This is a genomic window from Dietzia sp. 179-F 9C3 NHS (assembly GCF_045369825.1).
Classification (GTDB): domain Bacteria; phylum Actinomycetota; class Actinomycetes; order Mycobacteriales; family Mycobacteriaceae; genus Dietzia.
Genome location: NZ_JBIQES010000002.1, coordinates 173,015 through 230,086, shown reverse-complemented (window position 1 = coordinate 230,086; position 57,072 = coordinate 173,015). Strand labels below are relative to the sequence as shown.

52 protein-coding genes and 4 tRNA genes (2 of these 56 only partly in view) are annotated in these 57,072 nt (G+C 71.3%); 35 read left to right on the top strand and 21 right to left on the bottom strand.

The window, feature by feature from the left end; genetic code table 11:
* The 3 genes in view from ACH0BZ_RS03425 to dxs are tightly spaced (at most 49 nt apart) and all read left to right on the top strand, a layout consistent with a single transcriptional unit that may run on beyond the window.
* Positions 1-68 carry the end of an APC family permease gene (locus tag ACH0BZ_RS03425; RefSeq protein ID WP_406896783.1) on the top strand. It extends 1,924 nt beyond the left edge of the window, so 68 of the gene's 1,992 nt are visible here — the last part of the coding sequence; its start codon lies off the left edge, out of view; the stop codon is at positions 66-68.
* Positions 65-1,408, top strand: coding sequence for a class I SAM-dependent RNA methyltransferase (locus ACH0BZ_RS03420; protein ID WP_406896555.1), 1,344 nt, complete (start codon positions 65-67; stop codon positions 1,406-1,408). The genes ACH0BZ_RS03425 and ACH0BZ_RS03420 overlap by 4 nt, the downstream gene beginning before the upstream one ends.
* Before the next feature lie 49 nt (positions 1,409-1,457).
* On the top strand, positions 1,458-3,335 hold the full coding sequence (dxs, locus tag ACH0BZ_RS03415; protein WP_406896554.1) for a 1-deoxy-D-xylulose-5-phosphate synthase: 1,878 nt from the start codon (positions 1,458-1,460) through the stop codon (positions 3,333-3,335).
* 34 nt (positions 3,336-3,369) lie between these two features.
* Here dxs and ACH0BZ_RS03410 read toward each other — a convergent pair whose 3' ends face one another.
* Together ACH0BZ_RS03410 and ACH0BZ_RS03405 are read right to left on the bottom strand one after the other, a co-directional pair.
* Positions 3,370-4,608, bottom strand: a complete 1,239-nt coding sequence (locus ACH0BZ_RS03410) for an HRDC domain-containing protein (RefSeq protein WP_406896553.1) — start codon at positions 4,606-4,608, stop codon at positions 3,370-3,372.
* Positions 4,605-5,198 carry a DUF3000 domain-containing protein gene (locus tag ACH0BZ_RS03405; RefSeq protein ID WP_406896552.1) on the bottom strand — a complete coding sequence of 198 codons (594 nt, stop codon included), beginning with the start codon at positions 5,196-5,198 and terminating at the stop codon, positions 4,605-4,607. Before ACH0BZ_RS03405 ends, ACH0BZ_RS03410 begins: the two co-directional genes overlap by 4 nt.
* A 200-nt stretch (positions 5,199-5,398) precedes the next feature.
* Here ACH0BZ_RS03405 and hemE point away from each other — a divergent pair, with 200 nt between their 5' ends.
* The 3 genes from hemE to hemQ are packed head-to-tail and all read left to right on the top strand — an operon-like array spanning position 5,399 to position 8,503.
* Entirely contained in the window at positions 5,399-6,412 is a 1,014-nt protein-coding gene (gene hemE / locus ACH0BZ_RS03400) for a uroporphyrinogen decarboxylase (RefSeq protein ID WP_406896782.1), read from the top strand.
* A 3-nt stretch (positions 6,413-6,415) separates the two neighbouring features.
* A complete protein-coding gene (gene hemG, locus ACH0BZ_RS03395; RefSeq protein ID WP_406896551.1) occupies positions 6,416-7,804 on the top strand; it encodes a protoporphyrinogen oxidase in 1,389 nt (462 codons plus the stop codon).
* 3 nt (positions 7,805-7,807) lie between these two features.
* Positions 7,808-8,503 carry a hydrogen peroxide-dependent heme synthase gene (gene hemQ / locus ACH0BZ_RS03390; RefSeq protein WP_406896550.1) on the top strand — a complete coding sequence of 232 codons (696 nt, stop codon included), beginning with the start codon at positions 7,808-7,810 and terminating at the stop codon, positions 8,501-8,503.
* A gap of 18 nt (positions 8,504-8,521) precedes the next feature.
* Here hemQ and msrB read toward each other — a convergent pair whose 3' ends face one another.
* The 4 genes from msrB to ACH0BZ_RS03370 form a co-directional block, all read right to left on the bottom strand.
* Positions 8,522-8,950, bottom strand: coding sequence for a peptide-methionine (R)-S-oxide reductase MsrB (msrB, locus tag ACH0BZ_RS03385; protein WP_406896549.1), 429 nt, complete (start codon positions 8,948-8,950; stop codon positions 8,522-8,524).
* Between the two features lie 9 nt (positions 8,951-8,959).
* Positions 8,960-10,150: a glycosyltransferase family 87 protein gene (locus ACH0BZ_RS03380; protein WP_406896548.1), complete on the bottom strand. Its 1,191-nt coding sequence runs from the start codon at positions 10,148-10,150 to the stop codon at positions 8,960-8,962.
* A gap of 89 nt (positions 10,151-10,239) precedes the next feature.
* A complete protein-coding gene (locus ACH0BZ_RS03375; protein ID WP_406896546.1) occupies positions 10,240-11,745 on the bottom strand; it encodes an alpha/beta fold hydrolase in 1,506 nt (501 codons plus the stop codon).
* Positions 11,742-12,494 (bottom strand): dihydrofolate reductase family protein, encoded by a 753-nt coding sequence (locus tag ACH0BZ_RS03370; RefSeq protein ID WP_406896545.1) that lies wholly within the window; start codon positions 12,492-12,494, stop codon positions 11,742-11,744. The genes ACH0BZ_RS03375 and ACH0BZ_RS03370 overlap by 4 nt, the downstream gene beginning before the upstream one ends.
* A gap of 50 nt (positions 12,495-12,544) precedes the next feature.
* On the opposite strand from ACH0BZ_RS03370, the gene zapE reads away from it, so the two are divergent.
* Complete coding sequence (gene zapE, locus ACH0BZ_RS03365) at positions 12,545-13,564, top strand: cell division protein ZapE (RefSeq protein WP_406896544.1); 1,020 nt, start codon at positions 12,545-12,547, stop codon at positions 13,562-13,564.
* Here zapE and ACH0BZ_RS03360 read toward each other — a convergent pair.
* Positions 13,552-14,109 carry an N-acetyltransferase family protein gene (locus ACH0BZ_RS03360; RefSeq protein WP_406896542.1) on the bottom strand — a complete coding sequence of 186 codons (558 nt, stop codon included), beginning with the start codon at positions 14,107-14,109 and terminating at the stop codon, positions 13,552-13,554. The two genes, zapE and ACH0BZ_RS03360, sit on opposite strands and share 13 nt — an antisense overlap.
* 241 nt (positions 14,110-14,350) lie before the next feature.
* Between ACH0BZ_RS03360 and ACH0BZ_RS03355 the strand changes: the two genes are divergently transcribed.
* Positions 14,351-15,577 carry a hypothetical protein gene (locus ACH0BZ_RS03355; protein WP_406896541.1) on the top strand — a complete coding sequence of 409 codons (1,227 nt, stop codon included), beginning with the start codon at positions 14,351-14,353 and terminating at the stop codon, positions 15,575-15,577.
* Between the two features lie 4 nt (positions 15,578-15,581).
* Here the strand turns inward: ACH0BZ_RS03355 and ACH0BZ_RS03350 are convergent, their stop codons facing one another.
* The gene (locus ACH0BZ_RS03350; protein ID WP_406896540.1) at positions 15,582-16,661 is read right to left on the bottom strand and encodes a glycosyltransferase family 4 protein; all 1,080 of its coding nucleotides are present in this window, start codon (positions 16,659-16,661) and stop codon (positions 15,582-15,584) included.
* Between the two features lie 8 nt (positions 16,662-16,669).
* On the bottom strand, positions 16,670-18,445 hold the full coding sequence (locus ACH0BZ_RS03345) for a condensation domain-containing protein (RefSeq protein WP_406896539.1): 1,776 nt from the start codon (positions 18,443-18,445) through the stop codon (positions 16,670-16,672).
* Between the two features lie 198 nt (positions 18,446-18,643).
* On the opposite strand from ACH0BZ_RS03345, the gene ACH0BZ_RS03340 reads away from it, so the two are divergent.
* Both ACH0BZ_RS03340 and ACH0BZ_RS03335 read left to right on the top strand, forming a co-directional pair.
* Positions 18,644-19,834, top strand: a complete 1,191-nt coding sequence (locus ACH0BZ_RS03340) for a hypothetical protein (RefSeq protein WP_406896538.1) — start codon at positions 18,644-18,646, stop codon at positions 19,832-19,834.
* Complete coding sequence (locus ACH0BZ_RS03335) at positions 19,831-20,934, top strand: glycosyltransferase (protein WP_406896537.1); 1,104 nt, start codon at positions 19,831-19,833, stop codon at positions 20,932-20,934. The genes ACH0BZ_RS03340 and ACH0BZ_RS03335 overlap by 4 nt, the downstream gene beginning before the upstream one ends.
* Here the strand turns inward: ACH0BZ_RS03335 and ACH0BZ_RS03330 are convergent.
* Genes ACH0BZ_RS03330 through ACH0BZ_RS03305 form a run of 6 tightly spaced genes read right to left on the bottom strand, consistent with a single transcriptional unit; the run spans position 20,841 to position 29,511 of the window.
* A complete protein-coding gene (locus tag ACH0BZ_RS03330) occupies positions 20,841-22,256 on the bottom strand; it encodes an O-antigen ligase family protein (protein WP_406896535.1) in 1,416 nt (471 codons plus the stop codon). The genes ACH0BZ_RS03335 and ACH0BZ_RS03330 overlap by 94 nt on opposite strands.
* Positions 22,253-23,080, bottom strand: coding sequence for a polysaccharide deacetylase family protein (locus tag ACH0BZ_RS03325; protein ID WP_406896534.1), 828 nt, complete (start codon positions 23,078-23,080; stop codon positions 22,253-22,255). The genes ACH0BZ_RS03330 and ACH0BZ_RS03325 overlap by 4 nt, the downstream gene beginning before the upstream one ends.
* Positions 23,080-24,615 carry an oligosaccharide flippase family protein gene (locus ACH0BZ_RS03320; protein ID WP_406896533.1) on the bottom strand — a complete coding sequence of 512 codons (1,536 nt, stop codon included), beginning with the start codon at positions 24,613-24,615 and terminating at the stop codon, positions 23,080-23,082. The genes ACH0BZ_RS03325 and ACH0BZ_RS03320 overlap by 1 nt, the downstream gene beginning before the upstream one ends.
* Positions 24,567-25,703 (bottom strand): GNAT family N-acetyltransferase, encoded by a 1,137-nt coding sequence (locus ACH0BZ_RS03315; protein ID WP_406896532.1) that lies wholly within the window; start codon positions 25,701-25,703, stop codon positions 24,567-24,569. Before ACH0BZ_RS03315 ends, ACH0BZ_RS03320 begins: the two co-directional genes overlap by 49 nt.
* Positions 25,700-28,516, bottom strand: a complete 2,817-nt coding sequence (locus ACH0BZ_RS03310) for a glycosyltransferase (protein ID WP_406896531.1) — start codon at positions 28,514-28,516, stop codon at positions 25,700-25,702. The genes ACH0BZ_RS03315 and ACH0BZ_RS03310 overlap by 4 nt, the downstream gene beginning before the upstream one ends.
* Positions 28,513-29,511 carry an amino acid--[acyl-carrier-protein] ligase gene (locus tag ACH0BZ_RS03305; protein ID WP_406896781.1) on the bottom strand — a complete coding sequence of 333 codons (999 nt, stop codon included), beginning with the start codon at positions 29,509-29,511 and terminating at the stop codon, positions 28,513-28,515. The genes ACH0BZ_RS03310 and ACH0BZ_RS03305 overlap by 4 nt, the downstream gene beginning before the upstream one ends.
* A 104-nt stretch (positions 29,512-29,615) precedes the next feature.
* Between ACH0BZ_RS03305 and ACH0BZ_RS03300 the strand changes: the two genes are divergently transcribed.
* From ACH0BZ_RS03300 to ACH0BZ_RS03285, 4 genes are read left to right on the top strand one after another with little or no spacing between them, the layout of a single operon-like run.
* Entirely contained in the window at positions 29,616-30,329 is a 714-nt protein-coding gene (locus ACH0BZ_RS03300) for an acyl carrier protein (RefSeq protein WP_406896530.1), read from the top strand.
* Positions 30,326-31,807, top strand: a complete 1,482-nt coding sequence (locus tag ACH0BZ_RS03295; RefSeq protein ID WP_406896529.1) for a sugar transferase — start codon at positions 30,326-30,328, stop codon at positions 31,805-31,807. The genes ACH0BZ_RS03300 and ACH0BZ_RS03295 overlap by 4 nt, the downstream gene beginning before the upstream one ends.
* Positions 31,804-32,859: a glycosyltransferase family 4 protein gene (locus ACH0BZ_RS03290; RefSeq protein ID WP_406896528.1), complete on the top strand. Its 1,056-nt coding sequence runs from the start codon at positions 31,804-31,806 to the stop codon at positions 32,857-32,859. The genes ACH0BZ_RS03295 and ACH0BZ_RS03290 overlap by 4 nt, the downstream gene beginning before the upstream one ends.
* Before the next feature lie 36 nt (positions 32,860-32,895).
* Complete coding sequence (locus ACH0BZ_RS03285) at positions 32,896-33,987, top strand: glycosyltransferase family 4 protein (protein WP_406896527.1); 1,092 nt, start codon at positions 32,896-32,898, stop codon at positions 33,985-33,987.
* Positions 33,988-34,174: 187 nt separating this feature from the next.
* Here the strand turns inward: ACH0BZ_RS03285 and ACH0BZ_RS03280 are convergent.
* The 3 genes from ACH0BZ_RS03280 to ACH0BZ_RS03270 form a co-directional block, all read right to left on the bottom strand.
* Positions 34,175-34,249 (bottom strand) — tRNA-Val (locus ACH0BZ_RS03280).
* A 27-nt stretch (positions 34,250-34,276) separates the two neighbouring features.
* Positions 34,277-34,350 (bottom strand) — tRNA-Cys (locus tag ACH0BZ_RS03275).
* Positions 34,351-34,399: 49 nt separating this feature from the next.
* Positions 34,400-34,472, bottom strand: a tRNA-Gly gene (locus tag ACH0BZ_RS03270).
* A gap of 204 nt (positions 34,473-34,676) precedes the next feature.
* Between ACH0BZ_RS03270 and ACH0BZ_RS03265 the strand changes: the two genes are divergently transcribed.
* Positions 34,677-34,751, top strand: a tRNA-Val gene (locus tag ACH0BZ_RS03265).
* A 57-nt stretch (positions 34,752-34,808) separates the two neighbouring features.
* Here ACH0BZ_RS03265 and ACH0BZ_RS03260 read toward each other — a convergent pair.
* On the bottom strand, positions 34,809-35,525 hold the full coding sequence (locus tag ACH0BZ_RS03260; RefSeq protein WP_406896526.1) for a DsbA family oxidoreductase: 717 nt from the start codon (positions 35,523-35,525) through the stop codon (positions 34,809-34,811).
* 109 nt (positions 35,526-35,634) lie between these two features.
* Here ACH0BZ_RS03260 and thrS point away from each other — a divergent pair, with 109 nt between their 5' ends.
* The 18 genes from thrS (at position 35,635) to ACH0BZ_RS03170 (ending at position 53,663) form a co-directional block, all read left to right on the top strand.
* Positions 35,635-37,734, top strand: coding sequence for a threonine--tRNA ligase (thrS, locus tag ACH0BZ_RS03255; protein ID WP_406896525.1), 2,100 nt, complete (start codon positions 35,635-35,637; stop codon positions 37,732-37,734).
* On the top strand, positions 37,731-38,330 hold the full coding sequence (locus ACH0BZ_RS03250; RefSeq protein WP_406896524.1) for an HIT family protein: 600 nt from the start codon (positions 37,731-37,733) through the stop codon (positions 38,328-38,330). Before thrS ends, ACH0BZ_RS03250 begins: the two co-directional genes overlap by 4 nt.
* A 25-nt stretch (positions 38,331-38,355) precedes the next feature.
* Positions 38,356-39,030, top strand: a complete 675-nt coding sequence (pgsA, locus tag ACH0BZ_RS03245) for a phosphatidylinositol phosphate synthase (protein WP_406896523.1) — start codon at positions 38,356-38,358, stop codon at positions 39,028-39,030.
* Positions 39,027-39,965 carry a phosphatidylinositol mannoside acyltransferase gene (locus tag ACH0BZ_RS03240; protein ID WP_406896522.1) on the top strand — a complete coding sequence of 313 codons (939 nt, stop codon included), beginning with the start codon at positions 39,027-39,029 and terminating at the stop codon, positions 39,963-39,965. The genes pgsA and ACH0BZ_RS03240 overlap by 4 nt, the downstream gene beginning before the upstream one ends.
* A 6-nt stretch (positions 39,966-39,971) precedes the next feature.
* Positions 39,972-41,087 carry a glycosyltransferase family 4 protein gene (locus ACH0BZ_RS03235; protein ID WP_406896521.1) on the top strand — a complete coding sequence of 372 codons (1,116 nt, stop codon included), beginning with the start codon at positions 39,972-39,974 and terminating at the stop codon, positions 41,085-41,087.
* Positions 41,077-41,697: an NUDIX hydrolase gene (locus ACH0BZ_RS03230; protein ID WP_406896519.1), complete on the top strand. Its 621-nt coding sequence runs from the start codon at positions 41,077-41,079 to the stop codon at positions 41,695-41,697. Before ACH0BZ_RS03235 ends, ACH0BZ_RS03230 begins: the two co-directional genes overlap by 11 nt.
* A 70-nt stretch (positions 41,698-41,767) precedes the next feature.
* Positions 41,768-42,673, top strand: a complete 906-nt coding sequence (gene pdxS / locus ACH0BZ_RS03225; protein WP_406896518.1) for a pyridoxal 5'-phosphate synthase lyase subunit PdxS — start codon at positions 41,768-41,770, stop codon at positions 42,671-42,673.
* Between the two features lie 6 nt (positions 42,674-42,679).
* A complete protein-coding gene (locus tag ACH0BZ_RS03220; protein WP_406896517.1) occupies positions 42,680-43,564 on the top strand; it encodes an acyl-CoA thioesterase in 885 nt (294 codons plus the stop codon).
* Positions 43,561-44,187 carry a pyridoxal 5'-phosphate synthase glutaminase subunit PdxT gene (gene pdxT / locus ACH0BZ_RS03215; protein ID WP_406896516.1) on the top strand — a complete coding sequence of 209 codons (627 nt, stop codon included), beginning with the start codon at positions 43,561-43,563 and terminating at the stop codon, positions 44,185-44,187. The genes ACH0BZ_RS03220 and pdxT overlap by 4 nt, the downstream gene beginning before the upstream one ends.
* Before the next feature lie 61 nt (positions 44,188-44,248).
* The gene (locus ACH0BZ_RS03210) at positions 44,249-45,001 is read left to right on the top strand and encodes a YebC/PmpR family DNA-binding transcriptional regulator (RefSeq protein ID WP_406896515.1); all 753 of its coding nucleotides are present in this window, start codon (positions 44,249-44,251) and stop codon (positions 44,999-45,001) included.
* Positions 45,002-45,062: 61 nt separating this feature from the next.
* Positions 45,063-45,731, top strand: a complete 669-nt coding sequence (locus tag ACH0BZ_RS03205) for a crossover junction endodeoxyribonuclease RuvC (RefSeq protein WP_406896514.1) — start codon at positions 45,063-45,065, stop codon at positions 45,729-45,731.
* On the top strand, positions 45,728-46,324 hold the full coding sequence (ruvA, locus tag ACH0BZ_RS03200; RefSeq protein WP_406896513.1) for a Holliday junction branch migration protein RuvA: 597 nt from the start codon (positions 45,728-45,730) through the stop codon (positions 46,322-46,324). Before ACH0BZ_RS03205 ends, ruvA begins: the two co-directional genes overlap by 4 nt.
* On the top strand, positions 46,324-47,439 hold the full coding sequence (gene ruvB, locus ACH0BZ_RS03195) for a Holliday junction branch migration DNA helicase RuvB (protein ID WP_406896512.1): 1,116 nt from the start codon (positions 46,324-46,326) through the stop codon (positions 47,437-47,439). The genes ruvA and ruvB overlap by 1 nt, the downstream gene beginning before the upstream one ends.
* A gap of 69 nt (positions 47,440-47,508) precedes the next feature.
* The gene (gene yajC / locus ACH0BZ_RS03190) at positions 47,509-47,808 is read left to right on the top strand and encodes a preprotein translocase subunit YajC (RefSeq protein WP_406896511.1); all 300 of its coding nucleotides are present in this window, start codon (positions 47,509-47,511) and stop codon (positions 47,806-47,808) included.
* Between the two features lie 57 nt (positions 47,809-47,865).
* Positions 47,866-49,632: a protein translocase subunit SecD gene (gene secD, locus ACH0BZ_RS03185; protein ID WP_406896510.1), complete on the top strand. Its 1,767-nt coding sequence runs from the start codon at positions 47,866-47,868 to the stop codon at positions 49,630-49,632.
* Entirely contained in the window at positions 49,629-50,684 is a 1,056-nt protein-coding gene (gene secF / locus ACH0BZ_RS03180) for a protein translocase subunit SecF (protein WP_406896509.1), read from the top strand. The genes secD and secF overlap by 4 nt, the downstream gene beginning before the upstream one ends.
* Positions 50,681-51,223 carry an adenine phosphoribosyltransferase gene (locus ACH0BZ_RS03175; protein WP_406896508.1) on the top strand — a complete coding sequence of 181 codons (543 nt, stop codon included), beginning with the start codon at positions 50,681-50,683 and terminating at the stop codon, positions 51,221-51,223. Before secF ends, ACH0BZ_RS03175 begins: the two co-directional genes overlap by 4 nt.
* A 64-nt stretch (positions 51,224-51,287) precedes the next feature.
* A complete protein-coding gene (locus ACH0BZ_RS03170) occupies positions 51,288-53,663 on the top strand; it encodes a RelA/SpoT family protein (RefSeq protein ID WP_406896507.1) in 2,376 nt (791 codons plus the stop codon).
* Between the two features lie 51 nt (positions 53,664-53,714).
* Here the strand turns inward: ACH0BZ_RS03170 and ACH0BZ_RS03165 are convergent, their stop codons facing one another.
* A complete protein-coding gene (locus ACH0BZ_RS03165; protein WP_406896506.1) occupies positions 53,715-54,656 on the bottom strand; it encodes a peptidylprolyl isomerase in 942 nt (313 codons plus the stop codon).
* Between the two features lie 172 nt (positions 54,657-54,828).
* On the opposite strand from ACH0BZ_RS03165, the gene ACH0BZ_RS03160 reads away from it, so the two are divergent.
* Positions 54,829-55,494, top strand: a complete 666-nt coding sequence (locus ACH0BZ_RS03160; RefSeq protein ID WP_406896505.1) for an MBL fold metallo-hydrolase — start codon at positions 54,829-54,831, stop codon at positions 55,492-55,494.
* 43 nt (positions 55,495-55,537) lie between these two features.
* On the top strand, positions 55,538-56,818 hold the full coding sequence (gene hisS, locus ACH0BZ_RS03155) for a histidine--tRNA ligase (protein WP_406896504.1): 1,281 nt from the start codon (positions 55,538-55,540) through the stop codon (positions 56,816-56,818).
* A 33-nt stretch (positions 56,819-56,851) separates the two neighbouring features.
* Here hisS and ACH0BZ_RS03150 read toward each other — a convergent pair whose 3' ends face one another.
* Positions 56,852-57,072 carry the end of a neutral zinc metallopeptidase gene (locus ACH0BZ_RS03150; protein WP_406896503.1) on the bottom strand. The gene runs 679 nt beyond the window's last position, so the window shows 221 of its 900 coding nt (coding positions 680-900); the start codon falls outside the window, past its right edge; the stop codon is at positions 56,852-56,854.

Here is a 57,072-nt window from a genome sequence, read left to right as displayed (position 1 = left end):
ACGGGCGAGCCGAGCAGACCCGCCGTGGGCCGACGGTGGGACGCTGGGGCGGCAGGGATGCGCGATGACGGCGCGGACGGACTGGACGGGCCGCGTCCTGCGCGTGCGGGTGGGCGGGCCCGCCCACGGCGGGGAGTTCGTGGCCCGGCACGAGGGGCGGGTGGTGTTCTGCCGCGGTGGGCTGACGGGGGAGCTCGTCGACGTGGAGGTCGACGACGACCCGGGCCGTGCCTTCTGCCGCGGCACCGTCCGCGAGGTCGTCGAGGCCTCACCGGACCGGGTGCCGCCGTCGTGCCCGGCCGCCGCTGCGGGGGCGGGCTGCTGCGACTGGAGCCACGTGGCCCCGCCGGCGGCGCGCGGGTTCGCCGGCCGGGTGCTGGCCGAGCAGGCGCACCGGATCGGCCGGTTCGACCCGGCCCCCGGGGGCGACGCCGTGGCCGTGGAGGTGCCGGCGGGGGACGGCGCCGCGACGGGCTGGCGGACGGTGGCGCGGTGGGTGACCGGCCCGGACGGCCGGCCCGGCGTGCGGCGCCCCCGGTCCCGGGCCCTCGTCACCGAGCCGTGTGCGCAACCCGATCCGCGCTTGACCGAGGCGGTGCTCGCCGCCGATCTCGGTCCGGGACGGGAGGTCCTCGGCGTCCTCGGTGACGACGACGAGGTGCACGTCGCGACCCGCCGGGACGTCGACCTGACGGCCAGACCCGCCTCCCGCCGGGGCCGCCGGGCCGCGGCCGCGCGGGCCCGTGCACGCCATTCCCGTGCCGAGCCGTGGCGGGTCGTCGCCGGGACGGGGGCGGTTCTCCGGACGGTGGGCGGGCGCGCGTGGGACCTGCCGGTGGACGCGTTCTGGCAGGCCCATCGATCGGCGGCCCGCCACTACTCGGCCGTGGTCCGGGACGCGGTCGCCGAGGTCGTCGGGCCGGGCGGGGACCCCGCGGTGTGGGACCTCTACGGCGGTGCCGGGTTGTTCGCGGCGGCGTCGCTGGACGCGGTTCCCGGAGCCCGCGTCACGCTCGTGGAGTCGTCTGCGGCCTCGCTCGGAGCGGCCGGTGCCGCCCTGGGCGCCGGCGCCCGCGTGCGCACGGTCGGGGCCCGGGTGGAGGCCTTCCTCGCGGACGGGCACGCGGACGCCGGGGGTCCGGACGTCGTGGTGCTCGACCCGCCCCGCGGTGGCGCGGGCGTTGAGGTGATGTCCGCGTTGGCGGCCGCCGGCGCCCGACGGATCGTCCACGTGGGCTGCGATCCGGCGAGCCTGGCCCGCGACGTGGGGGTCCTCGTGGCCGCCGGCTGGCGGCTCGTCGATCTGCGGGGGGTCGCCGCGTTCCCGGGGACTCACCACGTCGAGGGGCTCGCGGTGCTCGACGCGCCGACCACGGACGGAGGCGTCTGGCGGGAGAACGTAGACTGACGGTTCGTCTCTGCGCCGGAGCCGGCCGCGAAAGGAGAACCCGCCTGCCATGAGCGTGCTGGATCGTATCGACGGCCCCACCGACCTGCGCGGCCTGGGGCCCGCGGAGCTGGAGGAGCTCTGCGAGGAGATCCGGCGGTTCCTCGTCACCAAGGTCTCCGCCACGGGCGGTCACCTCGGGCCGAACCTCGGCGTGGTGGAGCTCACCGTGGCGTTGCACCGGGTCTTCGACTCGCCCCGCGACCCGATCGTGTTCGACACCGGCCACCAGGCCTACGTCCACAAGATGCTCACCGGCCGGCGACACAAGTTCGACGACCTGCGGTCCCGCGGCGGCCTGTCCGGCTACCCGAGTCGGGCCGAGAGCGAGCACGACATCGTGGAGTCCTCGCACGCCACCGCGTCCCTGTCGTACGCGGACGGCCTGGCCAAGGCGTACGCGCTGCGGGAGGAGCCAGATCGCACGGTCGTGGCGGTGATCGGCGACGGCGCCATGACCGGCGGGATGTGCTGGGAGGCGCTCAACAACATCGCGGCCGGGCGGGACCGGCCGCTGGTCATCGTGGTCAACGACAACGGCCGTTCGTACTCACCCACCATCGGCGGCCTCGCGGACCGGCTCAGCGACCTGCGGCTCCAGCCCGCCTACGAGAAGGCGATGGACCGCACCAAGCGCACGCTGGGGGCCCGCACCGACCGCCTCGGCAAGGCGGTCTACGCGCTGCTGCACGGCATCAAGGCCGGGGTCAAGGACGCCGTCGCCCCGCAGGAGCTCTTCGCCGACCTCGGCCTCAAGTACGACGGCCCGATCGACGGCCACAACCTCGCCGCCACCGAGGCCGCGCTGCGGCGCGCCAAGGAGTTCGGCGGGCCGGTCGTGGTGCACGTCGTCACCCGCAAGGGCCACGGCTACGTCCACGCCGAGAACGACGTGGCGGATCAGATGCACGCCACCGGCGTCATCGACCCGGACACGGGCCTCCCGCTGTCCCCGTCCTCGGGGCGGGACTGGACGTCGGTGTTCTCCGAGGAGCTCTGCGCGATCGGCGCCGAACGCGAGGACGTCGTGGCGATCACCGCCGCCATGGCCGGGCCGACGGGACTGGCCGCCTTCGGCGACCGGTTCCCGGAGCGGATGTACGACGTCGGCATCGCCGAGCAGCACGCCCTGACCTCCGCGGCCGGCCTCGCCCTGGGCGGACTGCACCCGGTGGTGGCCGTCTACTCGACCTTCCTCAACCGCGCGTTCGACCAGCTCCTCATGGACGTGGCCCTGCTCCGGCAGCCGGTGACCGTGGCGCTGGACCGCTCCGGGATCACCGGTCCCGACGGCGCGAGCCACAACGGCATGTGGGACCTCTCGCTCACCGGGATCGTCCCCGGGGTGCGAGTGGCCGCCCCGCGCGACGCGGACACGCTGCGGCAGGAGCTGCGGGAGGCCGTCGCCGTGACCGACGGACCCACGGTGATCCGGTTCCCCAAGGGCTCGGTCAGCGCGCCGATCCCGGCGCTGGACGCCTCGGCCGACGGCGTGGACCGCGTCCACGGCACCGGCTCCGGGGAGGTGCTCGTGGTGGCCGTGGGCGCGATGGTCGCCCCGAGCGTCGAGGCCGCCGAGGCGCTGTCTGCGGAGGGAGTCTCCGTCGACGTCGTGGACCCGCGGTGGGTCTATCCGGTGCCGGAGTCGCTGATCGACACCGCCCGGGGCCGTCGACTCGTGGTGACGGTCGAGGACAACGGGCTCCACGGGGGCGTCGGGTCCGCCGTGGCCATCCGACTCGACGCGGCCGGCGTCCACGGGCCGCGCGTCGCGCTCGGCGTGCCCCAGGACTTCCTCGACCACGCCTCGCGTGGGGAGATCCTCGCCGACCTCGGCCTGGACGCCGAAGGCATCGCAGCCACCGTGCGCCGCCGGCTGACCGCCTGAGTCCGCCCGACGGGCCGGACGGGACGGGCCCGCGTCAGGAGGCGGCGCGGAACGCGCCGACCGCCGCCAGGAGCGCCGGGGTGCTCAGGTCGCGCTGCCAGTCGCGGGCGCCCTCCTCTCGCAGGACCGCGTCGAGCAGTGCGCCGTCGTCGGCCACGTCGCCGGTCGCCGCGCGCCACACCCACAGCCGCAGCGTCGCGGGGCGCAGGAGAAGTGCGGGGTCGAGGCCGAGATCGTCGGCGACCGCGCCGAGGGCGTCCCGGGCCGACTCGAGGAGCGCCGCCGCCGCGGGCTCGGTCCGCTTCCACGACGTGTGCGGCGGGTGCTCGCCCTGCGGGCCGCGGCGGTCCGGCAGGTCGCCCCGCCCCAGGCCGTCCGCCCACTCGAGGGCCTCGAGCCAGGCCGGGACGAGCCGGCGCCGGTGCGGACCGTCGAAGCCGTCGATCGCCAGGAGCTCGGCTCGGGACGCGGGGCCCCGCCGGGCGGCCTCGACGATCGCGGCGTCGGAGAGCAGCCGCTTGGGGGCGATGTCGCGCTCCGCGGCCACGCGGTCGCGCGCGGCCCAGAGTTCGCGGGCCCGCGCGTACTGGCGGGCGTCCCGCAGCGTGGACAGGCGGGACAGGCGGCGCCACGGCTCGGCCGCCGGGGGAGCGGCGCCCGCCTCGACGAGGTGGCGGCACTCGGCCTCGAACCACTCGCGGCGGCCCAGGTCGTCGAGCAGCGGCAGCACTGCGCCGGCGAGCTCGTGGAGGAACAGCACGTCGTAGGCGGCGTAGTCGAGCCAGGACGACGGCAGGGGCCTCCGCGACCAGTCCGCCGCCGAGTGCGCCTTGGCCAGGCCGATGCCGAGGTGCTCGGAGATCATGGCGCCCAGGTTGACGCGCTCGGCCCCGAGCAGGCGTCCCGCCAGCTCGGTGTCGATGAGCGTGCGTGGTGCGATCCCCAGCTCACGCAGGGAGGGCAGGTCCTGGCTCGCGGCGTGGAGCAGCAGGGGGCGGTCCGAGAGGAGCTCCGCGAGCGGGCCTACGGTGCGCCCGGGGGTCTCCGGGTCCACGAGCAGCGCCGGGCCGGAGTCGGGCCGGAGCTGGACGAGGAACGCCCGCTCCGAGTACCGGATGCCGGACGCGCGCTCCACGTCGACCGCGATCGGGCCGTCGGTACCGGCGAGGGCGTCGGCGACCTCGCGGATCCCGGCGGCGTCGTCGACGAACGTGTAGTCCGCGGGCGGCGGTGGGGCCCCCTGCGGGGCAGGACCGCGGCGTCGGTCGCTCACGCCCGCCCGTGCAGGGCCGTCACCCCGACCGGCGGCAGCCCGGCGGCCAGGGCGAGGACGCGGCAGAAGGCCGCCGCGTGGCCGGACAGGTCGGGCTCGAGGGCGGTCCACGAGGCCCGCAGCTCCAGCTGGTGCGCCTGCGGCGGGCCGGCGATGTCGCCATACCGGACGGAAGCGGTGCTCGTCACGGTCCCGCCCAGGGCGGTGTACGGGCCCGCGTCCTCGCCGAGGGCCTCGGTGAGCCAACTCCAGGCGACCTGCGGCAGGAGCGGGTCGCCGGCGAGGGCGGCCTCCATGTCCGCCTGGATATACGCCACCAGCCGCAAGGTGCCCTTCCAGGCGTCGTCGCCCGAGGGGTCGTGGAGCAGGATGAGGCGGCCGAACGCGTCGCCGTCGGAGAACTCGGGCACGTCGTCGGTGGCGGGCGGCACCACCTCCACCCCCAGCGCGTGGCTGTACGGGGCCAGGCGCTGCGGCGGGCGGATGGGTCCGACCGAGATCTCGGGTCGCACCTCGAGCCGGGACAGCGACTCGACCGCGGTCCGGAAGATCTCGGGTTCGGCTGCGCCCGTGTTCACCGATGTGCTCACGGGTCGTCACGCTAGCCAGCGGTGCGGGACGCTCCGGGGAGGCGCGCCGTGGCCCGCCGCGGTGGGGTGGGCGACCCCACCCGGCCAGGCATGGGACCATGGGGGACGTGCAGAACTCCGATGTACCTCTCCAGCAGACCGCCCGGACCTCCGAGGGCGGGACCGCCCGCCGCCCCGGGACCGGGCCGTACCTCGACGAGATCACCGGCGCCGGGGGGCGCCACACCCCGGTGTGGTTCATGCGCCAAGCCGGCCGCTCGCTACCGGAATACCGCGACCTCCGCGCCGGCACCACCATGATCGAGGCCTGCTTCGACCCCGAGATGACGTGCGAGGTCACGCTCCAGCCGGTGCGTCGGCACGGCGTCGACGCGGCGATCTTCTTCTCCGACATCGTCATCCCGCTCGCCGCCGCCGGCGTGGACATCGACATCGTCCCCGGCACCGGCCCGGTGGTCGCGCAGCCGATCCGCTCGGAGGACGACGTGGCGGCGCTGCCCGAGCTCACGCCCGACCGGCTGGAGAAGGTCGCCGAGGCGGTCCGGCTCGTGGTGCGCGCGCTCGACCCGGAGGTGGCCCTCATCGGGTTCGCCGGCGCCCCCTTCACCCTGGCCTCCTACCTCGTCGAGGGCGGCCCGAGCCGCAACCACGAGCGAACCAAATCACTCATGCACTCCCGGCCCGACCTGTGGAACGCGCTGTTGGCCAAGCTCGCCGACCTCACCACGGTGTTCCTGCGCGCGCAGATCGAGGCCGGCGTGGACGCCGTCCAGCTCTTCGACTCGTGGGCCGGCGCTCTGAGCCTTCGCGACTACCGGTCCCTCGTCCTGCCGCACTCGGCCGACGTCCTCGGCGACGAGGTCGTCTCCTCGGTCCCGCGCACCCACTTCGGCGTGGGCACGGGAGAACTCCTCGGCGCCATGGGGGAGGCCGGAGTCGACGTGGTGGGGGTGGACTGGCGCATCCCGCTCGACGACGCCGCGACGCGCGCCCCCGGCAAGATCCTGCAGGGAAACCTCGACCCCGCGATGCTCTTCGCCGATCGCGAGCCGCTCGACGCCGAGGTCCGACGGATCCTCGACGAGGCCGCCCGGGCGCGCGACCTCGGGGCCCGCGGGCACGTGTTCAACCTCGGCCACGGGGTCCTGCCCGCGACCGACCCCGGTGCGCTGACCCACGTGGTGGAACTCGTCCACGAGCTCACCGGGCGGTAGACGATGGCGCCTCGGATCGCCGTGATCGGCGGCGGCCTCAGCGGCCTCAGCGCGGCCTACCAGCTGCGGCGCGAGCTGCCGGACGCCGAGATCACGGTGCACGAGGCAGCGCCCGGGACCGGCGGGAAACTCGACACCACAGACTTCCCGTCCGGACCCATGGAACTCGGCGCCGAGGCCTTCATCGTCCGCCGCCGTGAGGCCGCCGACCTCGTCGACGAGCTCGGCCTCACCGAGACGCTGCGGCACCCGAGCGGTCGGGGATCGGCGATCCTCACCGGCGGTCGGCTCGTCCCCATGCCCACGGGGACGGTGATGGGGATGCCCTCCGACGTGCGCGCCCTGGACGGCGTCCTGTCGCCCGCCGAGCTCGCCGTGGCCGCCCGGGAGCGGGACCTGCCCCTCCGGTGGGAGCCAGGCGGCGACGTCTCCCTCGGCGACCTCGCCTCTGCACGCTTCGGACCGGCTGTCGTGGCCCGCCTCGTCGACCCGATGCTCGGCGGCGTCTACGCCGCCCGGAGCACGGGACTCGGGCTGCGCGAGGTGGTACCCGGGCTCGCCGAACGACTCGACGCCGGGGCCCCCTCGCTCACCGAGGCGATCGGCGCACTCGCAGGCGCCTCGGCTCCGGGACCGGTGTTCGCCACCTTCGACGGCGGCTACCGTCGCTTCGTCGCGGCGTTGGCCGAGGCGTCGGGCGCCGCGATCCGGACCCGCAGCGAGGTGACCGGCCTGGCCAGAGCCGGCCGCGCATACGCGCTCAGGGCGCGGTCGGAGTCCGGCACCGCGACGGAAACCGCCGACCTCGTCGTCGTGGCCGTCCCCGCCCCCCGGGCGGCGTCCCTCCTGCGTGGTCTCGGGGGCGTTGACGACGCGGCCGCCGCGCTCGCCGGGGTCCGCACCGCGTCCTCGGCCGTCGTGGCCATGGAGGTAAAACGCACCCTCGACCTGCCCGAGCACTCGGGGGTCCTCGTGGCTACCGACGAGCCGGTGTCGTTCAAGGCCATGACCTTCTCCAGCCGCAAGTGGCCGCACCTCGACACCCGCCCGGGGCACCTCGTCCGGGTGTCCTTCGGTCGGCTCGACGACGCCCCCGACGGACCCCTGTCCGCCGACGACGACTCCCTGACGCGCACCGCCGTATCGGCCCTGGCCGAGGTCTGCGGCACCACCCCGACCGTCCTGCACGCGCGGGTGCGCCGCTGGCCGGACGGGCTGCCGGAGATCGGCCCCGACCACGCCCGCACCGTCGCGGGGATCCGTGAGGAGCTGGCGGCGCACGCGCCCGGGCTCGAGCTCGTGGGCGCCGCGACCGAGGGCGTGGGAGTGCCGGCGTGCATCGGCTCGGCCCGGGCCGCGGCGCGTCGACTGGCCGCGAAGTGGCAGGATTGAGCCATGGCCCGTCTCGATTACAAGAAGCTCAACTCCACCCTCCGGTACCTCATGTTCTCCGTCTTCACCGTGAAGCCCGGAGAACTCGGCGAGGACCGCGCCGACGTGGCGGCCGACCTCGAGCGGTTCCTCGCCGGGTACGAGGGCACGGACGTGGTGGTCCGCGGTCTCTACGACGTCTCCGGCCTTCGGGCCGAGGCGGACTTCATGATCTGGACCCACGCCGAGCACATCGAGGAGTTGCAGCGCTTCTACAACGAGTTCCGCCGCACCACGATCCTGGGCCGGGCCAGCACGCCCTACTGGTCCAACACCGCGCTGCACCGGCCGGCCGAGTTCAACAAGAGCCACATCCCGGCGTTCCTCGCCGAGGAGGACCCGGGCGCCTACGTGTCCGTCTACCCGTTCGTTCGCTCGTACGAGTGGTACCTGCTGCCCGACGAGGAGCGGCGCCAGATCCTCGCCGAGCACGGCCGCGCCGCCCGTGAGTACCCGGACGTCCGCGCCAACACGGTGCCCGCGTTCTCGCTTGGCGACTACGAGTGGATCCTCGCCTTCGAGGCCCCCGCGCTCGACCGGATCGTGGACCTCATGCGCGTCATGCGCTCGACCGAGGCGCGCCGGCACGTGCGGGAGGAGATCCCGTTCTTCACCGGGCCGCGGGTGAGCGCCGAGCACCTCGCCACGAGCCTGCCCTGAGCCGGGGGGCCGCGGAGGTCAGTCCTCCGCGGGCTCGAGCGTCAGGCTCACCGAGTTGATGCAGTACCGCAGGTCGGTGGGCGTGGGGTAGCCCTCGCCGGCGAACACGTGGCCCAGGTGGCCGTGGCAGCGCGCGCAGATCACCTCGGTGCGCACCATGCCGAGCGAGGTGTCGGACCGCTCGATCACCGCGTCCCCGGCGAGCGGGGTGAAGAACGAGGGCCAGCCGCAGTGTGAGGCGAACTTGGTATCGCTGCGGAAGAGTTCCGCCCCGCATCCCCGGCAGCGGTACACGCCCTCCGTCGTGGTGTCGGTGTACTCGCCGGTGAAGGGCCGCTCGGTGCCCGCCTGCCGGAGCACCTGGTACTCCTCGGGGGTCAGGCGGCGGCGCCACTCCGCGTCGTCGAGGGTGAACTCCGGCTGCCGGGCGTCGTGGGTGTCGGTCATGCCCGCAGGCTACACCGCGGCGGCCGCCGGTGCGATCCGCTCGTGCCGCCGCGGGTCGGTGCGGCGCCAGAGCAGCCCCACGAGCACCGTGGCCAGGAGCAGCAGCCACCCGAGGGTCGGGTGGGAGAACTCGAGCAGGCGACCGTAGTACGGCCAGCGTTCCGACTCCCAATAGTCCAGGGTGAGGCAACCATAGGCGGCCAGCCACGCCACCCAGTTCCGCACGAACGAGTGGTCCAGGACCACGGTGAGCAGCAGCGGGATGAGCGTCATCGAGTAGTACATCTGGCCCAGGCTGGAGACCAGGAAGACGCCGGTGAGGATGACCCCGGAGGTGGTCGCCAGCCACAGGACCTCGTGGTTGTGGCGGTAGTCCAGCAGCAGCCACACCGCCACGAGGGTCGCCACCACCACGAGGATCCTGGCCACGAGCACCAGCGGCTCCGGGACGCCGTAGTAGACGCCGAGCCCCGCGAGTGAACTGTTGTAGTAGTTCCGTACCTCGCCCATGTAGGGCAGGGTCTTGTCGACGTAGGAGCGGGCGTCCACCGTGAGCGCCCAGCCGGCCGCCATCGCGGCGCCGGGGATCGCGGCCGAGGCCACGAAGGGCTGCCACTGGCGGCGTACCAGGGGCAGGAAGAGCAGCGGCGCGAGCATCGGCTTGATGGCCAGGGACAATCCCATCGCGACGCCCGACCACCAGAGCCGCCGCCGGTGCAGCAGGTACAGGAACGCGACCTGGCACAGGAAGATCACGCCGTTGACGTTCGTGAAGACCAGGGTGTTGGTGACGGCCTCGGTGAGGAACGTCGCCAGGATGAGCGCGGGCGTGACGTAGGACCGCACGTCGAGGTCGAACAGCCGCATGAGCAGCCAGAGGGCGGCGAGAATCGCGGCCGCGTTGACGAGGATGAACAGCCACCGCGCGACCGAGTAGTCGTCGATCACCCCGAACGGCGCCAGCAGCAGGGTCCCGCTGGGGGCGTAGAGATAGTGCGGCTGGACGGTGAGGAGGTTTTCCGCATAGACGGGTTCGCCGGCGAGGAAGTGCCTGGTGGCGACGTATACGGTGCCGAAGTCGTTGGTGACGGACCCGTTGACCGCTCTGATGAGGACGCGGTGGATCACCGTCATGACCGCGAGGGGCCAGAGGACGTGGGCGAGTACTCGGGGCACAGTGGTCGCGCGTCCAGTCGTCATCGGCACGGTGAGGAGGGTACCGGTCGGGTCATCGCGCGGACCGGAGGCGCTCCGGGGAGCACCGGCGCGACGGGCGCCGCCGTCCGGCGTCACGAGGGGCAGGCGGCGTCCGACTCCCCGGACCCCGGGTCGGCGAGGAACCCGACGAGCTCGCCGCGGACGCACGAGGAGTGCAGGAGCGCCCGCGAGCCGGGGGCGCCCCACGCGACGGTCCGCACGTCCCGGGCGCCGGCGGCGGTGAGTAGCCCCGCCGTTGGTTCGAGCGTCCCGGCCCCGGCCACCGGGTCCGCCACCCCAGACACGAGCCACACCGGCGTGGGGCCGGACACCTCGAGCGGCGTGGGGGAGGGGACGGGCCACGTGGAGCACGCCGCGAGCTGGGCTGCGAGGATCTCGCCGAACGGCGGGTTCTCCGACCACTCGTCGGCGAGTTCGAGGACGCGGTTGACCGGGACGCGGCGCGGAAGGTCCGAACAGCCGGCCACGTAGGACAGGGAGTCGTGGGACAGGTCGGCCGCCCGGGTGCGCACCGACGCCGGCACCTCGCCGTCGCGCGCCGCGACGAGCTCGCCCAGGATCCTGTCGCCGGGACCGGCAGTGGGGGAGGAGGCCCCCGCGAGGTCGGCCAGCGCGGACCGGACGACGTCGGAGAGCAGCGCAGCGGGCACGGCGGCGTCCGGGGTGCGGGCCTCGTCCAGGGCGCGGGTCACGGCCTCGACCCGGGTGGTGGCGTCCTCCGGCCCGCACGCCTCTCGGCCGCAGGCAGCGGCCCAGAGGCGCAGGGCGGTGTCGGACCCGTCGAGCGCGGCACGGGCGGCGGCCTCCTGGTCGCCTTCCAGGGGGGCCGGGGAGTCCAGCGCCAGGCGGGAGAGGCGGTCCGGGTGCTCGGCGGCGAAGGCGAGCGCCACCCGGGCGCCGGTCCCCACCCCGAGAACGGCGAGCCCGGGCACGTCCCAGGCGCTGCGCAGCGTCTCCAGGTCCTCGGCGGCGTGGGCGGAACCGAAGTGCAGCTCGCGGCCGATGAGCTCGTCGGTGCAGGCCTGCGAGGCGTCCGCGAGCGCGCCGCGGGCCTCCGGCGAGCCCGGGTCGGCGCCCCGGTCGGCGAGGTGGTCGAGCGTGTACCGCGCGTCCGGGGTGAGGCACGACCCGGCGGCCTCGCCCCGGCCCCGGTGGTCGAGGAGGACGACGGGGTGCGCATCGGTCAACTCGGTGCCGCCGGTGGCGAGTCGGACGCCGAACTCGAGTGCCGGGTTCTCGGGGCCGCCCACCACGACCAGAGGCGGGGCCTGCTCGGGTGTCCGCGCGGTGGTGAGCCGGACGACCGTCGAGCCGGAGTGGTCGGCGCACTCGAGTTCCGCGTCGGCGGGGACGTCCGTGGTCCGGTGGGCCGGGCACGGTGCCCAGGGCAGGTCGGTGCTGGGCGCCACCCAGTCCGGCGCCACCGCCGGGTCGTCGCTCCCGGCGCCCGCGGCGCGCCCCCCGGAGCCGGCGCCCGTCGCCAGTTCGGGCCCGCTCGCGGGCGGGGGAGCACATGCGCCGAGGACTGCGGCCACGGCCGCCACCAGGCCGGCAGCGGCGACGCGGGCGCGCCTCACCGGCCGTCCCGGTCCACGACCCAGCGGGTGTAGAGGCCGCCGTCGGGCCCGGTGAAGGCGTCGGAGACCCGCAGGGGGACACGGGCCGAGGCCCCGCCCTCGGTCCGGACCAGGGGGTCGCCGTGGGCGCCCACGATCACCTCCGGGGCGAGGGAGAGGACGAGCTCGTCCACCGCGTCCTCGGCGAGGAGCCTCGCCAGCAGCCGGGGACCGCCCTCGAAGTCCACCTCCTCGGCCCCGAGCCGGGTGGCCAGCGCGCGCACCGCGGCCCCGTAGGGCCCGGGATCGAGCACGTGGACCCGGACCCCGCGCCGCTCGGCCTCGGTAATCCGGTCGCGGTCGACGTCGGGGGTGACGGCGACGGCGAGGGCGTCCCCGTGACCGGCGCAGTGCTCGACGAGCTGATCGGACAGCGTGCGCGCGAGCAGGACGACGGGCGGCGGTGGGGTGCCCCGGTACGCTCGCCAGGCCTCGTGCAGCTGGGCCGGGCCGTACCCCTCGGTGATCGCGGTGGCGGCGCCAACGATGACGAGGTCCGCCCGGGCCCGCATCGCGTGGAACAGAAACTGGTCGGTGGGGGTGCCCAGTCCGCCGCTGCGGCCGTCGACCGTGGTGCTGCCGTCCAGGGAGGCGATCATCACGGCGCGGATCGTCGGTGTCCGTCCGCCCGGCTCGGGGGCCAGGGCCGACCACATCGCCGCGAGGGACGCCGGGTCGCTGCCGAGCTCCGTCAGTCGGGTCGAGGGCACCGGCCGTCCTTTCGTTCTGGGGCTGGGAACCTCCACGATAGGCTCTGCGCATGGTCTCTCGCCTCGCAGACGTCACACCGGTGGTTCCGGCCGACCAGCTCGTGGCCCAGATGGTCCCGCCGTCGATGTTCGACGACGTGAGCTTCGACTCGTACATCCCCGACCCCGCGCAACCGTCCCAGGCCGCCGCGCTGGCCGCGTGCCGGGCGTTCGCGGAGGACGTCGTGGCCCGGCGCACGCCCAAGAAGGGACTGTTCGGCCGCCGGCCCAAGGTCACCCAGGGGTCGGGCATCTACCTCGACGGCGGGTTCGGCGTGGGCAAGACGCACCTGCTCACGTCGATTTACCACACCTGCCCCGAGCCGAAGGCGTTCGGGACGTTCGTCGAGCTCACCCACGTCGTGGGCGCCCTGGGCTTCAACCGCGCGGTGGAGGAGCTCTCGGGCCATTCGGTGCTGTGTATCGACGAGTTCGAGCTCGACGATCCCGGCGACACGATGCTCGTCTCCCGCCTGCTCGCCGAGCTCACCACCGCCGGGGTGTGCGTGGCGGCCACCTCCAACACGCTGCCCGAGCAGCTGGGCGAGGGACGCTTCGCCGCCAAGGATTTCATGCGCGAGATCCGCAAGATGTCGGGCATCTTCGAGTCGATCCGCGTCGACGGCCCCGATTACCGGCACCGCAACCTGCCGCCGGCCCCCGAGCCGCTCTCGGACTCCGAACTCGAGGCGGAGGCCGCGTCGACCCCGGGCGCGACCCTCGACGACTTCGACGAGCTGTGCGCGCACCTGTCCACGCTGCACCCGTCCAAGTACAACCGGCTCGTCGACGGGATCACCGAGGTCTGCCTGCGCGGGGTGGGCGCACTGCCGGACCAGTCCATCGCGCTGCGGATGGTGGTGCTCGCCGACCGGCTCTACGACGCCGGGATCCCCGTGCGGAACTCGGGGGAGAAACTCGACGCGATCTTCACCGAGGAGATGCTGGCCGGCGGCTACCGGAAGAAGTACCTGCGCGCCACGTCCCGCCTCCTCGCGCTCTCGCGCTTCGAGCCCGGTCAGGAGCACTGACCGTCGGCGGGGACGAGCGGCCGTTCGTACACGACGTCCGTGTTGGGCACGCCGCCCACCACGAAGGTCCGCCCGCCCCGCTCGACGAACCCGTGGCGGGTGTAGAACCGCCGGGCCCGCTCGTTGGCGACGTTGGTGGCCAGCCAGAGGCTGCGGGCACCGCGGGTGACGGCCCGCCGGACGACGTCGTCGAGCAGAACCGTGGCCGCCCCCGTGCCGTGGTGGGCCGGGTCCACGTAGAACTTGCTCACGCCCACCGTGGGGCGGTGCTCGATCTGGGACGCGCATCCCGGGTCCATCGCCGTGCCGTCGACGAGCAACGCGTACGCGACCGCGGTGCCGCCGGCGTCCCGGGCGCACAGCACCTCGTGTCCGTCCGCGGCGAGGTAGCCGCGAAAGGCGTCCGGCGTGAGGTGCTCGGCGACGAAGTCACGGACGACGTCCGGCGCCAGTTCGGGAGGGCAGGCGAGGGGGAAGGTCCGTGCGGCGAGATCGGCGATCTCGGGGACGTCGTCCACCTGCGCGAGTCTGATCGACAGCGTCACGGTGAGCCACCCTAGAGCAGGGTCTCCCGGGGCAGCTGGCTGCGCGGACGAACCCGCGTTGCCAAGGAAGTGAAGAGATGGGTTAGTTGGGGCAGCTTGTGTGCAAAACAACCGGTGTTTTCTTATGATCTTGGGGCAATGTCCGCAGGGGGCCGATGGACAATGACGGGTTCGCCGGGACGGGGGATTTCCGGTACGGGAAGTCGATGCTTCGCGTCATCGCCGAGAGGAAACGTGCCGAATGGGAATCAACCGGGGACGACGCGTCACTTCGATGCGCTCCTGGGGGACGGTCGTCGTGGCGATGATCTCTTCCGGGGTCTTCGTGCTGGGCGTCCTCTGGGGCTACCCGCCGTTCTCGGCGTTCCGCCCCACCTCCACGGTACTTTCGCTCGACCAGGGGCCGGGGTGCCACGCATTGGGGATCTCGGGGAACGCGGAATGGGACCGGTACTCCTCCGATGAGTACGTCCAGGCGCTCCGTGAGACCCGGGCGCTCGGCGCCGGACGCGTCCGGATCGGGGCGAATTGGGGCGAGATCGAGACCGAACCCGGCCGGCGCCGGTGGGAGGCTCTCGACGAGAGGGTGCGTATCGCCCGCCAGGCGGGCCTCGATCCGTTGCTCGTCCTCCAGACGGTGCCGTCGTGGGTGACGATCCCGTCCGGTCCGACCTCCCCGGAACACCTTCGACTCGCCGAGGGGTTCGGCGACTTCGCCCACGCCGTCGCGGCGAGGTACGGCGACGACGTGGACGCGTACGAAGTCTGGAACGAGCCGAATCTACCCAGGTTCTGGCCGGAGCCGGATGTGACTCACTACCTTGAGTTCCTCCGGGCCGCCTACGGGGCGATCCACCGCGCGGACCCGGGGGCCACGGTGATCACCGGTGGGCTCGCGCCCGCCCCCGACGCCAACGGCTCGATAGCGCCGTTGACCTTCCTCCAGCGCCTGTACGACCTCGGGGGCCGGGAGTACCTCGATGCGATCGGGATGCACCCGTACTCGTACCCGGAGATGCCGTCCGGAACTTCGGTCTGGAACACCTTCAGGTCGTTAAAGGACGTCAAGCGGCTGATGGCGAGCAGGGGGGACTGGGGCAAGAAGATCTGGATCACCGAATACGGGGCACCGACCGGCGGATCGAACGGCGTGAGCCCGGACGCCCAGGCGGCGATGATCGTGGAGGCGTACCGCCTGGCCGCGGAGGATCCGATGCTCGGCCCCGTCTTCGTGTACACGATGATTGATGGTGGTGCGCCGAAATGGGACCCGGAGTTCCACTTCGGTCTGTACTACGTCGATCAGACCCCCAAACCCGCCGTGCGCGCTCTCCAGGACGCGGTGGTCGACTGCCCGGTGCGGGACTACGACGCAGAGGTTCCTCCGCCGGCGGGCCCGCACCCCGGTGACTCGCTGCCGTCAGCACCCGGCGCGGGGTCGATGCAGTTGCCCGGCCTGGGATCCTGACCGGTCAGCTGCGTCGGCCCCCGGGCGACGTCCCGATGAGGTCGTCGTACCAACCACGATAGTCCCCGGCCATCCTGCGCACGGAGAACCGGTCGAGGTCGGCCGCCGACCGCTCGCGGAGCGCGTCGCGGTGTGCGGGGTCGTCGAGCACGGCAGCGAGTGCGTCGGCGAGTTCCGCGGCGTCGTCCACGGGGACGAGGACCCCGGCGCGCCCCTCGTCGAGTCCCTCTCGGGCGCCGTCCGTGTCGGTGGCGACAATCGCGGCGCCCTCCTCGCGGGCCTCGAGAAGGGAGAGGGCGAGTCCCTCGCGCCGTGACGCCACGGCCACAACAGTCGCGGCGGCCAGATGCCGCCCGGGGGCGGGTGAGAGACCGGTGAGGTGCACCCGGTCCGCGAGGTCCGAGTTCCGGATCCGTTCGGCGAGTTCCTCCCAGTCCACGTTCCCCACATACCAGAGGTGAACGTCCGGGCGGGTTGGTGCGAGGGCGCGAAAGGCGTCGAAAAGTACGTCGGCGCCCTTCCGGTGCGAGACCGCCCCCACGGTGACGATGGACCTGGGGCCGAGGTCGAGGTCGGCGTCGGCCGACCCGGCCTTCCGCCGGGGTGAGCCGACGACGCCGTTGACTACGGTCTCCACGCGGGGAGAATGCCAGCGGAGCGACCTCACGGTCTCGGACACCGATTCGGCGACCCCGATGGTCATGTCCGCGGAGCCCATCAGCGCGGCCGAGCGTTGGTAGACGTTGTGCATAGATGCGACGAGGTGGAACGTGGGGGCCCCGGGGATCCGGCGTACCGCCGCGGCGAGCACACACGGTGCGACAGTGTGTGCGTGAACGATCTCCGGACGGACCTCCCGGATCAGACGGGTCAGAGCACGGACGGCGCTCCACGGTCGCCGGCGAAAGTCGATCGTTTTGTGCCGGACACCGTGCTCGGCGAGCAGTCCGGTGTGACCGCCACCTGCGGAGGCTACGACCACGTGGTCGCCTCGCAGCGCGAGCTCGATGGCGAGGTCCACCGTGACGTTGACGATCCCGTTACCGGTGTCGACCACCTCGTTGACCAGGTGGAGCACCCGCATCGGCGCGTTCACCGTACCGTGACGGGCGCGGAGGTAACCCTCGCGAGCCGCTGTGCGACAGCTTCCCGTTCGGCCTCGTCCGAACCGTCGCCGAGACGCACGGTTATCCGCCGGGCGGACGCGGAGACCTCGGCGCCCGGGTGTAGACCGCCCTTAGTGACGGCGTCACGGACGGCCGCGAGCTCCACATGGATCCCGTTGACCACCACCCGGTCAGCCGCCTTTCCGCGGTACTCTATCCCGACCTCGGTGAGGGCCGCGAGCAGATCCGTCTCCCGTGGGCCGTCGGCCGTCCGCAGAACCACCCGGCCCGGGGCACCGAGGAGTGAGGGGCGGCCCAGGGCGGACCGGAGCGTGAGTCCGGTGGCGGAGTGGACACCGGCAGCGGCCGCGAGGTCCGCGACCGAACACGGCGTGCCCCACACCAGTGATGCGGCCTCCCCATCCGCAGGGGTCACCTCGAGTCGGGCGTGCATCCGCTCCTCGTCCGGAGTGAGGCAGATGAGGTCCGACAGCGCGGCGTCCGGATGGTCGGCCACCTGCTGCAGCCACCGCTCGAACCGGTCGGTGTGCGCCCGACGCTGCACCGGACCGTAGAGCGAGGGGTTGAACAGGAGCTCGGTGCGCACCCCGTCCTCGTCCGAGGGGGTGATGGTGAACGACACGTCGTCGCAGGGGCCATGACTGATCACCTCCAGACCGGTTTCCAGGTGTCCGGCCATCGACGGCATCTCGAAGGGAATCACGTTGACCATCGGGCCGTACATCCGGCCGGTGCGCCACGCCGTGGGCAGCTCCGCCCGCAGGATGTCGGGGGCCTGGCGCTGGTGGCACTTGGTCGAGCGCACGGTGTCCCGGAAGGTCTGGACCAGATCCGGCAGCGATGCCCCGTGGTCGACCCTGAGATGAAGAGGGAGCGCACCCATCGACTGGGATGGGGTCATCTTCTCCTCTGCCGTGAAACGTCCCGTGATAGGGAGGCCGACGACGACCCTCGGATCCTCGACGACCACCGAGACGTAGGCGATCGCCGCGGACGCCGCCATGTGGGCCCAGTTGACCCCCTCGAGCACCTCGGCGACCCGCCTCGCGAACCTGGGGGTGCGGAAGTCGAGCATCTCGTAGAGGGGAGCGGGCGGAGCGACCCGGTCGGAAAACGAGATGACGTCCGGGGCACCCTCGAGATGCTCCTTCCAGAAGCGGAGGTCGGCGGGGTCCTGTTCCGGGACCCGTGCCACGAGGTCCGCGAAGGAACCGAGCGGAGAGTCGGGGACGTCGTCCCCGGCCGCGAGCGCCCCGAGGATCTGCCCGACCCGCGCACGGAGCAGGCTCGCACCGTAGCCGTCGACGAACATGTGGTGGCAGACACCGAACCATCCGTAAGAGTGCTCGCCGAGGGTCAGGACAAACGAGCGGAAGGGGAACTCGGGGCCGCTGATCTGCAAGGCACGACGGACCTCGCGGAAGGCCAGGTCGCGTGCCGCCTGGACGGGGTCCTCCGCGTCGGAGAGATCGACCCGGTGAGTGGGGATGTCCTCGCCCTGCCGCGATTCCTGGAACCACATCCCGTCCGCGTCCACGTCCGCGCGCATCATGAGCGCGTCCGTGTCGTGGAGGGCGCGGACAGTGGCATCGACGATCATCTGCTCGGTGAGTTCGTCTCCAGAGAACCAGACGATTTGGGACACCGTGTAGGCGGCGTTGTCGGGATCCTGCAGGTGCCCGTCCCGCATCCCGGTCTGGGACGGGAGGAGGGGGAACCGGGTGGGATCGGATGAGGTCATGTGACGCCCTTGTCTCGGGTTGAGTGGAGCCGCTCTTCGGGGATGGTAGCCCTCTCGGGCGCGAGGTGGTGAGCCAAAGAACACACAAGGTGAGCATGTTCTTCGGTGGAATGATGGCGGTAACATCACCGGGAACGGTGGCCGGCCACCCCTGTTTTCGTGCCGACGACTAGCGTCGGTTCCATGAGAGGACCCCTGGTGACGCGTACTGCGAACGAATTCCGCCCTGACGCGACAGCAACGGGTGAGACGGGCTCCGGCCGGCCCCCGGTCCTCGATCTCGGACTGATGATCCGGGCGTTCGTCGCGTCGCTCCCTCTCGCCGCGGTGCTCGGTGTGATCGTCGGGGTCCTCGTGGCCGTCATCCTGTCGGGTATCGCACCGACCTACACCACCACGACGACCGTAACCGTCGGCACGCCCTCCCGAGCGGAGAAGGACGCCGCGACCATGGAGGCGCTGGGTGCGGGGATGTCCGAGTTCGTCACCGACGATCAGGTCCGGCACTTCGTCGAGGCACAGACCGGCGAGAAGGTGACCCTGTCCGGACTGTTCCCGACCGTCGAGGCCTCGACCACCAAGATCCCCGGTGTGATCGAGATCATCACCCGGAGCACCACGGGGCCCCTGGCGGCCTCCAAAATGGGCCGGGTCACGGTCGACGCGATGAACCTGCGGGCGAACGAGGTCCGTGACGAGTTCCTCGCCTCGGTGGACGAGGCGACGCAGGAACAGATCGACGATCTGAACGAGCAGATCAAGGCGCGTCGCCGGATCGACCCGAAGGCGGACACGTCGGATCTCCTGCAGATGATCTACGACTCGCGGGCGCAGACCCAGATGCTTCGGGTGGGCTACTCGTCGGCGAGCATCATCTCGCAGGACGACGGTGGCGGGGAGCCCACATGGCCCAAGCCCGTGGCCACGGGCGTCGTCGGTGGTCTCGTCGTCCTCCTCGTCGCGGCCACGCTCCTCGCGGCGTTCCGACTCCGGCGCTCGCGCCGTACCGACGTGGTATGGGCGCGGTCGATGGGCCACCGCCACGGCAGCGAGATCGACGTGGACGCGGCGGCGGAGGACGGGCTGCCCGTGCGGTCGGATGCGGCCGTTTCGGGTGTGCTGTCCCGGGGTGGCACCGTGGTCGTCCTGGGGGACGTTGACCTCGGTACGCCTCCGTTGGGCAAGGGCGTGGAGTCCGCACGGATGCTCGTCGCGGACTACGACGAACCGTGGTGGCGTGATCTGCCGGTGGCCGACGTGGCCCTCGGGGTCGTCGTGGTGGACGCGGGCGGCTCGTCGACACGGGAAGCCGAGCAGTGCCTCAGCACGTTCACAGAGGTGGGAGTGCCTACCCGCCTGGTCGTCCGGAGACGCGGGGCCCGTTCGTGACCCCCAGGGTCGCCCTCGTCCACGAGCGGTTCACCGACGTCGCTGGGAGCGAGCACGTCGTCGAGCAGATGGCGCTGGCCTGGCCCGAGGCCCGGATTCACGTACCGTTCGCGCGCCCGAGCGGCATTCCCCGGGGCCTCGGCTCACGCGTCGTGACCGGACCGTTGCAGCGCGCGTACCAGATGATCGGCTGCCGGTCCCATGCTCCGTTGCTGCCTCTGGTCCCGTCCATGTTGAGGCACGCACGGATCGACCCCGCCGAGGCGGACGTGGTGGTGATCAGCCACCACGCGTTCGCCCTGGCGGCCGCGGCGGTTGAGGTGCCCTCCGTCGCCTACGTCCACAGCCCGGCACGGTGGGCATGGGATGCCGGCTTCCGACGGGGCGAGGCGGGTTCGGTCCTCGGTCGCTCTGCGCTGTCGGTACTGGCGGCCCGCGCCAGGGCAAACGAGCGTCGGTGGGCCCCGGTACCGGAGGTCGTCGTGGCGAATTCCGCGGCAGTGCGCGACCGGATCCGTGCGTGGTGGGGGCGGGACGCCGAGGTGGTCCATCCGCCCGTCGACACCGGGTTCTTCACCCCCGGGAGCGGGGCCAAGGAAGACTATTTCGTCAGCGTGGGACGCCTCGTCCCCTACAAGCGGGTCGATCTCGCGGTCGCGGCGGCCGTCGAGGCGGGCGTCCGGTTGTTGGTGGTCGGCGAAGGCCGCGACATGGACCGGTGCCGCGCACGTTCGGGTCCGGGCGTGGAGTTCCTCGGCCGCCTCCCGAGGGAGGAGATGCGCGAGGTGATCCGGGGCGCCCGCGCACTGCTCATGCCGGGGGAGGAGGACTTCGGCATCGTGCCCGTCGAGGCGATCGCGGCGGGCACCCCGGTCCTCGCGTTGGGCCGTGGCGGGGCGCTCGACACGGTCGTCCCGGGGGTGAGCGGAGAGCTCGTCAACGGTCGGGACGACGACGAGGTGGTGCACGCCCTGGCGCGCGCGATGCGGTCGTGGGACGACGCGTCCTATTCGGCGTCCGGACTGGCACGCTTCGCCGCACGCTTCTCGGAGGCGTCGTTCCGCTCCGGGATCTCGGCTGTGGTGGACTCGGTCCTCTGAGCATCCGTACCGCTGCGGCGTGACGGGAACGCCGGCGCGAGGACCAGGTCCCGGACCCACGGCGAGGTACTGGCGGCGATGGCGGGCAGGAGCCAGAAGTAGGCGTCCATCGGGAAGATCTCGAGATAGGTGGAGAAGCCGGCGGCAACACAGGCTGCAGCGGTTACGGCGACGGCCGACGCGGCGAGGCCCCGCTCGAACGGGTCCTCGGTGAGGCGCATGATGCGCACGAGCGAGATCATCATGAGGGCGACCACGGCCGCGTACGCGGCCATGCCCAACGGTCCCAGCTCGAGCAGGACCTTCACGTAGTAGCTGTCCGGCTGGTACAGCGGTGCCGCCGGGTCGTAACCCTCGACACTCCTCGCCGCCGCGGAACCGGTTGTACCCAGGCCCTGCCCCAGTGGTTGGGACAGGATGAGCGGCAGGTTCACGGACCAGTGGGCGCCACGCTCTTCGAGGCTGCTGCTCGACGTGAACGTCGCGAGGACCGAGGTCCCGACGGTGGCCGCGAGGGCTGCGACGACGGGTAGGGCGACGATCGTGGCCACGGTGAGCCAGCCGAGAAAGCGACGGTGGACGAGGACACCGATGACGACGAGCCCGACCGCGGCCCCGAGGTAGCTGGCTCGGACGACCGACAGGATCATGCCCGCCGTCAGGACCGGGAAGGCGGCGAGGTAGATCGTGGACCGGAGGCGGCGGGGTTCGGCGAGCGCCGCGGCCGCACCGACGATGATGACGAGCATGAGGAAGAGCCCGAAGGGGAACGGCTGGTTGAAAGTTCCGAAGCTGCGGAGTAGCGGCCCGGCGCTGCGGATTTGTTCGTTCCATTCGTAGCCCATGTCGGCCAGGGCGTAGGGGCCGGCGAACTGCTGCCAGATCCCGTAGAGGGCGGACACGATCCCTGCCGTCAACAGGACAGTGACGAAGAGGTCCTTGTCGCGACGGGTGAACGGGAAGAGCACGGCGACGAGGCCGAGCAGGACGTAGAAGAAGGCGATCTTGATGGGGAAGAACGAGCCCGTCCCCAGGACGACGACGGCCGAGATCACCCCGAACGGAACGAGGAGCACCAGAGGGAGCAGCCAGGGCGCGGGAACCACGCGATCGGTGGTGCGTCGTCGGGCGAAGACGCCGGACAGCAGCACCGTGAGGACCGCCGCCTCCTTCCAGAACGACATGCTCAACGGGGTGACGAGAAGGAGGCCGTGGAAGGGGATAAGACCGGCCACGGCGATGACCCCCCACTGTGGTCGTCGGATGGACAGCGCGAACAGGAACGCGCAACCGACGAGGGTGACGGCGATGCCGGCGATCATGAGGTGCCCCCTCCCCGGTGGAGCTCGTCACGGAGGTCGCGGACCGGCGGCCAGCTGCGGTGGGGGCGAAGGAGGGTCAGCGCCCACCTGTGGCTGGGGATGCCCTCGCGCATCGCGAGCCGAGGTTGGGCGAAGGGGTCCGTCGCCGGATGGCTCCTGCCGTTGGTGAACGTGTAGCCACACCGGTAGCCGGCCTCGGCGGTCAGGGCCCGCACCTGTGCGTTCTGGTGGCCGAACGGATAGCAGATCTCCCGGATCTCGGTCCCTGCCCACTCCGAGACCGTGTCCCGGGATCTCCGGAGTTCGTCGAGAGCGACGGCAGGCGGGAGCTCGGGCAGGGACCGATGTGTGGCAGTGTGGCTGCACAAGGTCGCCCCGGCGTCCAGCGCCTCCCGGATTTCGGTGAGCGTCATGGTGCGCTCCGCCTCGGGCCACCATTCCGGAGCCACACCCGTGCGGTCGGTAACGGGCAGGAGGGTCCAGGGGATCCGACGCTCGTGGAGCGCGGGCAATGCGTGACGGTGGACGCCGGATAGGGCGTCGTCGAAGACGACGGCGGCGAGTCCGCAGGCGTCACCGGAGAGGAGGGCGTCAGTGAACTCGGTGAGGGTGACGAAGCGAAACCCGGCGACGCTGGCCACGTCGAGTTGTCGGAGGAACGTGGAGCGGCGAACGGCATAGGGGTAGGCGTCGGCCGAATCCGGGAGCACGTCGTGGTAGGCCAGGACGACCCCCGACCGACCGCGTAAGGCCGCCGGGACCCGACGACGGATACGACGTACGGCCAGAGCCGCCACCTTCGAGGCACGTGTGACGATGGCCATCAGGGGACCTTCCGGGTTCGGTTCAGGGCAGCGGGGATCCGGCCGAGCAGCGCCAGGTACTCCACCGAATCGGTGAACTCGACGAGCGAAAGGTACACGAGCACGGCCACGGCCACCACGGGAATCCACGGCCACCCGCTGAAGCCGACGAGGACCGCGGCGGGAGCGGTCACCGAGAGCGCGAGGAGGACCTGACGCGTGAGCGGCCCCCAGGGGATCAGTCCGGAGATCCCCAGACTGCGTTGGGCCAGGACGAGTCCGGCGACGAACATGATCCCCTCGGTGATGAGGGTCGCCACCGCGGCACCGTCGTAGGACCACCTGGGGATCGCGACGAGATTGAGGACCACGTTGAGGAGGACGCCGCCGGCAGCGAGCACGGGGAAGCCGGTCAGCTTACGGGCCGCGACGAGTGCGACGAGCGCGATGTTGGTCACGCCACTGAGGGCACTGGACACGACCAGCAACCGCGCGGTGAAGCCGGCTTCGACGAACTCCTCGCCGTACAACATCCTGATCAGGAATCCGGCTGCCGGCCAGAACGCGACTACCGCGAGGGCACCGAGGACGCCGGCGACGGCCATCGCCTGCCGGGTCCGCAGGCGGAAGGTGCCGTGGTCGTCCGGCCAGGCCCTGACCAGAACTGTGGTGAAGGGGACCGCGATGGTCACGGTCACCACGATGAGCAGGTCGGAAAACTTGTACCCGATCGCGTAGCGGCCGACGGCCTCGTAGCTGTCGAGGAGTTGGAGCAGCAGGATGTCGACCTTGGTCAGCAACATGATCAGCGCGAAGCCGATGGAGATCGGGACCGCCTCGCGGAGCATCTCGCGCCAGTAGGAGGTGCCCGCCGAGAACGTCGGACGCGGACCCGCCATACCCCGGAGGACACCGGCGCCACGGGCGGCGAGGACGAGGACCTCCTTGATCACCGAGGGCAGGACAAAGGCCGCCAGGGTGGGGTGGAAGCGGGCGATCGCCAGGATAGTTGCGAACTGGACGACCTGCGCGAGCACATCCCAACCGGCCACCGGGACGAGGCGTAGCCGGGCCTGGTAGAGCACGAGAAGTGCGTTGGACGGTGTGGCGAGCACGACACCCGTGGCGGCGAAGGCCACGACAGCGACCAGGGCGACGGACAGTCCGGCGACGGCCGCGTAGGCGACCGCGATGCCGAAGCCGAACAGTCCGAGGAGCACGCGGAGCAGGATGAACGAGCCGGCGACCCGCTGTGCCTCGGCGGGATCGTCGGAGGTCAACCGAGCGAGGACCACGCGTCCGACCCCGAGATCGGTGACCAGGGCCATGATGCCGAGCAGGCCGAACACAAACGAGTAGCGGCCCCAGTCGTCCGGCGAGAGCGTCCGGGCGATGACCACCGTTCCGGCCCACCCGAGGACCGCCGCGACGACGCGACTGACGACCATGGCCGTCGAGTTGCTCAGCAGCGCCCGCCCCTCGGTGGTGTCGGGTTCGGCGACCTCGGTCACGGTGCGCTGTCCCCGGTGCTCGAACTCCGGCGGGAGCGGAACCATGCGAGGGCGTCCCGGGCTCGATCCGGCGCGGTCCGGGCGGACGTGCCGGCACGGCGGAGCAGGTCTACGCCACGGTCGACGGCAGTCATCTGCCACCGGGCGTCGGGCCGACCGACAGGTGTCGCGACGAGGGTGCCCACCGCGTACTCGTGGGTCTGCCAGTCCGCCTTGTAGCCGCTCCGGCCGATGAGGAGGTCCACCTCGGTGATCCCCAGATCGTCGTGCTGGTCGCACACCGCCTCGATGAGGTGGTGCCCGGGCCGGATCCTCCGGTACGCGGGGTGGAAGCGAGTGAACCACAGCTCGGCCCGGGAGCCGGTGGCCAGGGTCGCGAAATGTGCCCCCCAGTCGCCGCCGAACGTTGCCCCCCACAGCAGGAGGTGGCCGTTCTCGGCCTCCTGTCGGAGGAAATCGTGGGTGAAGGCGTCGTGAGGCGGTGCGCAGAGGTTGAGTCGGTACTCGGCCTCGCCGGTGCCCGCGGCGGCGGCTGTGCGGACGATCTCGGGCCACCGGTGGTCGAACTGGTCCGGGGTGCGCACGGTCTCGGTGACGAGCTCCCTGCCCTCGCGGGCCAGTTTGCGACGGGTGGACGCGGCCCGCGAGAGGGTGGATCGACTTCGGAGATCCGCTGCGCGGGTTCCGGGGGGCAGCTCGATCACGGGGCAGTGGTCGTCCCCGGTGAGCGTCGTTCGCCACCGTGGGTGGGCACCGACGGCCGCGGCGAGGGGCGAGTTCAGGGGAAGATGGGTGAGTTCGAGGACGGCGCCCGAGCAGGCGAGGCCGTCGACCAGATCCGCCAGGGCGCCGTCGTCGTCGGCGAGCGCCTCGCCGACGGTGCCGAGGCCGTGCCCGAGCAGGCGGAGAACGGGCACCCCGAGCCGACGCCGTCGATGGAGGCCGAGGAGGGCGACCAGCCGTCCCCCGCGATGGACGGTCGCCACACGGAGCGGGCCGCGCGCGAGGTGGGCGTGCCAGGCCAGGCCGTAGGACGGCCGGGAGGCGAACCGTGTGCCCACCCGCTCGGCGAGGTCGTGCCACTCACGGCGGAGCTGCTCGTCGACGCGCTCGTGGACGGCGAAGGTGGTCATGGTCGGGTCCCTTTGCGGGCGGCATCGTGGAGTCGAGTGACGATCGTGTCGGCGGACCCCACGATGCTGTAACGGTTCACCACGTGGAGATGCCCGGCCGCACCCATTCTCCGCCGGAGGTCCGGATCGGTGACGAGGGTCCTGAGGGCCGACTCGACGGCGTCGGGGTCCGCCCCGTCGACGAGGAGGCCAGTCTCCCCGTCCACGACCATCTCCGGGATCGCGCCGCCAGGGTGTGCGATCACCGGGAGTCCGGCTGCCGCGCCCTCGAGGACGGCGTTGGGGGCCTGGTCGATGACGGAGGGGAAGCACATGATGTCGGAGTCGGCCAGGAGATCCCAGAGCCGCGCGTCGCCCGGCGCGAGATCACCGACCACCCGCAGGCCCTCCTCCTCCGGTACCGGATCGAGGGTGATGAGAAGGAGATCCGCCGTGTCCCGGAACGCGCGACGCCACACGTCGAGGAGGAGGTGGCCTCCCTTGCGTTCCATCGAGGTTCCGAGGAAGACGATCGTCGGCCGCCGATCACGGTTTCGCTCGGGTGGAGCGGTGGAGAGAAACGGCGACCAGATCCCCATCTCGAGTCGCGTCACCCGTTCCGGCGGGAGCCCGTAGTCCGAGGAGGTGAGGGATTCGACGACGGGGACCGAGTTGGCGAACACGTGATGGGCGGCGTGGAGGACCGGTCGCTCCCAGAGCAGGTTAACGAGGCTCAGCCGCGCCGTGAACCGGGTCGGGGTCCGGTAAGGAATGCTGAAGACGTTGCGTCGCCCGGTGCTGTCCGTCGTGATGACGGTCGGGGTCCGGCGCAGCAGTCCCGCACCGCCCAGCATGCAGTTCTGGGTGTAGAGGTGTATGACGTCGATGTCGCCCCGCGCCAGGCGATCCCGCACCCGCCGTTTCACCGACCACGAGTGGACGAGCTGGCCCCGTAGCGGCTGAAGGTCGAGGTCGAGGCGGTCGAGACCGGGGACCGGCGCCCGGAGCACTCGCCCGATCGGGCCGGGGCCGTGGGCGTCTAGGAAGTCCGCCTCGATATCCTTCCTGTCGGCGAGAACAGTGCGTAGCGCCGAGTGGACCGTGGCGTGCCCGCCAATGTTCTCGTTGACGAACAGGGCCGTGATCGGGGACGAGGTGGGCTCGACGGTGGGGAGACCGAGGCGGGACCTGAGGGCGTCCGCCTCCTCGCTCACCAGTCGTGCGGCGGAGGCCCGTGCGTCGGGTCGATAGAGGTTGTGATCCCCCCGGGGGGTGTCGATCCGGCGGATCTGGCCGATGAATCCCCGGCGGCGGAGCCGGCGGAGTCCCTCGTCCCCGCGCTGGGTGGTGAAGTGCTCCTCGTCCTCGGGGGTGAGGGCGACCGTGACCCGCGCGCCGGCCGACATGAGATCGGCGAGAAGAGGGCCGGGCACCTGCGTCGTGCCGCGACGCCCGAGTGCTTCCCAGATCCGATAGGGCAGAACGTTCCGGGCAAGGGGTTTGAGGCGCGCCCGGCGCGACTCGGTGGTGGGTGGAATCTGCTTCTCGAGGTTGTATCCGTGCTCGTCGAGGAAGGTCTTCGTCACGGGTTCCCGGACGCGCGACCACTGGATCATCCCGAACAGCAGGACGGCGCCGGCCCGGGAACGGATCGCGGATTCGGCGGACATCCAGCCGCCGGAACACAGGCCGACGAGGAGCAGGTTCTGGGCGGGGAGTCCGAGGGTCCCGAGGACGTCCACCGCGTCCCGCCGTGAGGCGTGGGAGTAGAGGACCGCGATCTCGCCCGGTGTCACCGTGCCCGCCTCGCCACCACCGGTCTTGTCGAAGCGGTGGCAGGCGAGTCCCGCCCCGGCGTTGTCCCGGGCGGCTTCGACCCAGGCCCGGGTCGGTCCCCACGGTGGCTCGTTGGCGGTGGACTGAAAGACGATTCCCCCCTTGGGTTCCTCGCCCTCGACGTATGTCGTGAACAGGTGGAGCGCGCGGTCCGTCACGGGACGGACGGTTTCGAGAACCCGGGACCCGTCGGAACGGCGACCGACGACGGCCGTTTCGCGCCGGCTGGGGCTGATGGAGCGGTACCCTGGCCCGGCCGCGGCCGCCAACCAGGAACCGAGAGCGTCGATGTCGGGCAGGGGCACATGGTGGATGAACGCCAGCGGAGCGGTGAACAGGTCGGACTGGCGCAGCTCGAGTCGGTCCGCTCCGTCGAGGAGGGGGGCGAGCGCCGGGTCGTCCATCTCGAGAGGACGAGCTGCGACCAGCGCGGCCGGTGTCCTGCCGGACCATCGCGCCGCGCGCAGTGACGCTGCGGTCGACGTGGAGAAGTGACCTCCGAGGACGGAGGTGCCCGGATCGGCGGGGTCGTCACCGACGGTGAGCTTGTATTTCGCGGTCTGCTCCCGGAGGAATCGTTGACCGGAGACGGGCGGATCCCAGTGGACCACGCGTGGGCGGGCGACGTCGTCGGCGGCATAGGCGGCGTCGACGACGAGGCAACCGGCGCGGACCGCGACGACTGTCACGTCCTCCACCCCGAGTGCCCGTAGGGTGTCCACGGCCGTGGGGACGCCGCGTGTCCACCTCGCCCAGGCATCTTCGTCGAGTTGGTCCCCGGTCGACGAGCCGGTTCCCGAGTGGTCGTAGCGGAGGGTCACGAAGCCGTCGCGGACGAGCCGTTCGGTGAGCGCGCGCAGACCGCGGTACGTGGTGACCTGCTCTATTCCGAGGGAGGGCACCACCACCACACCGGCACGCACCCGGCGGTCCCCGGGGAACTCGAGGACACCGAACAGGGAGGCGTCCACGGGTCCGAACCAGGTGGCCAGCTTCACCTGAACAGGACCTTCCTGACCGCGTCCGGCCAGGACGGGGTGTCGAAGCCGTGAACGGCGAACAGGGCCAGAACGATGCGCTCGAGCCCGAACCCGATGCAGGCGGAGTGCGCTGTCCTACCGTCCGCGAGTCGGAGGTCGTAATTCCGGCCGAAGTGGTCCTCCGCGAGATTGCACGAGGCGACGGCGGTGGCGGGGTGCTCGTCGCCGTAGACCTTGACCACGAGCTCCGTCTTGAGGTTGTTGGCGAGTTGCTCGCTGGCCAGTAGCTTGCCCGCGCGGCCGAAGAACGGATCGTTGGCCGCGACCGCCTCGACCGGGAGCCCCAACGCTCGCAGGAGGGCCAGTGCGCGATCCACCCAGGCGGACCGGAAACCGGCGGCGTCGGACGGGGTGCCGATCCGCACGTACTCGTGCATCCGGAAGGCCTGGAGCCGCATGGGGTCCGGCGAGGGTTCGTGCCGGAAGCAGTAGCCATTGACCTCCGCCGCGATTCCGCCCTCGGGGAGGGGGCTGGGGAGTACGCCGTACAGCGGATGGCACGCAGAGGACACGAGGACGGTGTCTCCCGGCGCCAGGTGATGGTCCCAGTCGCGACCCGCGGCACGGTCGGTGAGCAGGTCCCGGTGGTCCCGGGTGTCACCGGAGAAGGTGTGGATCACCCCGGTCAGGTCGGGAAAGGACTCGACGTAGTCGGTCTTTTCGTAGGCGCGCCGGGGAAAGACCGGCGGGAATTGGTGGAGCGTGTACCCGGAACCGCCGGGGGTGAGGTCCACCGCGCCCTCACCGGCGCGGGAGACCGCATCGTCGACGCCGCGGAGCACTTCTTCGAAGGTCCCGCCCGCCGCGTAGAGACCCTCGAGGCCGGCATCGATCAGTAGTCCGGTGGCGAGCAGTTCCTCCCGGAACGCGTCCTGCCGGGATCGGAGTGAGGTCATTCTGGCTCCTGCCGTCGCTCGGTTCGTCCCGCGCCCACTGTCGGATGTGTAGCCGATCGACCATGGGAAAATGGTGATGTGCCGCTCCGGGATACTACATCGGACCGGACAGAGCGGGCGTTTCGTGACCTGGGTCATCATCGGCCCGGAGAGGAGTGACGATGGCGTCGTCGATCTCGATCAGGGTGGGTTGTGATCTCGTCTCCGTCGACGACGTCCAGCGTGCCGTGGACCGGTACGGGAGCCGCTACCTGGCGCGGGTCTTCGGTGTGAATCCCAGCACAGGGGACGCCCCGCCCGCGCGGACTCTGGCGGGCCGGTTCGCCGCCAAAGAAGCTGTCGCCAAGGCGCTCTCCGTCGGAGACAAACCGTTCCCGTGGTCCGAGGTCGCGATCACGTCCGACCGGGACGGCCGACCCAGGCTCGAATTGAGCGGCCGGATGGCCGAGTATGCAAGGGAAGCAGGAGTCATCGACTGGGATCTCTCAGTAACACATGAGAAGAATTTGGCGATGGCGATGTTAGCGATGATCTTGGAGAGGCCGGGGTCCAGCAGTGCGGCACTTGCCGGCGCGGGGTCGGCGATCGACCCCGCGATGCAGGTGGTCGACGCAACGAATCGGGGGGAAGGGATGGACGAGCTCGTTCGGCGGGTGCGGGACACCGTGGCCGGGGTGATCGGGGACACTGTGGAGGTCGCGAGACTGGGGTCCCGGGACGACCTATTCGCTGCGGGCATGACGTCGCACCAGACGGTGCAGGTGATGCTCGGGTTGGAGGACGAGTTCGACCTGGAGTTCCCGGATGACCAGTTGACCAGGTCGACCTTCACGTCTCTGGACTCCATGGCGCGTGCGGTGGCGAGCCTGTCGTGACGTCGACCGTCGAGCCCCACCCCCACGCCGGTCTCGCCGGAGCGGTGGACGGCGGGGTAAATGAAGCGCCCGCGCCGGGACCCGACCTCGCCCCACGGCCCCGGCGCTCGCTGTACCGGCGAACGCTGCGATTCCTTCTCGTCACCCCGCAGTACCGCTTCGACGTCTGGCACCGCGTCGCGGACATCGTCATCATCTGTCTGATCGCGTGGCTCCTGGTCCCGACTCGGCCCTGGCTGACAGCGGGTGCGGTCGTGCTGGCCCTCGCCTTCACCCCGAGTCTCTACCGGCGGCGGTTGACGATCTCGGTGCTCGACGTGATGCCCCGCGTGCTCCTGACCGGCGCGGTGATCACGCTTGTCGGTGCGATCGTCACCAATCCCGGGATGAGCATCGTCTCCCTCCTGGGATTCACCGCGGTCGTGGTGGTCGCGCTCCTGGCGTCGCGTATGGTCGTAGCCCCCCTCCTCAAGTGGAGCCGCCGGCGGTACCGCGCTTTCCGTCACCGCACCCTGATCGTGGGTACGGGGGAGACCACGCTGCAGTTGGCCAGGACGCTCGCCGAGCGGACCGACTTCGGACTCTCTCCGGTGGCACTGGTCGATTCCTGGCCACTTCCTAATGCCGACGTGGTCTCACAGGATCTTGGTCTGCCCATCGAGAGCGCCGACCACGGCCTTGTCGACCTCATTCGCCGGTACAGCGCCCGCACCGTGATCATCGGATTCGGTGCGGCGGACGACCGTCAGCTGCTGGAACTGCTCTACGACTGCGATCGCGAGGACGCCGAGGTGTTCATCGTGCCGAGGCTCTTCGGCTACGTGAACCTCGAGGGCGACATGGATCGCATAAACGCCTTGCCGGTCACCTTGGTGAGGAGGGCCGCTCACCGGTCCATCTGGTGGAGGCTGAAGCGGCCGATGGACATCCTGCTCAGCGGCCTGGCCCTGATGGTGCTGTCTCCACTCTTCCTCGCGCTCGCGATCGCGGTCAAGCTCGATGACCGGTCTGCCCCGGTACTGTTCCGGCAGGTCCGGATCGGTGAGGGGGGACGGGAGTTCGAACTGCTCAAGTTCCGTTCGATGAAGCCGGCGGACGAGTCGGAGTCGCAGACCCGGTGGAATATCGCCGGAGATCCCAGGATCACGCGCTTCGGTTCCTTCCTCCGGCGGTCCTCGCTGGACGAGATTCCCCAGATCTACAACGTCTTCCGCGGGGATATGGCCCTCGTCGGCCCGCGACCCGAGCGACCGCATTTCGTCGAACGGTTCAGCGGCCAGTACGGCGGATACTCCGCGCGGCACCGTGTCCCCGTGGGCCTGACCGGGTGGGCCGCGATCAACGGTCTGCGCGGCGACACGAGCATCGCGGACCGCGTGACCTTTGACAACTACTACGTCAACAACTGGTCACCGTGGATGGACATCCGGTCGGTCCTCCTCACCCTCTGGGTTGTCGCCAAGGGAAGCGGTCGTTGACCGAGCGGGGGGAGCTCGGCGGTCGAGTCGTCCTCGGTGCTCTGGCCCTCCGGCCCGGCGGGAGCGGGGTGCAGACGTACCAACGGGAGTTGATCCGCGGCCTGGCCGGAGCCGACTCGCCCTACCGCTACGCGGCTGTCGTCCAATCGGACACCGTCGGTGAGCTACCGGCCGGTGTCGAGGTAGTGCCCCGGCCGGTGTCGAGCGGGACCCGACGGGCCCTCGTCGGCCTGCGATCTGTCGGTGGTGCGTCGTTGTTCCACGGCTTGGACGTGGATCTTCCGCTCGCGCAGCGAAGTCCCTGCGTGTCGACGGTCCACGACATGTCGGTCTTCGACACCCCCTGGGCGTTCAGCCGGGTCCGCGCCCGCGGCGAGCGGGCGCTGTTGACCCGGTCCCTGCGGCGCGCTGACGCCGTGATCGCCGTGTCCGAGTTCACGGCGGAACGCGTCCGGGCGCTCACCGGTAGGGAGGCTACGGTGGTGCCGCTCGCCCCTGCTCGCTGGGCCACCGTGCCCCCCGACGAGGCGGTGTCAGCCGTCCGGGACAAGTACGACCTCCCTCCTCGCTTCGTCCTGCAACTGGGCACGCTCGAACCGCGAAAGCGTCCGGACGTCGTCGCTGCTGCCGCGCGGGCGCTCGACGTTCCCCTCGTCCTGGGAGGGGCCGGTACCGACGGTCCCGGGTGTCCGGCCGGAGCCTCGGGACTCGGTTACGTGCACCAGGTGGACATCCCGGCCCTGTACCGGGCGGCAGACGTCGTCGCCTACGCGTCCGTCTACGAGGGCTTCGGCCTGCCGCCGGTGGAGGCGATGGCGTGTGGTGGCGTGGTCGCGGCCAGCGCTGTCGGGGGGATCCCGGAGGCCGTCGGGGACGGTGCGGTGGTGGTGGACGACCTGTCCGTCGAAGCCTGGACCAGTGCGCTCCGGCGTCTTCTCGACGACCGTGACCTCCGGGCCCGTGTCCGGGCCGAGGCCGCGATCAGGATCCACTCGAGGAACTGGGATGCCGTGGCCTCAGAAACCCTCGCGGTCTATGACGCGGTCGGGTGATCACGGTGTGACCGGACGCGCTCGGAGGGGGAGACCGTGAGCGGACCACGTGTGGTGATGGTGAATGCCACAGGAGTGCGTTCCGGTGCGGAGAACGTACTCGGATCCGTCGCCCACCACGTGTCCGGATCCGGCGCGGAGGTGGTCCTGGTCAGTCCACCCGGCCGGATCACAGACGCCTTTCCACCGGGGACCCGCCACGTGCCCATCCGGCCACTGGGTCTGCAGGGTCGGTCGGGATGGTCACGGCTCGTCGCGTTGGTCGGCGCCCTGGTCAACTGGGTGACGGCGGGACGCGCGCTGCGGCGGGTCACTCGGCCCGACGACGTCGTGGTGGTCAACTCCCTGTTCGCGCTCCCGGCGCTCGGCGTGGCGTTCCCCGGCCCCCGGCGGAGGGGTCTGACGACCTGGCTGGTTCACGACACGGTGGTGAGCGCGAAACAACGGCTGGCCGTCCGGTTGGGGGCACGGCGACTGGATCGGGCGGTCGCGGTCTCCGAGGTGACAGCGGAGTCGGTACGTCCGCTCGTTCGCGACGTAATCGTCAGGGTCAACGGGGTCGCGCTGCCCGACGAATGGAGGGAGGGCGCCTCGCCCATCGGCGTCGTCGGGATTCTTGCCGCGCTGACCCCCTGGAAGGGACACGATGTCCTGCTCGAGGCGATCGCTCGCGTCCCCGGGGTCCGCCTCGAGATCGCCGGCGCCGAGCTTCCCGGCGAATCCGCGTACGCCGCCGCGCTGCGTGCCCGGGCGGCCCGCGACGATCTCCACGGTCGGGTGGACTTCCTCGGACATGTCGATCGCGCCGATGTCCTTCCGCGGTGGACCGTGGCGGTGTCCGCCTCGGTCCTGCCGGAGGCTGGCCCGCTCGGTGTGCTCGAATGCATGGCTGCCGGGGTGCCGGTGGTCGCCACCGATCACGGTGGTGCCGCGGAGTACCTGGCAGGGGGCGCAGGGGTCCTCGTTCCGCCCGGCGACGCGTCCGCTTTGGGGGTCGCCCTCTCCGAGCTGCTCGACGAGCCCGGGGCACTCGCGGCCGTCTCCCACACCGCACGGCGGCGGGTGGTGGACCGGCACGACATCGCCAGGACGCTGCCGGCACTTGTCGCTGCGCTCACCGGTATCTGACGCCGGTCGATCCGTGCGGACGGGTGCCGGCGCTCAGAGGGCCGGGATGGTGAGCCGCGGCGCCGGCGGCGGAGGTCTGCGGCGTAGAGGCCGCTATGGGCATGCAGTCCGGGGTGCGCGCCGCGGGCAGACGGTGGGGAAAGCGGAAAGCCCCGGCCGAAACCGGGGCTGACCTGGAACTGTGTAGTGGTGCGCGATACTGGGATTGAACCAGTGACCTCTTCCGTGTCAGGGAAGCGCTCTCCCGCTGAGCTAATCGCGCGGGGTCTCCGACCGGATGGCTCCGGTGTGGAGGTGGAGACGGGAATCGAACCCGTGTGGACGGCTTTGCAGGCCGCTGCCTCACCACTCGGCCACTCCACCGCAAAGGTATCGAGCCCGGTGAGGACGTACTGGCTCCTCGATCCCTCCGAGCGGATGACGGGATTCGAACCCGCGACCCTCACCTTGGCAAGGTGATGCGCTACCAGCTGCGCTACATCCGCATCGCTTCTCGGTGGGCTTGGCGCTCACCGCGTTGCGAGAATGAACATTAGCCCAACGGTTTCCCGCAACACAAATCGGGGGCCGGAAATCGTGTGTCACCTGCGCGCTTGCCGGACCGGCGCGGGAGGCGCCGAGCCCGAATTGGGCACCGGCCCCGGGCTTGCTACAGTGTTCCGGTGCCCAGGCGATCGAGCCGGGGCGGCGGTCCTATAGCTCAGCGGAAGAGCGCTCCGTTCACACCGGAGAGGTCACTGGTTCGAACCCAGTTAGGACCACCACCTACAGAGCCCCGTTCCGCCCGATACCGCGGAACGGGGCTCTGCTCGTCTCTCGACTCAGACGGAACAGGAGTCGTCGGAGCACGCCTCGCCGTCGTCGCCCTCGCGGCCGGGGGAGTCGCCCGGTTCCGTCCGCTCCCGCCATGCCCGTTCCAGCGCCCGGCGGAAGAGGTCGGTCGGCTGCGCGCCGCTCACCGCGAGACGGCCGTCGAGGACGAAGAACGGCACCCCGGTCACCCCGAGCGCACGCGCCTCCGCCTGGTCGCGGCGCACCGCGTCGGAGTAGGTGTCGCCGGCGAGCAGGGCGTCGACCTCCGCGGCGGGAAGCCCGATCCCCGTCCCGATCCGGGAGAGCACGGCGGGGTCCGACAGCAGCTCGCCGTCGGTGAAGTGGGCCCGTTTGAGCGCCTCGTCTGCGGCGTCGCCCCGGTCGCGCGCGGTGGCCAGCGCCGCGAGGCGGTGCGCGTCGTGGGTGTTGGTGGCCCGGGCGGCGCGCCAGTCGAACTCCAGCCCCACCGCCCGGAACCGCTCGGCGATCTGCTCCTGCATCGCGTCCGCCTCCGCCACGTGCATGCCGTACTTGGCGGCGAGCCGCTCGGAGTTGGACTCGTCGGTGCTCGCGGGGGCCTGTGGGTCGAGCTCGTAGGCCCGCCACACCACCTCCACCTCGGCGTCCGGGTGCTCGTCCCGGAACCCGTCCAGGGCCGCCTCGAGGTGCCGTTTGCCGATCCAGCAGAAGGGGCAGACCACGTCCGACCAGATGTCGATGCGCATGCCGGGTGCAACGCCCCACGTGGGTCGGGGATTCCGCGGGGTCGCCGGGTAGCATGGGCGGGTCAGTCAGGCCGCCGAGGCCAGCCCACGAGCGAGGAGTCCAACCCCCGTGTCCGAGAACCGCATTCCGGAAGCCGCTGCCGATGCGACGGGTGTGGGTGTGGTGACCACCGTCGTCCCCGCGGGCGAGCCGGCCGGGAAGATCCTCGCCGAGCGGGAGCTCCAGTCGCGCGGCGGCCCGGGCACCATCGTCGTGGTCCGCGACCCGGAAGGGACCTTGCGGGACCTGTCGTGGGCGCCGGAGTCCGACACGGAGGTGCAGTTGGTCCGCGCCGACTCCGAGGACGGCCGCTCCGTGATCCGGCACTCGTGCGCGCACGTGCTCGCGCAGGCGGTGCAGGACAAGTTCCCCGACGCCAAGCTCGGCATCGGCCCGCCGATCGAGAACGGCTTCTACTATGACTTCGACGTGGCCGAGCCCTTCACCCCCGAGGACCTCAAGGACCTCGAGAAGCGGATGAAGAAGATCATCAAGGCGGGCCAGCGCTTCGTGCGCCGCGAGTATGCCTCACTCGACGAGGCGCGCTCGGAGCTCGCCGGCGAACCGTACAAGCTCGAGCTGGTCGAGGAGAAGGGCCTCGCCGACGCCGGTGACGCCGCTGCGGCGGAGGGTGTCGCCGACGCCGAGATCATGGAGGTCGGCGCCGGTGCGCTGACGGCCTACGACAACCTCAACCCGCGGACGGGCGAGGTGATCTGGTCCGACCTGTGCCGCGGGCCGCACGCGCCCACCACCAAGTTCATCCCCGCCTTCACGCTCACCCGGTCCTCGGCCGCGTACTGGCGTGGCGACCAGAGCAACGCCGGGCTCCAGCGCATCTACGGCACCGCCTGGGAGAGCACCGAGGCGATGGACGAGTATCTGGACCGCCTGGCCGAGGCGGAGAAGCGGGACCATCGCAGGCTGGGCACGGAGCTGGACCTGTTCAGCTTCCCGGACGAGATCGGCTCGGGCTTCCCGGTGTTCCACCCGCGCGGCGGGGTCATCCGCAACGAGATGGAGCAGCACTCGCTGCGCCGCCACCTCGACGCCGGATACTCGCTGGTCAACACGCCGCACGTGACCAAGGGTGATTTGTTCCGCAAGTCGCAGCACCTGAGCTGGTACGCCGACGGCATGTTCCCGCCGATGATCCTCGACGCGGAGTACGACGCGGAGGGCAGGGAGACCAAGCCGGGGCAGGACTACTACGTCAAGCCCATGAACTGTCCCATGCACAACCTCGTCTTTGACTCCCGCGGCCGGTCGTACCGCGAGCTCCCGCTGCGGATGTTCGAGTTCGGCACGGTGTACCGGTACGAGAAGTCCGGCGTGATCCACGGGCTCACCCGGGCCCGCGGGTTCACGCAGGACGACGCGCACATCTACTGCACCGAGGAGCAGATGGAGGGCGAGATCGCCTCCGTGCTGTCCTTCATCATCTCCCTGCTGCGGGACTACGGACTCGACGACTTCTACCTCGAGCTGTCCACCAAGGATCCCGAAAAGTACGTGGGCGGCGACGCCCTCTGGGACCGCGCCACCGAGACCCTGCAGCGCGTGGCGAGCAACTCCGGCCTCGAGCTGGTCCCGGACCCGGGCGGCGCGGCGTTCTACGGACCCAAGATCTCGGTCCAGGCCCGCGACGCCATCGGCCGGACCTGGCAGATGTCCACCGTCCAGTTGGACTTCAACCTGCCCGAGCTGTTCGACCTGGAGTACAGCGCCGCCGACGGCACCCGGAAGCGGCCGGTGATGATCCACCGGGCGCTGTTCGGCTCCATCGAGCGGTTCTTCGCCGTCCTCCTCGAGCACTACGCCGGCTCCTTCCCGGCCTGGCTCTCGCCCGTCCAGGTCGTGGGAATCCCCGTCGCCGACGAGTTCGCCAAGCACCTCGAGGACATCGTCGACGAACTCCGCGGCCGCGGGATCCGCGCCGAGCTCGACCTGTCGGATGAGCGGATGCAGAAGAAGATCCGTACCCACACCACCGGCAAGGTGCCGTTCATGCTCCTGGCCGGGGCCCGCGACGTCGAGGCGGGCGCGGTGAGCTTCCGGTTCCGCGACGGCACGCAGCTCAACGGCGTCTCCCGGCAGTCGGCGATCGACAAGATCACCCACTGGGTGCACTCGCGACGCAACGACCCGCCTACGGCGGACCGCATATGAGCGGCGCCGGCGGGAACCACGACGGCCCGGGTACACCTCAGGGGAGCTACCACCAGTACGGGGTGGGGGAGGACCGGCTCCAGCTGCTCTGGGCGCCCTACCGGATGTCCTACATCGCCGAGGCCCGCGCCGAACCGGCCGAGGGGATGACCGGCGAGCCGTTCCTCGACATCCCCCGGATGAGCGACGAGGACGGACTGGTCGTGGCGCGGGGCGAGCACGTGTACGTGGTACTCAACCTGTACCCGTACAATCCCGGGCACGCGATGGTCGTGCCCTACCGCAAGGTGGCGGCGCTGGAGGACCTCACCGCGGACGAGTCGCGCGAGCTCATGGAGTACACGCAGCACCTCATCCGGGTGATCAAGTCGGTGTCCCGCCCGGACTCGTTCAACGTGGGGCTCAACCTGGGCAGCGCGGCGGGCGGCTCGCTCTCCGATCATCTCCACCAACACGTCGTGCCACGCTGGATCGGTGACGCCAACTTCATTACCGTGACCGGCGGAACCAAGGTGCTGCCCCAGCTGTTGCGCCAGTCACGCCGGCTCCTCGCCGAGGCGTGGCCGGTCACCGAACCGGGCCCGCCCGGGTCGTAATCCACGCCGGATCGTCAGGGGGACAATGCTCAGCGAGTATGGACGGTCGGGTGTCGCCAAGGTGGCGCACCCGATCGCGACCGGTCTCGTCCGGGTGGGCGTGACCGCCAACGGCATCACCCTCACGGGCCTCGTCCTCACCTGCGCGGCGGCGATCTGGCTCTTCGGCAGTGGTCATCTCGTCGCTGGCGCGATCGTGATCGCCTTGTGTACGCTGCTGGACCTCGTTGACGGCGCGGTAGCGCGGGCCTCGGACGGCGGCTCCCCCTACGGGGCGCTGGTCGACGCCGTGTCCGATCGGGTGGCCGACGGCGTGATCCTCTCATCGCTCGTGTGGTGGCTCGTGGCGACGGAGCCGGAGAATCCCCTCGCGCTGGGGATGCTGCTGGCAAGCCTCGTGTTCTCGCAGGTGGTCTCGTACTCCAAGGCCCGCGCCGACGCCGGCGGGCTGCACACCCCCGGTGGCCTCATGGAGCGGGCGGACCGGCTCGTGCTGATCCTCCTGGGCGCCGGACTCGAGGGACTCGGGGTGCCGTGGGCGATCGAGGTGGCGGCGACCCTCGTCGCGGTGGGCAGCCTGGTCACGGTGGTCCAACGGATGTGGGGCAGCCGCCGCGACTACCTCGAGCGTAGGGACGCCGGCCTGTACATCGGCCCCGACGGCGGCGCCTCGCCCGGGACCTCCGGGGGCCCGGCGTGACGGGCGGAGACGCGGCCGGACGGGGCCCGGACGGCCTGGGCGCCCGGCTGTCGGACCTGGGCTACGCCGCCGGCTGGGCGGCCGTCCGGGCCCTGCCCGAGTCGGTCGCGCGGCGCCTCTTCACCGCGGGCGCCGACCTGGCCACCCGCCGGCAGGGCCCGGACTCCCAGCTCCGGCGCAACCTCGCCCGCGTCCTGGGGGTGGCCCCGGCGGAGGTCCCGGACGACCTCGTCCGCGACGCCATGCGGTCCTACGCCCGCTACTGGCGCGAGGCCTTCCGGCTGCCTTCGATGGACCACGAGGCCGTGGCCCGCGAGATGGACCGCACCATCGACGGGCTCGAGCACCTCGACGACGCCCTCGCCGCCGGTCGGGGCGTGGTGGTGGCGCTGCCACACGCGGCGAACTGGGATCTGGGGGGAACCTGGCTCGCGCGCCGCTACGGGTCCTTCGCGACCGTCGCCGAACGGCTCCGGCCGGAGTCGCTGTACCAGCGTTTCCTCGACTACCGCGAGGGGCTCGGCTTCACGATCATCCCGCACAGTGGGGGGCCGACCCCGCCGCTGGACGCGCTCCGCGCGGTGCTCGCGCGCGGCGGGATCGTCTGCCTGCTGGGGGAGCGCGACCTCCGCCGGACGGGCGTGCCCGTGACCTTCTTCGGTGAGCCCACACGCATGCCCGCGGGACCCGCACGCCTCGCCGTGGAGACCGGCGCCCCGCTGCTCTACGCCGAGTTCTGGTACCCGGACGCCACGTCGATGCGGGTGCGGGTCCACCCGCCGATCGACGTCTCCGGCGGGATCGAGGCCGGGACCCAGGCGATCGCCGACGCCTTCGCCGAGGGGATCGCCCGCCACCCGGCCGACTGGCACATGCTCCAGCCGCTGTGGCTCGTGGACCTCCCGGCCGAGCGGCGCGCCCGGATCGAGGACTGATCCCGCGTGCGCGTCGGCATGATCTGCCCCTACTCCTTCGACGCCCCGGGCGGCGTCCAGGCCCACGTCGTGGACCTGGCGCGGGAGCTACGCCGCCGCGGGCACACGGTCCGCGTCCTCGCTCCCGGGCGCCCGGAGAACGCGCCGATCGACGGGATGACGCTCACCGGCCCCGGCGTGCCCATCCCGTACAACGGCTCGGTGGCCCGCCTGAGCTTCGGGCCCGCGACCTGGCGGGCCACTCGGCGGTGGCTGCGCAGCGAACCCCTGGACGTGCTGCACATCCACGAGCCGAACGCCCCCGGTGTGGGTATGTTCGCCCTCGCGATGTCTACCGGACCGATCGCGGCCACCTTCCACACCTCCACCACCAGCTCGGTGCTGCTCGGGACCTTCGACGGCGTCCTGGCGCCCATGCTCGAGAAGATCCGCGGCCGGATCGCCGTCTCCACGCTGGCAAGACGGTGGCAGATCGAGGCGCTCGGCTCCGACGCGGTGGAGATCCCCAACGGGGTCGACGTGACCGCCTTCGCCGACGCGGACGCCGCGTCCGAACGCGCGGACGTGCCGACCGTGGCCTTTCTCGGCCGCTACGACGAGCCCCGCAAGGGGATGGACGTGCTCGTGCGCGCCCTGCCCGTCGTCCTGCGCGGCGTCCCCGACCTGCGGCTGCGGATCATGGGCGACGGCGACGAGCGGGCCCTGCGGGCCCGGCTCCCGGACGGCCTGGACGTGGAGTTCCTCGGCCGGGTCGACGAGGCCCGTAAGGCCGCGGTCCTCGCCGCCGCGGACGTGTACTGCGCCCCCAACACCGGGGGCGAGAGTTTCGGGATCGTGCTCGTGGAGGCGATGGCGGCCGGGGCCGCCGTCGTGGCCGCGGACCTCGACGCGTTCCGCCGCGTCCTGAGGGACGGGGAGTGCGGGGAGCTGACCCCGGTGGGCGACGGCGACGCCCTCGCCGACGCGCTGCTGCGCCTGTTGCGCGACGACGCCCGCCGGACGGCGCTGTGCGAGCGGGCCGCGGAGGCGGTCCGGGAGTACGACTGGCCGGTGGTGGCCGACCGTGTGGTCCGTGTCTACGAGACGATCCGTGGCCCCGGGGAGACGATCCGTGTCCGCTGAGTGGCTCGCCCTCGTCGTCGTCCTCGCCGTTGCCGTCGCGGTGGCACTGCTCGCCGCCTACCTCACCGCCCACCGCCTGGACCGCCTGCACATCCGTACCGACCTCGCCCGCAGTGCCCTCGCGGGGGCGCTGGGGCGGCGCCACGCCGTGGCCTCCGCGGTGGCGCGCGAGCTCGCGGCCCGGGACCCGGCGGGCGCGGACGGCCTCGCCCGCGCCCTCGCCCGGGCCAGCGCCCACCCGCCCGAGGCGGTCGCCGTGGCGGACCCCGCCCCGGACCCCGACCGCCGCCGCTGGGTGGCGGTCGCCGGTGCGGACTCCGGCCCCGACGCCGAGCACGCGGAGAACGCGCTCGGACTCGAGCTGGCCGGCGTGGACGCCGACGCGTTGTCGTCCGGACTCGTCGACGAGCTCGCCGACGCCATGGACCGCGTGGCCATCGCCCGACGCTTCTACAACGACGCCGTGCGGGACACACGGGCTCTGCGCGAGCGGTGGTCGGTACGGGCGTTCCGGTTGGCCGGTCGCGCGCCGATGCCGGACTTCGTGGAGCTGGTCGATCCACCGCTTCCCGGGCAGATGGGGGATCCCGGGGGCGAGGGCCTACACTGAGAGCCCGTAGACAGGCCGGTCCACCGACGCACCGCCGGCGACAGATCCCACCCACGAAGCAGGAGAACAGGTGAGCACCTCCCAGGGCACCGACACCACCACCGGAACCGCGCGGGTCAAGCGCGGTATGGCAGAGATGCTCAAGGGTGGCGTCATCATGGACGTCGTCACGGCCGAGCAGGCCAAGATCGCCGAGGACGCCGGCGCCGTGGCCGTGATGGCCCTCGAGCGCGTGCCCGCCGACATCCGCGCGCAGGGCGGCGTGGCCCGCATGAGCGATCCCGACCTCATCGACGGGATCATCGAGGCCGTCTCCATCCCGGTCATGGCCAAGGCCCGGATCGGCCACTTCGTCGAGGCGCAGATCCTCCAGGCGCTCGGCGTCGACTACATCGACGAGTCGGAGGTCCTCACCCCGGCCGACTACACCAACCACATCGACAAGTTCGCCTTCGACGTGCCGTTCGTGTGCGGCGCCACCAACCTCGGCGAGGCGCTGCGCCGCATCACCGAGGGCGCGGCCATGATCCGCTCCAAGGGCGAGGCCGGCACCGGCGACGTCTCCAACGCCACCACCCACATGCGGCAGATCCGCCAGGAGATCCGGCGCCTCCAGAACCTCCCGGAGGACGAGCTGTACGTGGCCGCCAAGGAGCTCCAGGCGCCGTACGAGCTGGTCAAGGAGGTCGCGGAGAAGGGCAAGCTCCCCGTGGTGCTCTTCACCGCCGGAGGCATCGCCACCCCGGCCGACGCCGCGATGATGATGCAGCTCGGCGCCGAGGGCGTCTTTGTGGGCTCCGGCATCTTCAAGTCCGGCAACCCCGCCGAACGGGCCCGCGCGATCGTCAAGGCCACCACCTTCCACGACGACCCGGAGCAGCTGGCGCAGATCTCCCGCGGACTCGGCGAGGCCATGGTGGGCATCAACGTCGACGAGATCCCGGAGCCGCATCGGCTCGCCGAGCGTGGTTGGTGAGCTGACATGGCCCCGATCGAGGAGATCCTCGAGATCGAACGGATCGACCGCGATCTCTACCGCGGCGCGGCCATCGAGACGCATCTGCAGCGGACCTTCGGCGGCCAGGTCGCCGGCCAGTCACTCATGGCGGCCGTGAGCACCGTGGAGGAGAACAAGCACGTCCACTCGCTGCACGGCTACTTCCTGCGCCCCGGTGTGCCGGATGTACCGACCGTTTTCCAGATCGACCGACTGCGCGACGGGCGCAGCTTCGCCACCCGCCGGGTCACCGCGATCCAGGAGGGCGAGTCCATCTTCTCGATGTCCGCGTCCTTCCATCTCGAGGGGCAGGAGGGAATCGAGCACCAGGACACGATGCCGAACGTGATCGACCCGGAAGAGATCCCGGTACCCGACGCCAGCGAACTGCGCGAGGACCACCGCAAGTTCCTCGAGGAGTGGGCGCAGTGGGACATCCGCGTGGTGCCCCGCGAGAAGCTCGAGACCGACCGCGGCTACGCCTCGCAGCAGCGCGTGTGGATCCGCTGCGTGGACTCGCTGCCGGACGACTTCAACTTCCACGTCTGCACGCTGGCCTACATGTCGGACATGACACTGCTCGGTTCGTCCAAGGTCCCGCACCCGGGCGTCCGGACGCAGGAGGCCTCGCTCGACCACGCGATGTGGTTCCTGCGGCCGTTCCGCGCTGACGAATGGCTGCTCTACGACCAGATCTCACCGTCCGCCGACGCCGGTCGGGCCCTGACCCAGGGGCGGCTGTTCGACCGGCAGGGGCGGCTCGTCGCGGCGGTCGTGCAGGAGGGCCTGTCGCGCCTGCTGCGGGACGGAGCCCAGCCGTTCCCTGTCAAGCTCGATGCCGCCGAGAAGGCGATCGACGAGGGCCGGTGACGCCCCGGCCCCGGATCGGCGTCCTCGCCCTCCAGGGCGACGTCGCCGAACACCTCCGGCACCTCGAGGTCGCGGGTGCCGAGGCGGTTTCTGTGCGGCGCCGCGCCGAGCTCGACGCGGTGGACGGGCTCGTCCTTCCGGGCGGGGAGTCGACGGCGATGAGCCGCCTGCTCGGTGTGTACGAGCTGGACGAACCGCTCGCCGCGCGGATCGCCGACGGTATGCCGGTCTACGGATCGTGCGCCGGCATGATCCTGCTGGCCTCCGATGTCCTGGACACCCGCGCCGACGCCCGCTGGTTCTCGGCGATCGACATGACTGTTCGGCGCAACGCGTTCGGCCGGCAGGTCGATTCGTTCGAGACCGACCTCGTCGTGGAGGCCTTCGGCCCCGACCCCCTGCGGACCGTGTTCATCCGGGCCCCGTGGGTGGAGTCGGTGGGCGGGGACGTCGAGGTGCTGGCCACGGTGACGGCGTCGGACGGCGGCGACCACGTGGTCGCGGTGCGGCAGGGCAACGCGCTCGCGACGTCCTTCCACCCCGAGATCACCGACGACGTCCGCGTGCACCGGTACTTCGTCGACATGGTGTGCCGGAGCCGGGCACCGCTGGAGACCTCGTAGACTGGCAGCCCAGCGGACGTACGCACCGAGTACCCCAGACCCCCGGAGGGCGGAACAACACATGGCAGGCCATTCCAAGTGGGCCACCACCAAGCACAAGAAGGCGGCGATCGACGCCAAGCGCGGCAAGCTCTTCGCCAAGCTCGTCAAGAACATCGAGGTGGCGGCCCGCACGAGCGGTGGCGACCCGGCCGGTAACCCCACGCTGTACGACGCCATCCAGAAGGCCAAGAAGAACTCCGTACCGGCCGACAACGTCGAGCGCGCCCGCAAGCGCGGCGCCGGCGAGGAGGCGGGCGGCGCCGAGTGGGAGACCATCATGTACGAGGGCTACGGCCCCGGCGGCGTGGCCATGCTCATCGAGTGCCTCACGGACAACCGGAACCGCGCCGCCGGTGAGGTCCGCACCGCGATGACCCGTAACGGCGGCAACATGGCCGACCCGGGCTCCGTGTCCTACCTGTTCGCCCGTAAGGGAGAGGTCGTCCTGGGCAAGGGCGACCTGGAGGAGGACGACGTCCTCATGGCGGTCCTCGATTCCGGTGCGGAGGAGGTCAACGACCTCGGCGAGCAGTTCGAGGTGGTCTGCGAGGCGACCGACCTGGTGGCCGTGCGCACGGCTCTCCAGGACGCCGGCATCGACTACGACTCCGCGGAGATGGGTTTCCGCGCCTCCGTCGAGGTGACCGTGGACGCCGAGGGCGCAGAAAAGGTGTTCAAGCTCGTCGACGCCCTCGAGGACTGTGACGACGTGCAGAACGTCTACTCGAACGTGAACGTGCCCGACGACGTGCTGGCGGCGCTCGACTCCTGATCTGGCCCCCGCTGGTAGGGTGTCGAACGTAGGTTCTACCCGCAGGCCTGTGGAGGTGGCGATGCGCGTCATGGGTGTGGATCCGGGGCTCACCCGGTGCGGTCTCGCGCTCATCGAGACCGAACCCGGCCGGGCCGTCACCGCGCTGGATGTGGACGTGGTCCGCACGGCCGCCGACGAACCGCTCGAGCGGCGACTGCGCGCCGTCCACGAGGTGGCGGACGAGTGGATGGGAGTCCACGCGCCCGACGTGGTGGCCATCGAGCGGGTCTTTCAGCGGGGCGAGGTCTCCACCGTCATGGGCACGGCCCAGGCCGCCGGCGTCGTGGCGCTCGCTGCCGCGTACCGGGACATCCCGGTGGCGTTCCACACCCCGTCGGAGGTCAAGGCCGCGATCACCGGCAACGGGCGGGCGGATAAGAAGCAGATGACGCTCATGATCACGCGGATCCTGGGGCTGCAGAAGCCGCCGAGTCCCGCGGACGCCGCGGACGCGCTGGCCCTGGCGGTGTGCCACAGTTGGCGGGCGCCCATGCAGCGCCGACTGTCAGCGCTCGACGGCCGGGTGGCGCGGACGCGGGCCGGGTTCGAGGCGCGGGCCGCCGCGTCGCGGCAGGCCGCGGCGGCGCGCGAGGCAGCGGTGCCGCGGCCGCGGGGCACCGGCGCCGATCAGGAGCGCGCCCGGGCGGCCGCCCGCGGCATGGCGCGAGCGAAGGGAGTGCGCTGGTGATCGCCTCGATCCGGGGGACGGTGGTCGAGATCGGCCTGGACCGCTGCGTGGTGGAGACCGGCGGGGTGGGGGTGCTCGTCCACGCCACGCCGGCCGCACTGGCAGGCCTGCGCCGGGGAACCGAGGGTGCGCTGCACACCGAACTCGTCGTCCGCGAGGACTCGCTCACGCTGTACGGGTTCGACTCGGTCGAGGCCCGGAGTCTGTTCACCACCGTGCAGACAGTGTCCGGGGTGGGACCGCGGCTCGCGCTGGCGATCCTCGCGACCCTCGAGCCGGACGAGCTGCTCCGGGCCCTGGGCTCCGGCGACGTCAAGGCCCTGACCCGCGTCCCCGGCGTGGGCAAGCGGACCGCCGAGCGGATGGTGCTCGAACTCAAGGACAAGGTCGGCCCGGTGTCCGACGCCGCCGGTGCGGGAGGCCCGTCCACGCCGGCCGCGTCGGCGTCCGGTGAGGTGGCGGAGGCGCTCGAGGGTCTCGGCTTCTCCGCGGCGGAGGCGGAGAAGACCGCCGCGGCGGTCCTCGCCTCCGAGCCCGATCTCGACGCCCCCGCGGCCCTCCGGCTCGCACTCAGATCCCTCGGGCGGCGCTGATGGAGCACCCCGCCGACGGGCCCGGCCCGGTGGAGGTCGGTGCCGAGCTCTCCGCCGCGCTCACCCCGTTCGACTCGGACGTCGAGGGGGCCCTGCGGCCGCGGGCGCTCGACGACTTCATCGGGCAGGAGACCGTCCGCGAGCAGCTCCACCTCGTGCTCACCGCCGCCACCCGTCGGGGCGTGGTCCCGGACCACTTGCTGTTCTCGGGCCCGCCGGGCCTGGGCAAGACCAGCCTCGCCATGATCGTTGCCGCCGAGCTCGGCGGATCGCTCCGGATCACCTCGGGTCCCGCGCTGGAGCGGCCCGGCGACCTCGCGGCGATGCTGTCCAACCTTGTGGAGGGCGACGTCCTCTTCATCGACGAGATCCACCGGATAGCCAGGCCCGCCGAGGAGATGCTCTACCTGGCGATGGAGGACTTCCGGATCGACATCATGGTGGGCAAGGGGCCCGGCGCCACGTCGATCCCGCTCGAACTGGCCCCGTTCACCCTGGTCGGCGCCACGACCCGCGCGGGGGCGCTGACCGGGCCGCTGCGCGACCGCTTCGGCTTCACCGCCCACATGGATTTCTATTCCGACGACGATCTGGCCCGGATCGTCACGCGCGCGGCCGACATCCTCGCCATCCCCGTGGACGCGGACGCCGCCCGCGAGATCGCCGGTCGGTCGCGGGGGACGCCGCGGATCGCCAACCGGCTCCTGCGCCGGGTACGGGACTACGCCGAGGTCCGTGCTGACGGCCGCGTCACCGTGCCGGTCGCGAAGGCGGCCCTCGAGGTCTACGAGGTCGACGAATTGGGCCTGGACCGGCTCGATCGAGCGGTCCTGCGCTCGCTGCTCGTTCACCACGAGGGCGGCCCCGTCGGCCTGGGCACCCTCGCCGTGGCCGTGGGCGAGGAGGCCACCACACTCGAAGAGGTCTGCGAGCCGTTCCTCGTCCGGGCCGGCCTGCTCGCGAGGACCCCGCGCGGTCGCGTCGCCACGGCCGCCGCATGGGACCACCTCGGCCTCACCCGGCCGGACCCCGTCCCGGGCGGCCACGGCGCCTCCGCGGGATCGGACCCGATGCTGCCCGTGGACCTCGAGGAGGGACCCGGACCCCGCGGCTGACCCCGCCCCTGGCATCCTCGAACCCACACCGGCCCGGCATCACGCGGGCCAGACGCCAGAAGGAGCCTCATGGTGCTGGAACTGTTCCTACCGCTGATGATCATCGCCCTGATCGCGATGATGCTCCTGCAGGGGTCGAGGCAGCGCAAGGCGATGCGAGCGCTGCAGGACCTGCAGAATTCCCTGGTGGCGGGGGACCGGGTGCTCACCACGTCGGGGCTGTACGCGACCGTCGTCTCGACCGGGGTGGAGACCCTCGTGCTGGAGGTGGCCCCCGGCGTCCACACCGAATGGGACCGCCGGGTGATCCGCGAGAAGGTGCAGGACCCCGCCGCGCCGGATTCCCGCACGTCGCCGACCGACCAGTAGTGTGATGAGGTCGTCGACCACAGACGACCCAGACGACGCCCCGAGAGAGATCCGCCTGTGTCCCCAGTCCGCACGCGAGGCGCCGATGCGCGCCCCAAGCCGTGGACCCTGCTGTCCGCCTTCGTCCTGGTCTTCGCCATCCTGTTCCTCGCCGCGTTCGCGGTGGCCGACCGGGGCCTGGCCCCGAAGCTCGGCATCGACCTCCAGGGCGGTACCCGCGTCACGCTGATCCCCAAGGGGCAGCCGGACGAGGCCGACCTCCGACTCGCGCAGGAGATCATCCGCGACCGCGTGGACGGTCTCGGTGTGGCCGGCACCACGGTGGTCATCGAGGGCAGCAACATCGTCCTCACGGTGCCCGGCGAGGACTCCAGCCAGGCCCGCGACCTCGGTACGACCTCACAGCTGAGCATCCGCCCCGTCGTCCAGTTCCAGCCCGTCGCCCCCGACGACCTCGAACCGGTTCCCGCGGCGAAAGGCGACCGCGAGGCCGTCGCGAGGGAGGTCGAGGAGGCCCGGAAGGAGCGACAGGGCGACCCCGATGAGCTCGTCGGGGCGCTGCCGGCGTTCCGCTGCCCCGAGCGGGACGTCCTGGCCGGGTTCGACGACCCCTCGCAGGCGCTCATCGCGTGCGGCGAGGGCGGAAAGTACGTCCTCGGCCCGGTGCCGTTGCTCAACGGCCAGCCCGAGGACGGGGTGCGGCTCGACGGCCAGCAGATCGTCAAGGACTCCGTCAGCTCGGGCTTCAACCAGCAGCAGGGCCGCAACGAGGTCTCGTTCCGCTTCAACGCCGGCCCCGGCCAGGAGGGCAGCGCCACCTGGTCGCGCCTGACCCAGGAGAACCTGCAGCGACAGATCGCCATCCTCCTCGACGGTGCCGTGATCAGTGCGCCCGTCGTCCAGGGTGTGACCCCGGTCGGATCCGCCACCTCCATCACCGGCGAGTTCACCCCGGACGAGGCCCAGTCCCTCGCGGCGAACCTGCGCTACGGCGCACTGCCCATCTCGTTCGAGGACCCCAACGTCGACAACGTGCCCGCCTCCCTCGGCCTGGCCTCCCTCGAGGCCGGACTGTTGGCCGGGGCGATCGGTTTCCTACTGGTGCTGGCCTACTCGGTGCTCTACTACCGGCTGCTCGGCGTCCTGGCGTTCATCTCGCTGGTGCTCTCGTTCCTGCTCACCTACGTGATGCTCGTGTTCCTCGGCTACACCGTCGACTACAGCCTCGACCTCGCCGGCATCGCCGGCCTCGTGATCGGCATCGGCATGACCGCCGACTCCTACGTCGTGTTCTTCGAACGCATCAAGGACGAGCTGCGCGACGGTCACCGCTTCAGATCCGCGGTGCCGCGGGCGTGGAAGAGTGCGAGCCGCACCATCGTCACCGGCAACATGGTGAGCCTCATCGGCGCCGTCGTCCTCTACTGGCTCGCCAGCGGCGAGGTCCGCGGCTTCGCCTTCACCCTCGGCCTCACCACCGTCATGGACGTCCTCGTGGCCTTCACCGTCACCTGGCCGTTCGTCTACCTCGCCTCCACCAAGGCACTGTTCGCCAAGCCGTCCGCCAACGGTATGGGGCGGATGGAGTCGCTGCGGTCCGTTGCCGCCGAGCAGCGCCGACTCGAGCAGCAGCGGGCCAAGGAGGCCGCCGGGGACGGCTCCGGAGAGAGCGGCCGTCGCGGGGTCACCGCTCAGGTCCGCGGGCCGGGGCAGGCCGTGGCGCCGGCCACCCCGACCCTCACGCTGCCCAGGCGCGAGGACGGCCCCGCCGCCGAGGCCGACGCCGTCGACGACACCCGCTCCGACGAGGAGGAGAACCGATGAGCGCCCCGGGCACCACCCCGGCCCCCGCGGACGACGCGACGCCCGCCTCGGAGAGTCTGTTCACCCGGCTCTACACCGGCACCGGCGCCTTCCGGATCGTCCAGAACCGGCGGCGCTTCTACATCCTCACCACGGTCATCGTGGCGATCTGCCTGGCCAGCATCCTGCTGCGCGGCTTCAGCTTCGGCATCGACTTCACCGGCGGCACCAAGCTCACCATGCCGGCGGGAGACATCGACAAGGACCGTGTCGCCGTGGTCGTCGAGGAGTCGCTGGGCGAGGAGCCCCAGCTGGTCCAGATCGTCGGCGCCGGCGCCGCGCGGGTGGTGGAGGTGGAGACCCGGTTCCTCACAAGCGACGAGATCCGCGAGACCAAGGAGGCGCTGTTCGAGGAGTTCCAACCCGTCGGTGCCACCGGGGAGCCGACCGTCGAGGCGATCGGCGACTCGGCCCGTAGCGAGAGCTGGGGCGGCCAGGTCACCCAGAAGGCGCTCATCGCCCTCGCGGTCTTCCTCGCCGTCGTCTTTGTCTACATCGCCTTCCGGTTCGAGTTCGACATGTCGGTGGCGGCGATCGTCGCCCTGCTGTTCGACGTGATCTCCACGGCCGGCATCTATTCGCTCGTCGGGTTCGAGGTCACGCCGGCCACCGTCATCGGCCTGCTCACCATCCTCGGCTTCTCGCTGTACGACACGGTGGTGGTGTTCGACAAGGTCGAGGAGAACACACGGGGGATCAGGCACACCACCCGCAGCACGTACGCGGAGGAGGCCAACCTCGGCGTCAACCAGACCCTCATGCGGTCCATCCACACCACGATCATCGGGCTGCTGCCCCTGCTGGCGCTCGTCGTGATCGCCGTGTGGATCCTCGGCGTCGGAACCCTCAAGGACCTCGCGCTGGTCCAGATGGTCGGTATCGTCACCGGCACGTTCTCGTCGGTGTTCCTCGCCACCCCGCTGCTCGTCACGCTCAAGGAGCGCCGGGCCGAGGTCCGGGAGCACAACGCCAAGGTCCTCGCCCGGCGTGAGCGGACGGGGGCGACGGCATGACCGACGTGGCGCCCACCATCAGCTCGGCGGTCGAGCGACTCATGCGCCGCGTGCAGGACTTCCCCTCCGAGGGGGTCGAGTTCTGCGACCTCACGCCGGTGCTCGCCGACCCGGAGGGCTTCGGCGCCGTTGTCGAGGGCCTGTCCGCCGGTCTCGTGCCCGGCGAGGTCGACTACGTGGCCGGGCTCGACGCCCGCGGGTTCCTCCTCGCCGGTGCGGTCGCCATGCGGCTGCACACGGGCGTCCTCGCCGTCCGCAAGTCCGGCAAGCTGCCCCCGCCGGTGCACTCGCGCTCCTACGAACTGGAGTACGGCGCCGCCACGCTCGAACTGCCCGCCGACGGCCTCGACCTCACCGGGAGCCGGGTGCTGGTGGTCGACGACGTCCTGGCAACCGGCGGCACCCTCGGCGCGGCCGTGGGCCTGCTGGAGGACTGCGGAGCGACCGTCGCGGGGCTGTCCGTGGTCCTGGAGGTCCCCGGACTCGGCGGCCGGGATAGACTGACCGGCACACCGCTGACCTGCCTGACGGTGGCGTGACGGCGACCGCCTGACGGCGGCGGAGCCCCCCGCCGACGGCCGGGACCCACAGGGAGGAGCCGCCATGACCCAACGGCAGGATCCCGGCGGAGACGCGGGCCGCGGAGGTCAGGCGGCGAACGGCGCCGGGTCGGCGCCGCCGGAGAAGCAGCCCACCACCCAGCCGCTGCCCCTCGTCCCCGGCGCCCGACCGTCGGTGAGTCGTCGGGTCCGTGCGCGCTGGGCACGCAGACTCACCTCCGGCCTCACGGTGGCCTCGACGCCGGCCGTGCTCGAACCTCTGGTCCGCGTGCACCGCATCCACCAGCCCAAGGCCGACGTCGGCCTGCTCTCCCGTGCCTACTCGCTCGCGGAGCGGCAGCACGAGGGGGTGTTCCGCAAGTCCGGGGACCCGTACATCACCCACCCGCTCGCCGTGGCGACCATCTGTGCCGAGATGGGCATGGACACCACGACTCTCGTCGCGGCACTCCTGCACGACACGGTGGAGGACACCGACTACTCGCTGGAGACCCTTGCCGGCGACTTCGGTCGGGAAGTCGCGCACCTCGTCGACGGGGTCACCAAGCTCGACAAGGTCCAGTTCGGCGAGGCTGCTGAGGCCGAGACGATCCGCAAGATGATCATTGCCATGGCCCACGACCCGCGGGTTCTGGTGATCAAGGTGGCCGACCGCCTCCACAACATGCGCACGATGCGGTTCCTGCCGCCGCAGAAGCAGGTCAAGAAGGCCCGCGAGACGCTCGAGGTGATCGCCCCGCTCGCGCACCGGCTCGGGATGGCCACGGTCAAGTGGGAGCTCGAGGACCTGGCGTTTGCGATCCTGCAGCCCAAGAAGTACCAGGAGATCGTGCGGTTGGTGGCGGACCGGGCGCCGAGCCGCGACGTCTACCTGGGCACAGTGACGACCAAGGTGCGCGCTGACCTGGAGAAGGCGCACATCCAGGCCACCGTCGAGGGGCGCCCCAAGCACTACTGGTCGATCTACCAGAAGATGATGGTCCGGGGCCGCGAGTTCGACGAGATCCACGACCTGGTGGGAATCCGCGTGTTGTGTGACGACGTCCGCGACTGCTACGCCGCCATCGGGGTGGTGCACTCGCTGTGGCAGCCGATGCCCGGCCGGTTCAAGGATTACATCGCCCAGCCCAAGTTCGGCGTCTACCAGTCGCTGCACACCACCGTGATCGGTCCCGACGGCAAGCCGCTCGAGATCCAGATCCGCACCCACGAGATGCACCGCAACGCCGAGTACGGCATCGCGGCGCACTGGCGGTACAAGGAGACCCGGGGCCGACACGGCGGGGACGTGGCCGAGGTCGATGAGATGGCGTGGATGCGCCAGCTGCTCTCGTGGCAGCGGGAAGCCGCCGACCCGGGGGAGTTCCTCGACTCACTGCGGTTCGAGATGACGAGCAAACAGATCTTCGTCTTTACCCCCAAGGGCGACGTCATCAACCTGCCCGTCGGCGCCACCCCCGTTGACTTCGCCTACGCCGTCCACACCGAGGTGGGCCACCGATGCATCGGAGCGCGGGTCAACGGCAAGCTCGTCGCGCTCGAGCGCCCGCTGGAGAACGGCGAGGTGGTGGAGGTGTTCACCTCCAAGGACCCCAATGCCGGCCCGAGCCTGGACTGGCAGAAGTTCGTGGTATCCGGTCGCGCCAAGAGTTCGATCCGGCAGTGGTTCGCCAAGGAGCGTCGCGAGGAGGCCCTCGAGCGGGGCAAGGACCTCATCACCCGCGAGGTCCGCCGCGGCGGCGTCCCCGTCCACCGGGTGTTCTCCAACGAGTCGCTCGCGTCCGTCGCCGGCGAGCTCGGATTCTCCGACGTCACCGCCCTGTACACAGCGATCGGCGAGAACCACGTCTCGGCCAAGCACGTCGTGGGACGCCTCATCGCCGCCTACGGCGGGGTCGACGAGGTCACCGAGGAGATCGCCTCCCGGTCACGCGACAAGACCGTGACGCCACGGGCCCCGTCGCCCGGCGCCGGCGTCCTCGTGGGCGGCGTGCCCGACGTGCACGCCAAACTCGCGCGCTGCTGCACGCCGGTGCCCGGCGACGAGATCTTGGGATTCATCACCCGCGGCGGGGCCGTGAGCGTGCACCGGACCGACTGCTCCAACGCCTCGGCACTGCGGCGGGAGTCGGAACGACTCGTCAAGGTGGAGTGGGCGCCGCAGCCGGGGTCGGTGTTCCTCGTGGCGATCCAGGTCGAGGCCCTCGACCGTCACCGCCTTCTCTCGGACGTCACAAAGGTCCTGGCCGACGAGAAGGTCAACATCCTCTCGGCGTCCGTCCAGACCACCGGCGACGACAGGGTGGCGGTCTCGCGGTTCACGTTCGAGATGGCCGACCCCAAGCACCTGGGGCACGTCCTGAGCGCGGTCCGCCGCGTCGAGGGCGTCTTCGACGTCAACCGGGTCACCTCCAGCTGATGCGCCGCCGCCCCGTCTCCACGAGGGGGACGGGGCGACGGGCGGGCGAGGTCAGGACTCGGGAAGGCCCTCCTGGGAGAGGACGGTCGCCTTTTTGATCGCGATCGGCCGGCGCGGCTTCTGGTCCTGGGGCTGCTTGTCGCTGTTGTCCGGCACGTTCTTGGCCAGGGCCTCGATCACCGTGAGGCCCTCCTCGGCGATGCTGCCGACGACCGCGTAGTTCGGCGGGAGGGTGGAGTCCTTGTAGACGAGGAAGAACTGCCCTCCGCCGCTGTTGGGCTGGCCGGTATTGGCGATCGCGACGGTACCGCGCGGGTAGACGCTCATCCCGGAACCGTCCTGGCTCACCGGGAGATCGGTCGGAGGCTCGTCGACCACCGTGTAGCCCGGGCCGAACGCGCCGGTCCCGGTGGGGTCTCCGCACTGCAGGACGGACAACCCCTCGTCGCCCTTCGCCACGGCGAGTCGGTGGCAGGTGTTGTTGTCGAGGTACCCGGACTCGATGAGGTTGACCATGCTCGAGACATTGCAGGGCGCCTGAGATCGATCGAGCGTGATCGGGACGTCGCCCGAGTCGAGCGACAGCACGGCCTCGGCCGTTCCGCGTCTCGGCTGCTCGCCCTCCGGGGCGGCGACGATCTTCTCCTTGTCCTTGGCCGCGAGGGCCTCGTCGACGTCCTTGTTGTAGTCGTCGATCTGCTTCTGGTCGGCCTGGCCCGAGTCGATGAGCTCCTTGGCCTGAGCTCCCGCGATCTTCTCGGGTGTCTCGTTGGGGGCCTCGGGATACTCGCAGGTGAGCCAGTCGGCGGCGTGTTGCTCGGCGCGGGCCTCCTGCTGCTTGTTCCACACGACCACGCCGACCAGGCCGAGGAGCAGGATCGCGACTGTGCTCGCCGCGGCGATCTTGAGCTGCTTCTCGCGCCTGGCCTGGGCCTCCATCTGCTCACGCAGGCGCTGCCGGGCCTCCGCGCGGCGTTCCTGGTTGGTGGACACTGGCCCTCCTGGGTCCCTGGACTAGGCTGGAACGGTCAGCCGGACCCACGTGGGTCCGGCACAGGACCCTTGTCTACCAGGTCAGCCTGAGAGCGACGGACACCACTCCGGTGATCGCGGGTGTTGGCCCGGTCGGTCGGGGTGGGGGAGAACCACGAAGGGAGAGCAGCACGTGCGGATCGTCGGATTTCCCGCGGGGATGTTCCAGACCAACTGCTACATCGTCTCGGACGACGCGGGGGACTGCGTGATCGTGGACCCGGGCCAGGACTCCGAGGAGTTGGTCCGTCGCCAGGTCACGGAGGCGGGTCTGCGCCCCAGGGCGGTGCTGCTCACACACGGGCACCTCGACCACATCTGGAACGCCCAGCAGGTGGCCGACCACTACCGGGTGCCGGCCTACATCCATCCCGACGACCGCGAGATGCTCTCCGAGCCGGCCAAGGCTCTCTCCCTCGACCTGGCGGCCATGCTCAAGGGCCACACCTTCGTGGAACCGGCCGAGGTGGTCGAGGTGTTCGACGGCGACCGGCTCAGCTTCGGCACCATGACCTTCGACGTGGACCATGTGCCCGGCCACAGTGTCGGCTCGGTCTCGTTCCGCACGACGGTCGAGACCGAGGAGGGGCCACGGGAGGTGGTGATCGGCGGCGACGTGCTGTTCCAGGACGGCGTGGGCCGCAGCGACCTGCCGGGCGGCGATCACGAGGTGCTGCTGCAGTCCATCGCCAAAAAGTTCCTCGTGCTCGACGACGAGACGGTGGTCCTGCCCGGGCACGGCCCCAGCACCACGATCGGCCGCGAGCGTCGCGCCAACCCCTTCCTGCGCGGCCTCTGAGCCGACGCCCAGCCACCCGGACCAGCGAGGACCCGAGTAACCCGTGACCGGCAGCCAGAAGAAGACCGCCCTCAAGGCCCCCAAGGGGGTGCCCGACTACGCACCGCCGACCTCGGCGGCGTTCGTCGCCGTCCGCGAGGCCATCACGTCCGCCGCCCGAAACGCCGGCTACGGGCACATCGAGCTGCCGGTCTTCGAGGACACCGCGCTGTTCGCGCGCGGTGTGGGGGAGTCGACCGACGTCGTCTCCAAGGAGATGTACACCTTCGCCGACCGCGGCGGCCGGAGCGTCACCCTCCGCCCGGAGGGTACGGCCGGCGTGATGCGCGCGGTCATCGAGCACGGCCTCGATCGCGGCCAGCTGCCGGTCAAGCTCTGCTACGCGGGCCCGTTCTTCCGCTACGAGCGCCCCCAGGCCGGCCGGTACCGCCAGCTCCAGCAGGTCGGAATCGAGGCGATCGGCGTCGACGACCCGGCGCTCGACGCCGAGGTGATCGCCGTGGCGGACGAGGCGTTCCGATCGCTCGGCCTCACCGGGTTCCGCCTGGAGCTCACCTCCCTTGGTGACGACGAGTGTCGCCCCGCCTACCGTGAGCGTCTGCAGGACTTCCTCGGCGGGCTCGACCTCGACGAGGCCACCCGCGAGCGGGCCCGCCTCAACCCGCTGCGTGTCCTCGACGACAAGCGGCCCGAGGTCCGGGAGCAGCTCGCCGGCGCGCCACTCATGCTCGACCACCTCTCCGACGCGAGCGCCGAACACCTCGCGACCGTGCGGGCGCACCTCGACGCGCTCGGGGTGCCCTACGAGATCAACCCCCGCATGGTGCGGGGGCTGGACTACTACACCAAGACGACGTTCGAATTCGTCCACGACGGCCTCGGCGCCCAGTCGGGGATCGGCGGCGGCGGTCGCTACGACGGGCTCATGGAGCAGCTCGGCGGGCAGGCGCTGTCGGGGATCGGCTTCGGCATCGGTGTGGACCGCACCATGCTCGCGCTCGGGGCCGAGGGGATCGACCCCGCTGCCGGTGGACGCGTGGACGTCTACGGCGTGGGGCTGGGCTCGGCCGCCAGGTCGGCGCTCGTCCCCGTGCTGGCGGGATTCCGGCGCGCCGGCCTCCGTGCCGACATGGCCTACGGCGACCGCGGCATGAAGGGGGCCTTCAAGGCGGCCGACAGGTCGGGCGCGGCCGTGACCCTCGTCGTCGGCGAGGAGGAGCTGGCCGCCGGCACGGTCGTCGTCAAGACCATGGCGACCGGCGAGCAGCACCCGGTGCCGCTCGATTCCGCGCTCGATCACGTGCGGGGTCTGCTCGACTCCTGATCCGCGGCGGGCGCCGGGCGTCCGGACGTCGCGTCAGAGCTGGGCGCGGAAGGTGTCGCAGGCCTCGACGGTGCCCTGCTCGTAGCCGGTCACCAGCCACTGCCGGCGCATCTGGGACGACCCGTGCGTCCACGAACTGGGGTCCACGCGGGAGCCACTGGTCTTCTGGATGTGGTCGTCGCCGATCGCCTCGGCCGTCTGGATGATCGCGTCGATGTGCTGCTCTGTGAGGCTCTCGACCAGTGGCTCCTGCG

Coding starts and splice junctions, on each gene's coding strand:
- ACH0BZ_RS03420 (WP_406896555.1), top strand. CDS start 65: ATGACGGCGCGGACGGACTGGACGGGCCGCGTCCTGCGCGTGCGGGTG.
- dxs (WP_406896554.1), top strand. CDS start 1,458: ATGAGCGTGCTGGATCGTATCGACGGCCCCACCGACCTGCGCGGCCTG.
- hemG (WP_406896551.1), top strand. CDS start 6,416: ATGGCGCCTCGGATCGCCGTGATCGGCGGCGGCCTCAGCGGCCTCAGC.
- hemQ (WP_406896550.1), top strand. CDS start 7,808: ATGGCCCGTCTCGATTACAAGAAGCTCAACTCCACCCTCCGGTACCTC.
- msrB (WP_406896549.1), bottom strand. CDS start 8,950: ATGACCGACACCCACGACGCCCGGCAGCCGGAGTTCACCCTCGACGAC.
- ACH0BZ_RS03380 (WP_406896548.1), bottom strand. CDS start 10,150: ATGACGACTGGACGCGCGACCACTGTGCCCCGAGTACTCGCCCACGTC.
- zapE (WP_406896544.1), top strand. CDS start 12,545: ATGGTCTCTCGCCTCGCAGACGTCACACCGGTGGTTCCGGCCGACCAG.
- ACH0BZ_RS03355 (WP_406896541.1), top strand. CDS start 14,351: ATGGGAATCAACCGGGGACGACGCGTCACTTCGATGCGCTCCTGGGGG.
- ACH0BZ_RS03350 (WP_406896540.1), bottom strand. CDS start 16,661: ATGCGGGTGCTCCACCTGGTCAACGAGGTGGTCGACACCGGTAACGGG.
- ACH0BZ_RS03345 (WP_406896539.1), bottom strand. CDS start 18,445: ATGACCTCATCCGATCCCACCCGGTTCCCCCTCCTCCCGTCCCAGACC.
- ACH0BZ_RS03330 (WP_406896535.1), bottom strand. CDS start 22,256: ATGATCGCCGGCATCGCCGTCACCCTCGTCGGTTGCGCGTTCCTGTTC.
- ACH0BZ_RS03325 (WP_406896534.1), bottom strand. CDS start 23,080: ATGGCCATCGTCACACGTGCCTCGAAGGTGGCGGCTCTGGCCGTACGT.
- ACH0BZ_RS03320 (WP_406896533.1), bottom strand. CDS start 24,615: ATGGTTCCGCTCCCGCCGGAGTTCGAGCACCGGGGACAGCGCACCGTG.
- ACH0BZ_RS03315 (WP_406896532.1), bottom strand. CDS start 25,703: ATGACCACCTTCGCCGTCCACGAGCGCGTCGACGAGCAGCTCCGCCGT.
- ACH0BZ_RS03300 (WP_406896530.1), top strand. CDS start 29,616: ATGGCGTCGTCGATCTCGATCAGGGTGGGTTGTGATCTCGTCTCCGTC.
- ACH0BZ_RS03260 (WP_406896526.1), bottom strand. CDS start 35,525: ATGCGCATCGACATCTGGTCGGACGTGGTCTGCCCCTTCTGCTGGATC.
- ACH0BZ_RS03250 (WP_406896524.1), top strand. CDS start 37,731: ATGAGCGGCGCCGGCGGGAACCACGACGGCCCGGGTACACCTCAGGGG.
- pgsA (WP_406896523.1), top strand. CDS start 38,356: ATGCTCAGCGAGTATGGACGGTCGGGTGTCGCCAAGGTGGCGCACCCG.
- ACH0BZ_RS03220 (WP_406896517.1), top strand. CDS start 42,680: ATGGCCCCGATCGAGGAGATCCTCGAGATCGAACGGATCGACCGCGAT.
- ACH0BZ_RS03210 (WP_406896515.1), top strand. CDS start 44,249: ATGGCAGGCCATTCCAAGTGGGCCACCACCAAGCACAAGAAGGCGGCG.
- ACH0BZ_RS03205 (WP_406896514.1), top strand. CDS start 45,063: ATGCGCGTCATGGGTGTGGATCCGGGGCTCACCCGGTGCGGTCTCGCG.
- ruvB (WP_406896512.1), top strand. CDS start 46,324: ATGGAGCACCCCGCCGACGGGCCCGGCCCGGTGGAGGTCGGTGCCGAG.
- yajC (WP_406896511.1), top strand. CDS start 47,509: ATGGTGCTGGAACTGTTCCTACCGCTGATGATCATCGCCCTGATCGCG.
- secF (WP_406896509.1), top strand. CDS start 49,629: ATGAGCGCCCCGGGCACCACCCCGGCCCCCGCGGACGACGCGACGCCC.
- ACH0BZ_RS03175 (WP_406896508.1), top strand. CDS start 50,681: ATGACCGACGTGGCGCCCACCATCAGCTCGGCGGTCGAGCGACTCATG.
- ACH0BZ_RS03170 (WP_406896507.1), top strand. CDS start 51,288: ATGACCCAACGGCAGGATCCCGGCGGAGACGCGGGCCGCGGAGGTCAG.